The sequence below is a fragment of the Cytophagaceae bacterium ABcell3 genome (assembly GCA_030913385.1).
GTDB lineage: Bacteria > Bacteroidota > Bacteroidia > Cytophagales > Cytophagaceae > ABcell3.
This window is the reverse complement of record CP133159.1, coordinates 4887059-4944729: the sequence shown is the minus strand read 5'-3', so window position 1 is coordinate 4944729 and position 57671 is coordinate 4887059. Positions and strand designations below refer to the sequence as shown.

The 57671-nt window shown below is 38.8% G+C and carries 52 protein-coding genes (2 of these 52 running past the window's edge); 28 read left to right on the top strand and 24 right to left on the bottom strand.

Annotated elements, in window-relative coordinates; translation table 11 throughout:
• On the top strand, positions 1 to 402 hold the 3' portion of the coding sequence (locus tag RCC89_20320; protein ID WMJ75485.1) for a TPM domain-containing protein. The gene continues 90 nt to the left of window position 1, outside the view; only the last 402 of its 492 coding nucleotides appear in the window; its start codon lies off the left edge, out of view; its stop codon occupies positions 400 to 402.
• A 54-nt stretch (positions 403 to 456) separates the two neighbouring features.
• Here the strand turns inward: RCC89_20320 and RCC89_20315 are convergent, their stop codons facing one another.
• On the bottom strand, positions 457 to 1896 hold the full coding sequence (locus RCC89_20315; protein ID WMJ75484.1) for an SDR family oxidoreductase: 1440 nt from the start codon (positions 1894 to 1896) through the stop codon (positions 457 to 459).
• 90 nt (positions 1897 to 1986) lie between these two features.
• On the opposite strand from RCC89_20315, the gene RCC89_20310 reads away from it, so the two are divergent.
• The 6 genes from RCC89_20310 (at position 1987) to RCC89_20285 (ending at position 10941) form a co-directional block, all read left to right on the top strand.
• Positions 1987 to 2538 carry a CPBP family intramembrane glutamic endopeptidase gene (locus RCC89_20310; GenBank protein WMJ75483.1) on the top strand — a complete coding sequence of 184 codons (552 nt, stop codon included), beginning with the start codon at positions 1987 to 1989 and terminating at the stop codon, positions 2536 to 2538.
• Positions 2539 to 3291: 753 nt separating this feature from the next.
• On the top strand, positions 3292 to 4503 hold the full coding sequence (locus RCC89_20305; GenBank protein WMJ75482.1) for an NAD(P)-dependent oxidoreductase: 1212 nt from the start codon (positions 3292 to 3294) through the stop codon (positions 4501 to 4503).
• Between the two features lie 97 nt (positions 4504 to 4600).
• The gene (locus RCC89_20300) at positions 4601 to 7375 is read left to right on the top strand and encodes a 2-oxoglutarate dehydrogenase E1 component (GenBank protein WMJ75481.1); all 2775 of its coding nucleotides are present in this window, start codon (positions 4601 to 4603) and stop codon (positions 7373 to 7375) included.
• A 34-nt stretch (positions 7376 to 7409) separates the two neighbouring features.
• Positions 7410 to 8924 (top strand): 2-oxoglutarate dehydrogenase complex dihydrolipoyllysine-residue succinyltransferase, encoded by a 1515-nt coding sequence (gene odhB / locus RCC89_20295; GenBank protein WMJ75480.1) that lies wholly within the window; start codon positions 7410 to 7412, stop codon positions 8922 to 8924.
• 56 nt (positions 8925 to 8980) lie between these two features.
• Entirely contained in the window at positions 8981 to 10384 is a 1404-nt protein-coding gene (gene lpdA / locus RCC89_20290; GenBank protein WMJ75479.1) for a dihydrolipoyl dehydrogenase, read from the top strand.
• A 254-nt stretch (positions 10385 to 10638) separates the two neighbouring features.
• Complete coding sequence (locus RCC89_20285; protein ID WMJ75478.1) at positions 10639 to 10941, top strand: hypothetical protein; 303 nt, start codon at positions 10639 to 10641, stop codon at positions 10939 to 10941.
• Between the two features lie 7 nt (positions 10942 to 10948).
• Here the strand turns inward: RCC89_20285 and RCC89_20280 are convergent, their stop codons facing one another.
• Positions 10949 to 11245 (bottom strand): hypothetical protein, encoded by a 297-nt coding sequence (locus tag RCC89_20280; protein ID WMJ75477.1) that lies wholly within the window; start codon positions 11243 to 11245, stop codon positions 10949 to 10951.
• Between the two features lie 318 nt (positions 11246 to 11563).
• Between RCC89_20280 and RCC89_20275 the strand changes: the two genes are divergently transcribed.
• On the top strand, positions 11564 to 12643 hold the full coding sequence (locus RCC89_20275; protein ID WMJ75476.1) for a DNA methyltransferase: 1080 nt from the start codon (positions 11564 to 11566) through the stop codon (positions 12641 to 12643).
• Here the strand turns inward: RCC89_20275 and RCC89_20270 are convergent.
• Positions 12617 to 13507 carry a hypothetical protein gene (locus RCC89_20270; protein WMJ75475.1) on the bottom strand — a complete coding sequence of 297 codons (891 nt, stop codon included), beginning with the start codon at positions 13505 to 13507 and terminating at the stop codon, positions 12617 to 12619. The genes RCC89_20275 and RCC89_20270 overlap by 27 nt on opposite strands.
• Before the next feature lie 208 nt (positions 13508 to 13715).
• Between RCC89_20270 and RCC89_20265 the strand changes: the two genes are divergently transcribed.
• The 10 genes from RCC89_20265 to RCC89_20220 all read left to right on the top strand — a co-directional run bounded on the left by RCC89_20265 (position 13716) and on the right by RCC89_20220 (position 25054).
• A complete protein-coding gene (locus RCC89_20265) occupies positions 13716 to 14432 on the top strand; it encodes a nucleotide-binding protein (protein ID WMJ75474.1) in 717 nt (238 codons plus the stop codon).
• A 118-nt stretch (positions 14433 to 14550) separates the two neighbouring features.
• Positions 14551 to 14967: a transmembrane 220 family protein gene (locus tag RCC89_20260; protein WMJ75473.1), complete on the top strand. Its 417-nt coding sequence runs from the start codon at positions 14551 to 14553 to the stop codon at positions 14965 to 14967.
• A gap of 162 nt (positions 14968 to 15129) precedes the next feature.
• Positions 15130 to 15534, top strand: coding sequence for a response regulator (locus RCC89_20255; protein ID WMJ75472.1), 405 nt, complete (start codon positions 15130 to 15132; stop codon positions 15532 to 15534).
• A 54-nt stretch (positions 15535 to 15588) separates the two neighbouring features.
• Positions 15589 to 17964 carry a PBP1A family penicillin-binding protein gene (locus tag RCC89_20250; protein ID WMJ75471.1) on the top strand — a complete coding sequence of 792 codons (2376 nt, stop codon included), beginning with the start codon at positions 15589 to 15591 and terminating at the stop codon, positions 17962 to 17964.
• A gap of 107 nt (positions 17965 to 18071) precedes the next feature.
• Positions 18072 to 18761, top strand: a complete 690-nt coding sequence (locus tag RCC89_20245; protein ID WMJ75470.1) for an FKBP-type peptidyl-prolyl cis-trans isomerase — start codon at positions 18072 to 18074, stop codon at positions 18759 to 18761.
• A gap of 96 nt (positions 18762 to 18857) precedes the next feature.
• Positions 18858 to 19079 (top strand): hypothetical protein, encoded by a 222-nt coding sequence (locus tag RCC89_20240; protein ID WMJ75469.1) that lies wholly within the window; start codon positions 18858 to 18860, stop codon positions 19077 to 19079.
• Between the two features lie 85 nt (positions 19080 to 19164).
• Positions 19165 to 19752, top strand: coding sequence for a hypothetical protein (locus tag RCC89_20235; protein WMJ75468.1), 588 nt, complete (start codon positions 19165 to 19167; stop codon positions 19750 to 19752).
• Positions 19753 to 20022: 270 nt separating this feature from the next.
• Positions 20023 to 21963 carry a molecular chaperone DnaK gene (gene dnaK / locus RCC89_20230; GenBank protein ID WMJ75467.1) on the top strand — a complete coding sequence of 647 codons (1941 nt, stop codon included), beginning with the start codon at positions 20023 to 20025 and terminating at the stop codon, positions 21961 to 21963.
• A gap of 123 nt (positions 21964 to 22086) precedes the next feature.
• Positions 22087 to 23667 (top strand): M28 family peptidase, encoded by a 1581-nt coding sequence (locus tag RCC89_20225; protein WMJ75466.1) that lies wholly within the window; start codon positions 22087 to 22089, stop codon positions 23665 to 23667.
• Entirely contained in the window at positions 23657 to 25054 is a 1398-nt protein-coding gene (locus tag RCC89_20220) for a LutB/LldF family L-lactate oxidation iron-sulfur protein (protein WMJ75465.1), read from the top strand. Before RCC89_20225 ends, RCC89_20220 begins: the two co-directional genes overlap by 11 nt.
• Positions 25055 to 25306: 252 nt before the next feature.
• Here RCC89_20220 and RCC89_20215 read toward each other — a convergent pair whose 3' ends face one another.
• On the bottom strand, positions 25307 to 25723 hold the full coding sequence (locus RCC89_20215; protein ID WMJ75464.1) for a hypothetical protein: 417 nt from the start codon (positions 25721 to 25723) through the stop codon (positions 25307 to 25309).
• 234 nt (positions 25724 to 25957) lie between these two features.
• On the opposite strand from RCC89_20215, the gene RCC89_20210 reads away from it, so the two are divergent.
• Positions 25958 to 28660, top strand: coding sequence for a PAS domain-containing protein (locus tag RCC89_20210; protein WMJ75463.1), 2703 nt, complete (start codon positions 25958 to 25960; stop codon positions 28658 to 28660).
• A gap of 172 nt (positions 28661 to 28832) precedes the next feature.
• Entirely contained in the window at positions 28833 to 29630 is a 798-nt protein-coding gene (otsB, locus tag RCC89_20205) for a trehalose-phosphatase (GenBank protein WMJ75462.1), read from the top strand.
• A 52-nt stretch (positions 29631 to 29682) separates the two neighbouring features.
• Here otsB and RCC89_20200 read toward each other — a convergent pair whose 3' ends face one another.
• From RCC89_20200 to RCC89_20165, 8 genes are all read right to left on the bottom strand, one after another.
• Positions 29683 to 31329 (bottom strand): glycosyltransferase family 39 protein, encoded by a 1647-nt coding sequence (locus tag RCC89_20200; GenBank protein WMJ75461.1) that lies wholly within the window; start codon positions 31327 to 31329, stop codon positions 29683 to 29685.
• A complete protein-coding gene (locus RCC89_20195; GenBank protein WMJ75460.1) occupies positions 31301 to 31987 on the bottom strand; it encodes a phosphatase PAP2 family protein in 687 nt (228 codons plus the stop codon). The genes RCC89_20200 and RCC89_20195 overlap by 29 nt, the downstream gene beginning before the upstream one ends.
• 234 nt (positions 31988 to 32221) lie before the next feature.
• On the bottom strand, positions 32222 to 32446 hold the full coding sequence (locus tag RCC89_20190) for a hypothetical protein (protein WMJ75459.1): 225 nt from the start codon (positions 32444 to 32446) through the stop codon (positions 32222 to 32224).
• Positions 32447 to 32458: 12 nt separating this feature from the next.
• Positions 32459 to 34003 (bottom strand): glutamate--tRNA ligase, encoded by a 1545-nt coding sequence (gene gltX / locus RCC89_20185; protein WMJ75458.1) that lies wholly within the window; start codon positions 34001 to 34003, stop codon positions 32459 to 32461.
• A gap of 26 nt (positions 34004 to 34029) precedes the next feature.
• Positions 34030 to 34410: a RidA family protein gene (locus RCC89_20180; GenBank protein ID WMJ75457.1), complete on the bottom strand. Its 381-nt coding sequence runs from the start codon at positions 34408 to 34410 to the stop codon at positions 34030 to 34032.
• Positions 34411 to 34583: 173 nt separating this feature from the next.
• Positions 34584 to 35225 (bottom strand): uracil phosphoribosyltransferase, encoded by a 642-nt coding sequence (upp, locus tag RCC89_20175; protein ID WMJ75456.1) that lies wholly within the window; start codon positions 35223 to 35225, stop codon positions 34584 to 34586.
• Complete coding sequence (locus RCC89_20170; GenBank protein WMJ75455.1) at positions 35195 to 36160, bottom strand: GNAT family N-acetyltransferase; 966 nt, start codon at positions 36158 to 36160, stop codon at positions 35195 to 35197. Before RCC89_20170 ends, upp begins: the two co-directional genes overlap by 31 nt.
• On the bottom strand, positions 36160 to 37467 hold the full coding sequence (locus RCC89_20165) for a polysaccharide deacetylase family protein (GenBank protein ID WMJ75454.1): 1308 nt from the start codon (positions 37465 to 37467) through the stop codon (positions 36160 to 36162). The genes RCC89_20170 and RCC89_20165 overlap by 1 nt, the downstream gene beginning before the upstream one ends.
• Positions 37468 to 37633: 166 nt before the next feature.
• Here RCC89_20165 and RCC89_20160 point away from each other — a divergent pair, with 166 nt between their 5' ends.
• Both RCC89_20160 and RCC89_20155 read left to right on the top strand, forming a co-directional pair.
• The gene (locus RCC89_20160) at positions 37634 to 39301 is read left to right on the top strand and encodes a hypothetical protein (protein ID WMJ75453.1); all 1668 of its coding nucleotides are present in this window, start codon (positions 37634 to 37636) and stop codon (positions 39299 to 39301) included.
• Positions 39302 to 39473: 172 nt separating this feature from the next.
• Positions 39474 to 41297 carry an ABC transporter ATP-binding protein gene (locus RCC89_20155; GenBank protein ID WMJ75452.1) on the top strand — a complete coding sequence of 608 codons (1824 nt, stop codon included), beginning with the start codon at positions 39474 to 39476 and terminating at the stop codon, positions 41295 to 41297.
• A gap of 41 nt (positions 41298 to 41338) precedes the next feature.
• On the opposite strand, the gene RCC89_20150 is transcribed toward RCC89_20155, so the two are convergent.
• The 11 genes from RCC89_20150 to rsfS all read right to left on the bottom strand — a co-directional run bounded on the left by RCC89_20150 (position 41339) and on the right by rsfS (position 51715).
• Complete coding sequence (locus RCC89_20150; protein ID WMJ75451.1) at positions 41339 to 42793, bottom strand: T9SS type A sorting domain-containing protein; 1455 nt, start codon at positions 42791 to 42793, stop codon at positions 41339 to 41341.
• A 115-nt stretch (positions 42794 to 42908) separates the two neighbouring features.
• Complete coding sequence (locus tag RCC89_20145) at positions 42909 to 43811, bottom strand: helix-hairpin-helix domain-containing protein (protein ID WMJ75450.1); 903 nt, start codon at positions 43809 to 43811, stop codon at positions 42909 to 42911.
• 1 nt (position 43812) lies between these two features.
• The gene (locus tag RCC89_20140) at positions 43813 to 44838 is read right to left on the bottom strand and encodes a hypothetical protein (protein ID WMJ75449.1); all 1026 of its coding nucleotides are present in this window, start codon (positions 44836 to 44838) and stop codon (positions 43813 to 43815) included.
• Between the two features lie 161 nt (positions 44839 to 44999).
• Positions 45000 to 45482 (bottom strand): hypothetical protein, encoded by a 483-nt coding sequence (locus RCC89_20135; protein ID WMJ75448.1) that lies wholly within the window; start codon positions 45480 to 45482, stop codon positions 45000 to 45002.
• Between the two features lie 25 nt (positions 45483 to 45507).
• On the bottom strand, positions 45508 to 46029 hold the full coding sequence (locus RCC89_20130) for a hypothetical protein (GenBank protein WMJ75447.1): 522 nt from the start codon (positions 46027 to 46029) through the stop codon (positions 45508 to 45510).
• A gap of 62 nt (positions 46030 to 46091) precedes the next feature.
• A complete protein-coding gene (locus RCC89_20125) occupies positions 46092 to 47036 on the bottom strand; it encodes a YihY/virulence factor BrkB family protein (protein WMJ75446.1) in 945 nt (314 codons plus the stop codon).
• Positions 47037 to 47047: 11 nt separating this feature from the next.
• Entirely contained in the window at positions 47048 to 47845 is a 798-nt protein-coding gene (locus RCC89_20120) for a hypothetical protein (GenBank protein ID WMJ75445.1), read from the bottom strand.
• A 10-nt stretch (positions 47846 to 47855) separates the two neighbouring features.
• The gene (locus RCC89_20115) at positions 47856 to 48620 is read right to left on the bottom strand and encodes a UDP-2,3-diacylglucosamine diphosphatase (GenBank protein WMJ75444.1); all 765 of its coding nucleotides are present in this window, start codon (positions 48618 to 48620) and stop codon (positions 47856 to 47858) included.
• On the bottom strand, positions 48601 to 49251 hold the full coding sequence (locus RCC89_20110) for an LUD domain-containing protein (GenBank protein ID WMJ75443.1): 651 nt from the start codon (positions 49249 to 49251) through the stop codon (positions 48601 to 48603). Before RCC89_20110 ends, RCC89_20115 begins: the two co-directional genes overlap by 20 nt.
• Positions 49248 to 51311, bottom strand: a complete 2064-nt coding sequence (ftsH, locus tag RCC89_20105) for an ATP-dependent zinc metalloprotease FtsH (protein WMJ75442.1) — start codon at positions 51309 to 51311, stop codon at positions 49248 to 49250. The genes RCC89_20110 and ftsH overlap by 4 nt, the downstream gene beginning before the upstream one ends.
• A gap of 35 nt (positions 51312 to 51346) precedes the next feature.
• The gene (gene rsfS, locus RCC89_20100; GenBank protein WMJ75679.1) at positions 51347 to 51715 is read right to left on the bottom strand and encodes a ribosome silencing factor; all 369 of its coding nucleotides are present in this window, start codon (positions 51713 to 51715) and stop codon (positions 51347 to 51349) included.
• Between the two features lie 90 nt (positions 51716 to 51805).
• Between rsfS and RCC89_20095 the strand changes: the two genes are divergently transcribed.
• From RCC89_20095 to RCC89_20085, 3 genes are all read left to right on the top strand, one after another.
• Positions 51806 to 52507 (top strand): biotin--[acetyl-CoA-carboxylase] ligase, encoded by a 702-nt coding sequence (locus RCC89_20095; protein WMJ75441.1) that lies wholly within the window; start codon positions 51806 to 51808, stop codon positions 52505 to 52507.
• Between the two features lie 72 nt (positions 52508 to 52579).
• Positions 52580 to 53887, top strand: coding sequence for an adenosylhomocysteinase (gene ahcY, locus RCC89_20090; GenBank protein ID WMJ75678.1), 1308 nt, complete (start codon positions 52580 to 52582; stop codon positions 53885 to 53887).
• 56 nt (positions 53888 to 53943) lie between these two features.
• The gene (locus tag RCC89_20085; protein WMJ75440.1) at positions 53944 to 54735 is read left to right on the top strand and encodes a glycosyltransferase family 2 protein; all 792 of its coding nucleotides are present in this window, start codon (positions 53944 to 53946) and stop codon (positions 54733 to 54735) included.
• A gap of 152 nt (positions 54736 to 54887) precedes the next feature.
• On the opposite strand, the gene RCC89_20080 is transcribed toward RCC89_20085, so the two are convergent.
• Positions 54888 to 56174 (bottom strand): O-antigen ligase family protein, encoded by a 1287-nt coding sequence (locus tag RCC89_20080; GenBank protein ID WMJ75439.1) that lies wholly within the window; start codon positions 56172 to 56174, stop codon positions 54888 to 54890.
• Positions 56175 to 56357: 183 nt separating this feature from the next.
• Here RCC89_20080 and RCC89_20075 point away from each other — a divergent pair, with 183 nt between their 5' ends.
• The 3 genes from RCC89_20075 to gmk all read left to right on the top strand — a co-directional run.
• Positions 56358 to 56948 carry a sigma-70 family RNA polymerase sigma factor gene (locus tag RCC89_20075; protein WMJ75438.1) on the top strand — a complete coding sequence of 197 codons (591 nt, stop codon included), beginning with the start codon at positions 56358 to 56360 and terminating at the stop codon, positions 56946 to 56948.
• Between the two features lie 82 nt (positions 56949 to 57030).
• Positions 57031 to 57309 carry an anti-sigma factor gene (locus tag RCC89_20070; protein WMJ75437.1) on the top strand — a complete coding sequence of 93 codons (279 nt, stop codon included), beginning with the start codon at positions 57031 to 57033 and terminating at the stop codon, positions 57307 to 57309.
• A 7-nt stretch (positions 57310 to 57316) separates the two neighbouring features.
• Positions 57317 to 57671, top strand: the 5' portion of a protein-coding gene (gene gmk / locus RCC89_20065; GenBank protein WMJ75436.1) for a guanylate kinase. It continues 218 nt past the right edge of the window; the window shows 355 of its 573 coding nt (coding positions 1-355); the start codon lies at positions 57317 to 57319; the stop codon falls past the right edge of the window.

Below are 57671 nucleotides of genomic sequence, written 5' to 3'. Positions count from 1 at the left end.
GACTATGAAAATGTCCTTGAGCCATCGGAAGTAGATAGGTTTGACGAATTGTTAAAAGCACACGAAGGTAAAACATCAAACGAAGTGGTGTTGGTAACAGTGGAAGATTATGGTGATAATGAAAACATGTTGATGTATAGCGTCAATTTTGGCCAGGAAAATGCAATAGGCAAAGCGGGAAAAGACAATGGAGTGATTATCGCATTTAGTAAGGCCAACCACGAAGCACGCATATCTACAGGTTATGGCGCAGAGCAAGTACTTGATGATGTTATAGCCAAGAATATTGTAGATAGCCTTATGGTCCCTCATTTTCAAGTCGGGCAATATGCGGAAGGGTTGTGGGCTGGAAGTAAAGCCGTAATTGATTTTCTGGAGAAACCTGAAAACGCTATTAAATAATTGTTTCTATTTGGCCTTAGATGGTTCCTAGGTCTAAACGTTGAGCTTTTTTCTCTATTTATATTTAACCAGGTTTTTAGCCATGTTGGTAAATATAAATAAATGGGCAGGGAATAACATGTACCAATAAATCCGCCCTTTTAACCCATAAGGTCTAAAGGTGGCGGTTTGCTTTAAGTACAGTCTTGCGTTTTGCTCTTCAATTTTAAATTCTAGCCAAGCCTCACCTGGTAGCTTCATTTCAGCAAACAGCAGCAACCTGGCAGATTGTTTGTCTGCCAGTATTACCCTCCAAAAGTCTAACGCATCACCATTTTGGATGTCATTAGGGTGTGTGCGGCCTCTTTTTAAACCTGTTCCACCAAACAGTTTATCTATAATGCCTCTTATTTTCCATAACGAATTGGCATAGTACCATCCCCTTTTCCCTCCTATAGACCAAATGTTGTTCAATACCCGCTCTTTGTCACGGCGGTCTATTTCCACTGTTCTTTTTTCTTTTAGCACACCATTTTCTGGTACATGTACAAAGTCCATTAGCCGGTCTTGTGCTGAGCTGCTTATAAACGAATCGCGCCAGCTAGAAACGATCATGTTGGGCTCTATTCTCTTAAATGTATTTCTGATAGATTGTTCATAAGAAATAGGTTTTGTGTCCAGCATTTCTCCCAACCTATTGTCTTTGCATACTACTTCTACCTGCATGCTTTCTACTAAATTTACAGCTATTCTATAGTTTACAGAGGTTATGAAATACAGCCAGTAAGAAGACAGTCTTGGTGTCATAAGGGGTATGGTGAAAATATACCTTTTAAGCTTTCTCACCTTGGCGTACTCCAGCAACATTTCTTTATATGTCAATATGTCTGTCCCTCCGATGTCGAATGTTTCATTCAAGCAGGCGGGGTTTAGCATCACTCCATTTAAATACCCAATGACATCTTCCAGTGCTATAGGCTGGCACCTTGTATTCAGCCATGCCGGCGCAATCATTAGCGGTAATTTTTCTACCAAGTCCCGGATTATCTCAAAAGAGGCACTGCCCGATCCAACAATAATGGCAGCTCTTAATACCGTAAGGGGAATTGGTGAATTCTTTAAGACCCTTTCTACATTCTTTCTTGACCTTAAGTGCGGGGAGAGGTTTTTTTCATTTACTATACCTGTCAAAAAAATAATCTGTTTGGCAGATGCTAATTCACAGTGTTGTAAGAAATGCCGGGCCGATTGTTTTTCCATCTCTTCAAAGCCATGTACTGAGGCGGCTAAAGAGTGTATAAGATAAAATGCTACATCAAAATTTTTTGGCGCTTTTTTGATGTCTACTGGCTTGAGAAAATCTACTTCAAATAGCGTAACATTAGGATATTTTAGGAGGTATTGAGCCCTTTTTTTATTTCTTACGCAACAAATTACTTCATGGCCTTCTTTTATAAGCATTGGCAAAAGATGCTTGCCTATATATCCATTGGCTCCTGTTAGTAGAACTTTCATTTGTGTTGATGCCTGTGAGATAGTTTAACTGGATATTAAAAGGTTTGTTAAAGTGAATAATAAGGCTTTCTTTTGATAAATTTCCTTTTTATGAAGAGAATATTGATTCTGGGTTTAGGTACCTTGCTTTTTTTTGGAGTTGGGGGCATTTTAATTATAGAGTTTTTGCAAGATAATCGTTTTGTAGATGTTTTGTTGGATGGGTGGAGTATCGAACTACAGTTGCTTGTTGGTTTGACCGCAGGGCTCATTTCTGCCGGTATCGCCCTGTTTATTATTACTCGAAAGTTTTTTCAGAAAGAGCGGACGTTTTATTATAATATGATTTCGAAGCTAGGCTTAAACCTTCCCGCAATTCTATTTATTTCTTTATGCGCAGGGATTGGCGAAGAAATTTTTTTTCGTGCAGGTATTCAGCCTTTTTTGGGTGTATGGCTTACCTCAATTTTGTTCGTGCTTCTGCATGGCTACCTTAACCCTAGAAACCCACGTATAACAATTTATGGTAGCGTAATGGTCTTTATAATAGCTGGGTTCGGCTACCTTTTTGAGCATGTTGGGCTTATATCGGTAATGACTGCCCACGCTGTATTTGACATGGTTTTGTTTCTTAAAATTCAAGGCAGCATTTCCAATAGTTAGGGTTGCTTAATATAGAATTACCCATTTAAGTCTTTAGGAAGTAATAAGTTTTTAGTACAATAAAATGCTTTACGGCCTTCCTTAAATGGCGGTATGTGCCATTGTTAGAAAATAAGGCGGCCATTGATGAAATTGCGTTAAGAACTTTATAACCATGGAGCGGCCAAAAAATTTGCTGTTTGAGCCCGACGCAAGGAGGGTGAGTTTCATTCCGATAGCTATCGGAATAGCGTAATGGTTATAAAGTTTAGCAAATTTCAGGGCCTTGACTTTTTTGCTTACTTTTTTTGTCTAAGAAAAAAAGTAAGGCCTTGCCGGCGAGGCAAAAGTAACTAAACGAGTCTATGTAAGCTGATAAAGCATAAGATATCTAAATGGGTAACCCTGTTATTTTATTTGAGTATTAATATACATTTAGATGTCCTTTTTTAATGACGATCTATTGTTGAAAATATAATGGGCAATAGTATAGGTCGGCGATCATATAAGCTGAGCACTTGAGAACTTTTCAGCAGGTGCTAAAAGTTTATTTAATTGGGTTGGCATGAGATATTTGTTTTATCCTAAAACTTCTCATGTATATTCTGAGTTTAACCTGAAATATGCATGAGAACTTTCTTTTGCCCCTTATAACGAAATCTAATGCATAACCCAGGTTAAATTAGTTTTTCTTAGGTAAAATGTTTTAGTTTTGAAGAGACGGAAAGGAAAATGCCTTGAACTTGGAGGTGAAATGTTTTGACGTTTAACAAAATGAAAGAAGTAAAAATAGGTGTATTGAGAGAAGGCAAAACGCCTCCTGATAAACGCGTTCCTCTTTTGCCTCATCAATGTAGGGAGGTAATGGATAAGTGGCCAAATGTACAGGTGTTTGTACAGCCTAGCGATATTAGGTGCGTACACAATAGAGAATATACTAGTGAAGGTATTCCTCTGAAGGAAGATCTGTCTGACTGTGATATTCTTTTAGGGGTTAAAGAAGTACCTATGCATTTGCTTATTCCAGGGAAAACGTATTTGTTCTTTTCTCATACGTTAAAAAAGCAGCCTCAAAACCAAAAGCTTCTACAAACTGTTTTGCAGCAAGATATTAGGCTCATAGATTATGAATGCCTTACTGAGAAAGGTGGCAATAGGATTATTGCTTTTGGGCGTTTTGCCGGAATAGTTGGTGCGTACAACGCTTTTTTACTTTATGGCAAAAGGTTTCAACTTTTTGATCTTGACAGGGCTTTTCAATGTGGCGAGTTGGCAGAGCTTTATGAAGAAATGGAAAAAATAAAACTGCCACCTATAAAAATTATTTTGACTGGTTCTGGCAGAGTTTCCAAAGGATCGGAGGAAGTGTTGAGCGCTCTGAACATTCGTAAAGTTTCGGTTCAAGAATATCTTGAAAAAGAGTTTGACGAAGCCGTTTACGTTCAGTTGAGTTCGGCTGATTACTATGAAAAAAAGGACGGTAAACCTTTTGACCGTAAAGACTTTCATCAACACCCTCAAAACTACCAGTCCTCTTTCAAGAAGTTTTTAGATAAAACAGATATGTTAATTGCAGGTGCATATTGGGATCCCGCTGCGCCTGTTTTGTTTACAAAGGAAGATATGAAGGATCCTGGTTTTCGTATTAAAGTTATAGCCGATATAACTTGCGATATTGATGGTTCTATACCTTCTACAATTAAGTCGTGCTCGATTCTCGAGCCTGCCTATGACTATAACCCTGAGACAGGTTTGATGGAGGCACCGTTTTCTGATGATAATAATGTAACTGTCATGGCGGTTGACAACCTGCCAGGAGAACTTCCCAGAGATGCCTCAAAAGAGTTTGGTAATCAATTGATAAATAATGTACTTCCTTTATTGCTAGGTGAAGACAAAGATCAGACTATCGCACGTGGTACCATTGCTGATCATGGGAAACTTACCCCTGGATTTAGTTATTTATCTGACTATGCGGGGCTGTAGATAGTGTTGATTGTCAATTATATTCGCTAATGCGGTTATGCGATTTTTTTAATCAAAATGATATCGTAACTTTGTATAGTTAAATATCTGAAACTGCATGGACAAATATTCTTATGTATCCAACGCTCATGTGAGTTATATCGATGAGCTTTACCAATCGTATAAAACTGATCCTCAGTCGGTAGACATAAGCTGGCAGAAATTTTTTGAGGGCTTTGAATTTTCACAGGCTAACTACCTTAGCAACGGGAAAACTTCCGGTAAAGGCGTAAGTACAGTCGTTGCCAATGGGGCTAAAGCAATAGCTCCTGTTGATGATAATACTTCCAAAGAAGTAAGGGTTAGGTACCTGATTCATGCCTACAGGAGCAGAGGCCACTTAAAATCGAAGACCAACCCGGTTAGGCAAAGAAGAGACAGAAAAGCTTTGCTGGATTTGCACGATTTCGGACTTTCCGAGGCCGATATGCAAACCACTTTTCAAGCTGGCGAGGAAATCGGTATAGGGCCTGCTACGCTGGAAAAGATCGTTCAAAGCCTTAAATATATTTACGAAGGTACAGTAGGTTTTGAATACACCTATATCCGCGAGCCAGATATCCTTGAGTGGTTCAAGACCAAAGTAGAAAAGGACTCCCTCAGCTTTAACCCTCCTGTAGAACAAAAAAGAAGGATACTTTCTAAACTAAACGAAGCAGTTGTTTTTGAAAACTTCCTCCATACAAAATATATAGGTCAAAAGAGATTTTCACTGGAAGGTGGAGAGACTACCATACCTGCTTTAGATGCCATTATCAATAAAGGTGCTGAACTTGGCGTAGAGGAGGTCGTGATTGGTATGGCGCACAGGGGACGTTTAAATGTCCTTGCCAATATCATGGGCAAAACCTATGAGCAGATATTTAACGAATTTGAAGGTACGGCTGTGCCTGACCTGACCATGGGCGATGGAGACGTAAAATATCACATGGGGTATTCCAGTGAAGTAGAAACAGAGTCAGGAAAGAAGGTTAACCTAAAGCTTTCGCCTAATCCATCGCACCTTGAAGCGGTTGACCCTGTGGTGATGGGATTTTGTCGTGCCAAAGGAGATCGGTTGTACCAAAAAGACTATAACAAAATTCTCCCTATTCTTATTCACGGCGATGCGGCTGTGGCCGGTCAGGGAATTGTTTATGAAATTGCCCAAATGTCCAAACTTCAAGGATATAGTGTGGGCGGTACTATTCACTTTGTTATCAACAACCAGGTAGGTTTTACGACCGATTTTGATGACGCACGTTCTAGTATTTATTCAACAGATGTGGCTAAGGTAGTGGATGCGCCTGTTCTTCACGTGAGCGGCGATGATCCTGAAGCGGTTGTTTTTTGTGTCAAGTTAGCCACTGAATTCAGACAAAAGTTCCAGAGAGACATCTATGTTGATATGGTGTGCTACAGAAGGCATGGCCATAACGAAAGTGATGAACCTAAGTTTACGCAGCCTTCACTTTACAATGTGATTTCAAGGCATCCTAATCCTAGGGAAATATATAACAAGAAGCTTATAGAAAAAGGCCATGTAGACGCAGAGCTTGCCAAAAAGATGGACAAAGAGTTCCGTGGTAACCTGCAAGACAGACTGAGCATGGTCAAGCAAAAGACCCTTCCTTATACTTTCCAGAAAATGGAAAAGGAATGGTTGGAGCTTAGAAGATCAACATTGGATGACTTCAAAAAATCTCCTGATACGGGAGTTTCTCAAGAAGTGATCGATCAGGTAGGGAAAGCGCTTACTACTATCCCTGAAGGATTTAAGCCACTAAAGCAAATAGAGAAATTGCTCAAGGATAGGAAAGACCAGTTCTTTGAGAAGAAGGTGCTCAATTGGGCATCTGCTGAACTTCTTGCCTATGGCTCTTTATTGAAAGAAAGGAAGATTGTTAGGATGAGTGGGCAGGATGTGCAAAGAGGTACTTTCTCTCACAGGCATGCTGTATTGAAAGACGCTGAAACCAACCAATCGTATCACTCACTTAATCACATTTCTGAGAACCAGCATAAGTTCAGAATATACAACTCTTTGCTATCAGAGTATGGCGTTCTAGGCTTCGAGTATGGATATGCTATGGCAAACCCAAATGCATTGGTTATTTGGGAAGCACAGTTTGGAGATTTCGCCAATGGTTGCCAGGTAATGATCGACCAGTTTATTTCTAGTGCAGAAAGTAAGTGGCAGCGTATGAATGGATTGGTTATGCTTTTGCCTCATGGTTATGAAGGTCAAGGGCCAGAACACTCCAGTGCAAGGCTTGAAAGGTTCTTGCAGTCATCTGCTAACATGAACTGGGTTATTGCCAATGTTACCGTTCCATCAAACTTCTTCCACTTATTGAGAAGACAGTTGGCTTGGCCGTTTAGAAAGCCTTTGGTGGTTATGTCGCCAAAATCTTTATTAAGACACCCTAAGGTAGTTTCTCCTATTGAAGAATTTATGCAGGGTGGCTTCAAGGAAGTTATTGATGACAATTATGTAGACAAGCCATCTGACGTTAAGAAGCTTCTCCTTTGTTCAGGTAAAGTATATTTTGATTTACTTGAAGAGCAGCAAAACCAGAAGAGAAAAGATGTGGCTATTGTAAGGCTTGAACAGCTTTTCCCGCTTCCTATTACCCAACTTGAGGAAGTATTTAATAAGTACAATAACGCTAAAGTGGTATGGGTACAGGAAGAACCTAATAATATGGGTGCTTGGGAGTATATCTTGAGAAGATTATATAAGACAGTAGACCTCGATGTGATTTCAAGAGAACCGGCTGCTTCGCCTGCTGTAGGTTATAGCAAGGCGCATATGGACAAGCAGGAAGAAATTGTGAGAGAGGCATTTAAATAAATTTAACCTTTTTTAACCTAAATAAAACTACCAAATGGCATTAGAAATGAAAGTCCCTACAGTAGGGGAATCAATAACAGAGGTAACCATAGCCAAATGGAATAAACAAGATGGTGACTATGTAGAAGCGGATGAAATAATCTGTGAGCTTGAATCTGACAAAGCTACTTTTGAGCTTAATGCTGAGACTTCAGGGACATTAAAGATAATAGCTGCCGAAGGTGATACACTTGAAATTGGCGCTACTATTTGTGAAATTGACGAATCTGGCGCGCCTGCTAAAGGAGATGAAAAACCTGCCGCTGAAACAGCTGCGCCTGCTACTTCTGGTGGTGGAAAAGGCGAGGTGATGGAAATGAAAGTGCCAGCCGTTGGCGAATCTATCACTGAAGTTACTATCGCTAATTGGTTAAAGGGGAGTGGTGATTTTGTAGAAATAGATGACGTCTTATGTGAGATTGAGTCCGACAAGGCAACTTTCGAACTTACGGCTGAGGCAACAGGTATTTTGTCTATTGTTGCGGAGGAAGGCGAAACGTTGGAAATTGGTGCTACTATTTGTAAAATTGAAGTTACTGACGCTGCGCCTGCTGGTGCAGCCAAAGAGTCTGTTTCGACTGAGCAAAGCGCCCCTGCTGCTTCTGAAGGAAACTATGCTTCTGGTCACGCATCTCCGGCTGCTGGTAAGATCCTTGCAGAAAAAGGTATTTCGCCAGAGCAAGTGAAAGGTACGGGCAAAGACGGTAGGATTACTAAAGAGGATGCTCTTGCTGCCAAAAAACCTGCGCCTGCTGCTGAGAAGCCTAAATCTGCACCTGCTCCTACACCAGCTCCTGCTGTAGGTGGCGAAAGGGAACAGCGCAGACAAAAGATGACCAGCTTGCGTAAGACTATTTCTAAGAGATTGGTTGCTGTGAAGAACGAAACGGCCATGCTTACTACTTTTAATGAAGTAGACATGAAGCCCGTTATGGATCTTCGCTCTAAATATAAAGAACAGTTTAAAGACAAGTATCAGGTAGGACTTGGTTTCATGTCTTTCTTTACAAAGGCTTGTTGTATGGCTCTTCAGGAGTTTCCTGCAGTAAATGCCATGATTGATGGAGATGAAATTGTTTACAACGACTTCTGTGATGTATCTATAGCCGTTTCTGCTCCTAAAGGACTTGTGGTTCCTGTTATCAGAAACGCAGAGTCTATGAGCTTTGACGGAATCGAGAAGGAAATCATCAGGCTTGCAACCAGGGCTAGGGACAACAAGTTGACTATTGACGAAATGACCGGTGGTACTTTCACCATTACCAACGGAGGTATCTTTGGTTCTATGTTGTCAACACCAATTATCAATGCACCTCAGTCTGCTATTTTGGGCATGCACAATATCGTTCAGCGTCCTGTGGCGGTAAATGGTGAAGTGGTAATTAGACCTATTATGTATGTAGCACTTTCTTATGACCATAGAATAATAGATGGACGTGAGTCTGTAGGCTTTTTGGTAAGGGTTAAGCAATTGCTTGAAGACCCTTCCAGATTACTTTTAGGAATATAATTTTATTTTATAATCTAAGGTGCCTGTAATGGGCACCTTTTTAAATTTTTGAGATTATGCAATATGATGTAACTATTATAGGTTCAGGCCCTGGCGGATATGTTGCTGCTATCAGATGTGCACAACTTGGTTTAAAAACTGCACTTGTAGAAAAATATGACACACTGGGAGGTACTTGCCTAAATGTAGGATGTATCCCTTCTAAAGCTCTGCTAGATTCTTCAGAGCATTATCATAATGCGGCACACACTTTTGGTACGCATGGTATAGAGTTAAAAGACCTTAAAGTAAACCTCAAGCAAATGATTGGCCGCAAGTCTGAAGTGGTCAAGCAGACGTGTGATGGCATCAACTATTTGATGAAAAAGAACAAAATCGATGTACATCATGGTTTAGGGAGTTTTGTTGATAAAAATACTGTAAAAATTACAGCTGGTGACGGCAAAACCACTGAAATAAAGACTGGTAAAGCAATTATTGCTACAGGATCAAAACCTTCAACTTTGCCAGGTATTGAGATAGATAAGAAAAGGGTAATTACTTCTACCGAAGCATTGAACCTGACGGAAGTTCCTAAAGAGCTAGTTATTATTGGGGGCGGTGTAATAGGTTTGGAGCTAGGCTCTGTATATGCCAGGTTAGGTACCAAGGTTAAAGTTATTGAGTATATGGACTCTTTGATCCCGACCATGGACAAAGCCTTGGGCAAGGAACTACAGAGAGTTCTTAAGAAAACGTTGGGTTTTGAGTTTTTCTTTAAGCACAAAGTTAAATCAGCAGTTGCCAAAGGCAAGGCGGCAGTTATTAAAGCAGATGATAGCAAAGGCAATGAAGTAGAGTTCAAGGCAGACTATTGCTTGGTATCCGTAGGTCGTAGGCCTTATACAGACGGTCTTGGTCTGGAAAACATAGGTGTAAAAACGGATAACCGTGGACGTATAGAGGTAAATGAACACTTACAAACTTCTGCGCCTAATATTTATGCTATAGGTGATGTGATCAAAGGTGCAATGTTGGCCCATAAGGCAGAAGAAGAAGGGGTATTTGTTGCGGAGTCGATGGCTGGACAGAAGCCTCATATCAATTATCTGTTGATTCCTGGCGTTGTGTATACTTGGCCTGAGGTTGCGGCAGTAGGTTATACAGAAGAGCAGCTTAAAGAAGCTGGTAGAGCTTATAAAACTGGGTCGTTCCCTTTCAAAGCTTCTGGTAGGGCAAGGGCTAGTATGGATACAGATGGTTTTGTGAAAGTACTGGCGGATAAGCAAACGGATGAGATTCTGGGGGTTCATATGATTGGGCCAAGAGCTGCCGATATGATCGCGGAAGCTGTGGTTGCCATGGAATATAGGGCTTCTGCAGAAGACATTGCAAGAATGTCGCACGCACACCCAACGTTCACCGAGTCTATGAAAGAGGCTTGCCTTGCAGCAACAGAAAATCGCGCTGTGCATATTTAAGTTAGTTCATTTGAACTTAATCAGTATATTAGAGGAGAAGCAAAGCTTCTCCTTTTTTGTTGCGCAGCGACTGATCTGGAGTTGTTTTGCTAATTAATAGAAAGTTCTAATGCATATTCCAGGTTAAACCTCCCTAGCAAAACGAGCTGTTCATTGTGAACCTATATAGATAGCCAGTGTTGGATTACTATAAGAAGTGCTTGCGTAGTATATGATGGATTTAGTAATGTTTTTCAGATTTTGCCAATATCATTATGTCAGCCACCCTTGATGATATGGAGTCTTACGAGTTTTTTCAAGCCGATATGGATGTATGGCTTGAAGAATTCCTTAGCACCTTACATGTTTTGGATAGTCAGGTGCTGTTTCTGCATGCCTACATAGAATATGTATGCTTTTTTAGGATGATTGATAATGTGTCAGATTTGAACGAGAAAGTGGTAAACGATTTTTTAGCTTTTAGAAAAGTAGGTGGCTTTGAAGAAAAAGAAGCTTTAGAGCTTTTGGAAAAATACCAGTTGTTTATAAAGAAAAAAGCCGGTTTGATATCCGGCTAGCTATTACTTAAAATTCGATATCTACGATTGATTTCGTAGGAATATTTAAGCCTCCTTTAAGAGAAATAAATTCATCATTGGCAGACCAGATAGTAGTTTCTACTGCCATAAGATCACTTTTGTCCGTTTGAAATACCAGTTTTACTTTATTTTTATAACCATTTCCTAATGCCTCGGCTTTTTTCAGGTAAATGGTTCTTAATCTTTTTTGGGCAGGATCTGTCAAGACATCGTCTTTAGTAAACTTTAATTGCCCTATGGACTCCTTCTCAACGACAGTAACAGGTTTCTGTAAGATTCTCATATGGTCTATTTGGTTAAGGTTCTGGAAAAAAAATTAACTATTTACTCAATAAGCGTAAAATTGTTGTAATAGTGTTTTACCAACAAAAGGGTTAAAATGTTACAATTTTTCTTAATTCTGTTACAAAAATCATGCAAATCTTTCTTTAAAAAATTATTTTTTTATTTGTAAATATATATGATAGAGAGGTTTTGGAGGAAATGCACTTTAAGTAAATTTTTAGGGAAAATGTTTAGAATATTTTTTCTTATCGTTTTTCCTAATTTTTGATATTATGTGTATTATTGTTTAATGATGTATAAAGTTGTATAGGGTTATATGGATAAATTTATAACAGTAGGAGAAGCTGCTAAAATATTAAAAGTAAGTCCAGAAACACTAAGACGCTGGGATAAATCTGGGAAGTTTGCCAGCACCCGTCATCCTATTAATAACTACCGGGTATATTCTGAGAGTCAACTGCTTTCCTTAGTTGAGGAGCTTAAGCTAGATATTAGTCAAACAACTAAGACTTCAGAAAAACCTTTTCCTTATTTTGAAACTAAAGTCGGGAAGCTTTTTCATATGGATGCTGTTGATTTTTTGAAAAATATTGAGGACGCATCTGTAGATTTAGTTTTTGCGGATCCTCCGTATAATATTAAAAAGGCTGTTTGGGACACTTTCGCTTCTCAAAAAGAGTATGTTAATTGGAGCATGGAGTGGATTAGAGAAGCGCATAGAATTCTGAGTGACAGAGGTTCATTGTACATATGTGGATTTTCAGAAATACTTGCAGATCTTAAATGGGCTAGTGCCAGCATGTTTAAAGGTTGTAAGTGGCTTGTTTGGTTTTATAGAAATAAAGGAAACCTAGGAAACGACTGGGGACGGTCTCATGAAAGCATACTTCACTTTCGTAAATCAGAAAATTATATATATCATATAGATGAGGTTCGTATTCCTTATAATGACCATACGTTAAAGTATCCGAAAAGGAAACAGGCTGAAACATCTCAGTTTGGTAATGGCAAGAAATCTGAATATGTATGGGAGCCTAACCCTTTAGGAGCTAAACCTAAAGATGTTTTTGAAATCCCTACTATCTCCAATGGGAGCTGGGAAAAAACACCTCATCCTACACAGAAGCCCCTAGAGTTATTAAGAAGAATTATCTTAAGCTCATCTAACCCCGATAGTACTATTGTAGATCCTTTTGGAGGGTCAGGCACCACTTATGCAGTTGCTGAAGCTTATGGACGATCCTGGCTTGGCTGTGACCTGAGCAAAGAGTACTGCCAGTTGATTAAGTCCCGGTTAGGGGACAAGGACTTTATTTCGAGGGTGCTTTCCATGAAAGATGAAACTGATTCACAATTACGCCGCATAAAATTAAGAGGTGGAGAGCAAAGTGGTTAAATCCGTGGTAATGAGCTCTGAAAATGGTTTTATATGTGCATTGTATGGTTCCTTTTGAGCATTAGGAGGTGGGTCTAAATAATATACTCCGTCCAAGGGAGTAAGGAACTTGTTATACACCATAAATAGCCCTGATACTAAGGTAAAGCTGATATTGTCCTGTTCTTTTCGTTGGACATCATTTAAAAATATACCAATAAATTTTAGTTTATGCTTTACAAATCTTTCAAGTAGAATTTTATCAATAAATATTTTTCCCATTCGGTCTTTAGAAGTAGTTTTTACAGACACAACTATTTCGTTTTCATCTAATGAAGTGCTGCTCGACGAACGACCTTCTGGGGAAAGGATAAGGTCGTTTTCACATACATAGTTCTTTACGCCTTGGTCAGTTTCATAAGGGATTTTAAGTACAACCCTCTTATTGGGAATTCCAATTTCAGAAAATACCACCTTAATTAACTCCTCAAACCTGTTGCCTGCATGTTTTCTTCCACTGTTGGGGTTAACTAATAAGTCTAAGCCAGCGCCTATAGACTGCTGTATTGTATATAAAACACTATTTATAGTGTTTTTTTCCTCCGAAGAAAATGTTAGGTGATGGCTTTTGATTTTCCTGTTTACCTCTAATAGTTTCTCAAAGCCCTCAGAAAAACGGTCTGGGTTGTTTATAAAAAGCTTATAATTTATTGGCCTTAAATACTTCTTAGTTTCTGCTATTATTGAAGAATAGATAAGGTAGTCGCCTTTTTTTTCAGAACTGGATAATACATGCGGAAGATAGTTAAGTACCCTTAATGTTATATCCTTAAATTCTTGCAAAGTATTTTTCTTTCGTTGTAAGTCTTGTTCTAAGGATAGCATTTATTTCATTCTTTTGGATGTGCAATTTGAGAATAATTAACTAAATATTCCATTAAAAGGAGCTATTAACTCAATGATTATTTTAACGGATTTAGAAACTTTATTGCTGACTTGAGGGTAATTAGTTTTTTTAGCTTAGATTGTCCAGTAGGCCTAATTTCGGCCTTTTGTATGACCTGAGTATCTCCTGGTTCAAATTGACCCTTATATGACAGAATTAAAATTTTATTTAAACAAACTTCATAATTTACAGTACCGCGGTGATTGGAAAGAGCCTTATGGTCACATTTATAGTGAAGTGCGCACTTTAATATATAATGCGTATACGCTAAGGAAAAACTTTTATTTAGAGGAGCTGGATAAATACCATAAGCAGATGATGAGGCTCCCTTACATACAAAATAATGAAGACAAGTTGCAGTTTCGAAGGGTGCAGAAACACTTGATTGACTTATTGTACCTGATTAAAGAAGAGAATAAGAAAATATATATTGTGTACGGCAAAGATTCCTCCATGAAAGATAAGGTAAGTTCTTTTCTGGGAAGACTTCGTCTCGATTTTGTGGTGGTGGATTATGAAGATAAAGGCAAAACCTATCTAGACTTTCACGAGGCTGCCAAAGATTGTGAGTATGCTGTGGTACTTTTGTCTGCCGACAACCATGTTAAGTCTGCTGCACAAGGAGCAGATGTTTATCGCGCTAGTCAAAAGGTGCTTTTTCAACTAGGATATTTTTTGGCCAATGCTGGTAGAAAAAATGTTATCCTTTTCCGTTCAGCTTCTAAGTTTATTGAAACTCCTTTTGACTTTACTGGTCTTGCTTATAACGAGTTTGATATGCAAGGGGATTGGAAAAAAACGCTTGTTTCCCACTTAAAGGCTTCTGGTGTTTACATTGATGAAGGCTTGGTCGCCAATTTATAATTGGTCGCCAATTTATAATAGGTACTAGTCTGTCCAGTTGTATGCCGGATACAGCAGGGATAATGATGAACAATATAGGCTTCTGGTAGTTTTTTAGCTCAAAAGCTAACTTTTACTTATGAAGTATTTGTCATTGTTATTCTTTGTTATGTTCGTAGGTTTTTGTGCAGTTCAATATAATGACCCCGACCCGTATGTTTGGGTTCCTATATATGGGTATGCTGCGGTTATGTGCTGGATGTCATTTAAGGGGAAGTTTAATTTTTACATGTTGGGTGTTAGCGCTGTAATTTATTTAATTGGTGCAGCCTTTCAATTTCCCCCTTCACTGGTGGAATATTACGAAGCAGAGATGTCGCAAAAATCTTTAGGAATGCACGCTTTGGGTGTAGAAGAGGCCAGAGAAGCTGGCGGATTGTTGATTTCAGGGGCTGTAATGCTCTTGTTAATGTGCTATGGCAGGCGTACAAAAACTGAAGAAGATGTTAAACCCAAAAAGATTATGAGCAATATTCCCGAACAGATGGACGTGTAAAGCTTTAGTATAAACTTGGTTTTAATTGCACCCTGTCAAGGGAGAATTATATTTTTATTTGAAATAGCCAAGTTCTTTTTTGCCCTTCTCCTATAAGCCTCTTAACTTTGGTAGGATTTTACAGTTATTTGTGAGACTGACTGGTAATAAATATTGAATTTTGTGAAGGATTTCAACTGTACTCTTTTAATTGATGATGATGAGGTATGTAACTATGTATCAAAGCGGCTTCTAGAAAAGACCATCATCACCAATGGCATTCAGACTGTATCAAACGGTTTGGAAGCTTTGCGATTTATTGTAAATTATGATCCGGATTTCAACACTTGTCCAGAATTGATTTTTGTTGATATTAATATGCCTGTAATGGGAGGGATTGAGTTTCTGGACAGCTTTACCCGGCTTGAATTTTTAAATAAAGAGAAGGTAATCATCGTTATGCTGGCAAGTGTGTATAATGAAGAAGATATTGACCACTGCAAAGAGCTCGGTATAAAGCACTTTTTGGTTAAACCACTGACCGAAGAGAAAGTAGGTCAGCTAATTGAAGAAATATCGAGTCAATAAGCTGGAACTAGTTTATTAAAAATCAGGTTATAGCCTGCAATTATAGAATATCGGATGAACCGAAAACAGAACCAAACGTTTAAACAACAGGTACAGAGATTTGCATTAAAGCTTATAGGGGCAGGAGTCCTTTTACTGGTATTTGTCTTTACCCTTTTTTATTTGGCGGTACGTGTAGGGGTTTTTGGTAGCTTACCTTCCGTTCAGGACCTTAAAGCTGTGGACAATTATACCGCCTCTGAGATTTTTTCCTCTGATGGGAAACTGCTAGGGAAGTATTATTTTCAGGACCGAAGCAATGTGAAGTTTGAAGACCTTTCTCCTTCTCTTGTCAATGCATTGGTTGCTACAGAGGATGCAAGGTTTTACGAGCATTCGGGAGTAGACTATACGAGTATGTTCAGGGTGCTCATTAAGTCGCTGTTGCTTGGCAATGAAAGCTCTGGTGGAGGGAGTACTATTTCACAACAGTTGGCAAAGAACCTGTTCCCAAGGGCTACCCATGGTAGGCTTTCCATGCCGGTAAACAAAATGCGGGAAATTATCATTGCTTCCAGGTTAGAAAAGGCATATAGCAAAAATGAAATTCTTACCCTTTATTTGAACACAGTGCCATTTGGTGAGAATGCATGGGGCATTGGTTCTGCTAGTAGAAGGTTTTTTAACAAAACACCGGGCACGTTAAATACAGAAGAAGCTGCTGTATTGGTGGGCATGCTCAAAGCTACCTCTTACTACAATCCTAAAAAATATCCTGAGCGGGCGGTTCAAAGAAGAAATGTAGTGTTGTCGCAAATGGCCAAATATGACTTCATTAATGAAGAGCAGGCCGAAGAGTTGAAGAATACTGACCTTCAGCTTCACTATGTTACCCTTACGCACAATGATGGATTAGCTACCTACTTTAGGGAGTTTTTGAGGCAGGAGGTGCAGAAAAACCTTAAAGATGTTAAAAGGCCGGAGGGGGGTAAGTATAACGTATACACTGATGGGTTGAAAATTTATACTACCATAGATTCAAGAATGCAGCAATATGCAGAGGAGGCAATGAAAGAGCATATGTCGCAATTGCAGTTGCTATTCTATAAGCATTGGGGAAATAAGCAACCTTGGGGAAGAAATCATGATGTGATAATTAAGGCTGTAGAAAGAAGTGACAGGTACCGTGCACTCAAAAAACGGGGCATGGATGATGCCGAAATCAGAAAAACCTTTGCGGAACCTCAGCATATGAAGGTCTTTTCTTGGAATGGGGAAGTGGAAAAAGAAATGACCCCGTTGGACTCTGTTAAATACTACCAACACTTTTTGCATGCTGCTTTTATGGCTATGGATCCTACCAATGGAGAAATTAAAGCGTGGGTAGGTGGATTGAACCACAGGCATTTCAAATATGACCACGTAAACCCGAATGCTAAAAGGCAGGTTGGTTCTACTTTTAAACCTCTGGTTTATGCAACGGCTTTGGAAAAGGGAATTAGTCCTTGCGAATATATTGCGAATAAGCGTATCATGTTTACTAATTATGACAATTGGTCTCCAAGGAACTCCGATAGTGACTATGGTGGCTATTATTCGCTTACAGGAGGACTTAACAAGTCGGTAAATACTATATCGGCGCATTTAATAGCCAAAACGGGTATTCCGGCAGTTGTAGATTTGGCTAAAGAAGTGGGCATCACGAGCAACTTAGAGCCTGTGCCGTCTATGGCCCTGGGGTCTGCTGATATTTCGCTTTATGAAATGGTTGGCGCTTATGGCACTTTTGCTAATCAAGGAAGGTACACAGAGCCTGTGTATCTTTTGAAAATAGAAGACAAAAACGGAAACATTATTTTTGAAAACAAGGATCGCGTAACCAAACAGGTGATATCTGCAGAAAATGCAGATATACTAACTCATATGCTTCAGGGGGTTGTAAACAATGGTACTGCTGCAAGGTTGCGCTACCAGTTTAACCTTAGAAATGATATTGCCGGAAAGACAGGTACTACTCAATCTCATGCTGACGGTTGGTTTATGGGATATACCCCTTCTATTGTAGCTGGTGTTTGGGTAGGGGCTGAAGATCGCCGGGTACACTTTAGAACTATTGACCTCGGACAGGGAGCCAATATGGCTTTGCCTATATGGGGGAAATTTATGCAAAAAGTTAATAATGATCCAGGGCTTCGTAGTATGGCCATGGCTAGGTTCCCTCGGTTGTCAGATGATGCACGAGATAAAGTGGATTGTGAACCTTATGTTGATCAACTTCCTAAAGAAGGACGTTTTTGGGATCTTTTTAAAGCTAAAAAAGAAAATAAAAAGAAAGATTATAACCGGGCGTCAGCTACTCATAAACCGCGCCACAACTATAGGTCGCAACCTAAAAAGGAAGAAAAAAAGAATACAGTTGATAAAATAAAGAACTTATTTAAGAAAAAATAGCTTAGTCTATATAAATAATTAAAAATTTTCTTGATGAAATTTAATTATTAGGAAAATTTCCATTTAATTCACTTTCGTATTTTAAGTCTCTAATTATAAACCACAAAATGTTGTTAAGAAATTTAGTTATCGCAGGTTCATTGTCCGCTTTGGCAATGTCTTGCAACCCATCATCAGGAAGCAAAGACCTATCTTTAAAAACAGAAGCTGATTCTGTCAGCTACGGTATTGGTGTTAACCTTGGACAAAACTTCAAAAACCAGTCTCTAGACGAAATTAATATTGATATCCTTGCTTCTGCTATTAAGGATGTTTTAAATGAGAAGGAAATGGTAATGACTGAGGAGGAAGCAGGTGCATTGATTGAGTCCTATATGATGGCTCGTTTCCAAAAGCAAGCAGATGGCAACCTTGAGGAAGGTGTCGCTTTTCTTGAGAAGAATAAAGAAAGAGAAGGTGTTGTAACATTGGAAAGCGGACTTCAGTATGAGATTATTGAAGAAGGTACAGGAGAAAAACCTACTGCCGATGATGAGGTTACTACGCATTATCATGGTACTTTAATTGATGGGACTGTCTTTGACAGTTCAGTAGAAAGAGGGGAGCCTGCTAAGTTTCCAGTATCTGGCGTAATTGCAGGCTGGACAGAAGCCCTTCAGCTTATGCCAAAAGGATCTAAGTGGAAGCTGTATGTGCCTGCTGATCTTGGATATGGTGAAAGAGGGTCAAGAGCTATTAAGCCTAACTCTACACTTATCTTTGAAGTTGAATTGATCGATATTCATAAGAAAGAATAGTAAAAAAAGAGCTGTCAAAAATAACTGACAGCTCTTTTTTTTAACATACTGTTTTCATCCTGTGTTATATATATAAGTAATTTGAAAAGGTATAATATGGGAAGGATTGCAGGGATATTTACGATAATACTAGTGCTGGTAGTTTTAATATTTTCTTCATGTAATCGAGACATTACCAGGACAGAACGTGGCGTGGAGGCACCAGCAGGAAGTGACGCACATGGCACAACAGACCCACGAAGAGTACCTTCTTTAGGTCATCCGGATACCGGGCCTTGGACAGGGACTTTCCCTGATACTGCTCCCGGCGGACATTGATAAAGGGATTTTTCTCTTTATCATTTTTTTTTATATTTAACCCACTATTGCCTTCGTTACATACATAACTTTATTTCAAAATCATATGATAGGGAAAATTAAGTACCTCATTTTTTTTGCTGTAATTTCTTCTTTGACTATTTCTTGCTCTGAGTCTGAGAATAGCGACGATAACTCAAGTTATTATTATGAAGAAACTTTTGACTTTGAAATAAATCCATCTATTGAGTTAATTGTAAAGCCCGCTGCTAGCGGTACTTTTAGAGGTGTGAGTCTGGGAACCCTAAGGGATGATGTACTGAAAATTGAAGAGACTACCCAAATAATCAACGACAGCCCCGAATCCATTGTATATAGGGTGAACTATGACGTAAACCAAGATGTGGATGTAGAGTATTTCTTTGACGACCAGTCAAAGGTGGTAAAGATCCAGGCCTATTTATACCCGCAAAACAAAGAAGAGCAGAAAGTTGCGTTTAAAGAACTGCTCAATTATTTTGAATACTCTTTTGGGACACCTGATTTTAGCTCCGAAAATCAAGTTATCTGGAAAAGTCGCTTGGGAGAGTTTGAAATTATGCTAAAGAAGCAGGGAAACGTCAAAGTGCATGATGTTGAAATAGAAATTAACCCAATCGTATTTACTCCTTCGGCTTTATCGTCAATAAAATAGTTTTTTTTCTTAGCGCCTAACACATGTGTACGCTAAAGTAGCAGGGTTTTCTTCTTTTTCTTTTCAGGTAAAACTATTGACAACATTCATTTTTTAACTGTCAATATAACAATTTCATTAATCATTGGTAAGCATGGTATGTCTGATATGTCGGGATCTTTCTTTGACTCTGACATTATGTCATAAAACTGGCTTGAAATTCCTCTTGGCATAGGGCTTGTAAAAGGTTATTAAGAATTTGAGAACTGAAAAGAATAAAACTTACAATTTATGGGAAAAATTATAGGAATAGATTTAGGAACTACTAACTCTTGCGTTTCCGTGATGGAAGGTAATGAGCCGGTAGTAATTCCTAATAGCGAAGGAAGAAGAACAACACCTTCTATTGTCGCTTTTTTGGAGAATGGTGAAAGAAAAGTTGGGGATCCTGCTAAAAGACAGGCAATAACCAACCCAAGCAATACTATTGCATCTATTAAGCGTTTTATGGGTAAGAAATTCTCTGACGTTTCTAAAGAAGCTGGGAATGTATCTTATACCGTAGAAAGTGGAAGTAATGATACTCCAAGGGTAAAAATTGGTGACAGAAATTATACTGCACAAGAAATTTCAGCAATGGTGCTTCAGAAAATGAAAGCAACTGCTGAAGACTACCTTGGAACAGAGGTGAAAGAAGCTGTAATTACCGTTCCTGCTTACTTTAACGATGCCGAAAGACAGGCAACAAAAGAGGCAGGGCAGATTGCCGGATTAGAAGTTAAGCGTATTATCAACGAGCCTACGGCTGCGGCTTTGGCTTATGGACTTGATAAAAAGAGCAATGATGTAACTATCGCTGTATTTGACCTTGGTGGTGGTACATTTGATATCTCTATACTTGAGCTTGGTGATGGTGTATTTGAAGTAAAATCTACTAATGGTGATACCCACCTTGGTGGTGATGACTTTGACCAAGTAATCATTGACTGGTTGGCCGATGAGTTTAAAAAAGATGAAGGTGTAGATCTTAAAAAAGATCCTATGGCACTTCAAAGATTGAAAGAGGCTGCTGAAAAAGCTAAAATTGAGCTTTCTAGCTCTACATCTACGGAAATCAACCTGCCGTATATCATGCCGGTAGATGGAATTCCTAAGCACTTGGTGAAATCTCTTAGCAGGGCTAAGTTTGAACAACTTGCTGATGATCTAGTAAGAAGATCTCTTGAGCCATGCAAGCAGGCGCTAAGTGACGCTGGTCTAAATGTGTCTCAGATAGATGAAGTTATCCTTGTAGGTGGTTCTACCAGAATTCCTAAGATTCAGGAAGAAGTAGAGAAGTTCTTTGGTAAAAAACCTTCTAAAGGTGTAAACCCTGATGAGGTTGTGGCTATCGGTGCTGCTATCCAAGGTGGTGTACTTACAGGTGAGGTTAAAGATGTATTGCTTCTAGACGTTACCCCACTTTCTTTGGGTATTGAAACAATGGGTGGTGTAATGACTAAACTGATTGAGTCTAACACTACTATCCCGACTAAAAAGTCTGAAGTGTTTTCAACTGCTTCCGACAATCAGCCATCTGTGGAAATTCACGTATTGCAGGGTGAAAGACCAATGGCGAAAGACAATAGAAGTATTGGTAGGTTCCACCTTGATGGAATTCCGCCGGCACCAAGAGGCGTTCCTCAAATTGAGGTTACCTTTGATATAGATGCCAATGGTATCCTAAATGTATCTGCTAAAGATAAAGGTACTGGAAAAGAGCAGAAAATCAGAATCGAAGCTTCTTCAGGCTTAACTGACGATGAAATCGAAAAAATGAGAAACGAAGCGAAAGCTAACGAGGAAGCCGATAAAGCTGAGAAAGAGAAAATCGAAAAAATGAACACGGCTGACTCTTTGATCTTCCAGACCGAAAAGCAGTTGAAGGAGTTTGGAGACAAGTTGTCAGAAAACAACAAAACCGCTCTGGAATCTTCTCTTGCAGACCTTAAAAAAGCACATGAGTCTAAGGATCTTGCTGCTATAGATACGGCAATGGCTGCCTTGAACACTGCTTGGCAAAATGCTTCGCAGGAAATGTACAGCCAAGGACAGCAGCCAGGTGCTGATGGTGCAGGAGCTGGTGCAGGAGCCCCTGGTGCCGATGCAGGTGCACAAGGCCAAAACGGATCTGGTGACTCTGTGACTGATGTAGATTATGAAGAAGTGGATAGCAATAAGGATAAAAAATAAACCTTACCTTTTATAAACTACTTTAAAAAAAGCTTCCGGTTTTACTGGGAGCTTTTTTTATTATAAACCATTTACCGTTCTGAGGGTTTTTCTATATATCTTTGAAAAGTAATCTCCTTAATTATGAAATCTACAGTCTTTTTTGGTGTAATTTTTTTATTATCTCATTCCTTTGTTTATGCTCAGTTTTCTCCAGACACAGATGCACAACGGTATGCAGAAACTATTACAGCAGAAGAGTTGTCGGAGCATTTACATATTCTCGCATCTGACAGCCTAGAAGGAAGGGAAACTGGGACTAGAGGGCAAAAAATGGCTGCCGAATACATTGCCAATGCCTTTGAACGCTCAGGGGTGCTTCCCGGTGTAGTCAATGACGGGGATAGTAGTTATTTCCAAAATTTTGACCTCATTAAAAAGGAGTGGAACGAGGTTAAACTAATCGTGAATAAAAGGGAAAAGGTTTTCTTGGAAGATTTTTATTTGTTTGGTGATTTTGACCCAGAAGCCAGGGAGAAAATGAGAATGGTTTTTGCCGGTTTTGGTATAGAAACCCCAGAATACTCTGACTACAAAGACTTGGATGTGGAAGGTAAAGGAGTTGTTATCTTTATGGGCGAGCCTGTTCGAGATGGAATTTCGCTTATTACAAACACTAGCGAAATATCTGATTGGGCCTTCGACTGGCGTCGTAAAGCAGCACTGGCAAGGGACAAAGGTGCCCGTGAGGTATTTGTTGTAGTGGGAAATTCGAGAGATGAGTTTGACCGTAGGTTAAATACTTTAAAAGAACATATTGCTCAGCCTTCTTTGGCCTATACCCACAAACGTAGGTCTGGCAGTGCCTTTTTTATTCCACCGGATTTGGGTGCTGAAATGCTGAGGATTAATAAAGAAGAGTTGTTTGATAAGCGGGAAGCATTGTTGACAGAAAAGCCGTCTGATATGAAGTTCAAACGGTCTATTGTCCGCTCGGCCGTTACTACTACAGACAGTATTGTCAATACAGAAAACATCTTGGGTTTTATAGAAGGGGGCGACAAGAAAGAGGAAATTATAGTATTGACCGCTCATTACGATCATTTGGGCATAGAAAATGGCAAGATTTATAATGGGGCAGATGATGACGGTTCTGGCACAGTGGCATTGATAGAAATCGCAGAAGCTTTTGCTATGGCTGCTAGAGATGGCCACAGGCCTCGGAGAAGCATACTCATTATGCCAGTTACCGCTGAGGAAAAAGGTCTGATGGGGTCAGAGTACTACACGGACAATCCTGTATTTCCATTAGAAAATACAGTTACCAATTTGAATATCGATATGATCGGGCGTTTGGATGAAAACTATCCTGACAATCCAGACTATGTCTACCTTATTGGAAGTGACAGATTGTCTACCGAATTGCATGAAGTAAGTGAAAATGCCAATGATGCATATACTAATTTGACGCTTGATTATCGTTATAATGAACCAGATGACCCAAATCGTTTTTATTACCGGTCAGATCATTATAACTTTGCAAAAAATAACATTCCCATAATATTTTATTTCAATGGTGTGCACGAAGATTATCACCAGCCATCAGATACGGTAGATAAAATATTATTTGATAAAGTAGAAAATATAACTAAACTGGTATTCTACACTGCCTGGCACCTGGCTAATAGGGAAAATAGGGTAGAAGTTGACGTAAATGAAGAGTAAAGACTACAATAAGAAGTTTCTAAAAGACGCCGAGGTAAAAACCTTTGATGCAGGTCATAGAGAAACCATTAAGTTCAATATTGGCCGCTACAACAATTCTGTAGAGAAAGGTTTAGCCCAGTTTTCTGACTATGAAACAGCACGCGATAAAGCGGCTGCATACAAAGAAAGCGCGATAAACAATCTATATAGGCTTTTATTGAGCTTTGAGCATAACTTTACAAGGAATGGCGGAAAAGTTATTTGGGCTCAAAATAAGGAGGAAGCGCAATATGAAATCCTAAATATTTTACGTCAGAAACAGACCAGGTCTGTGGTAAAGTCCAAAACCATGATTTCTGAAGAAATTCATTTAAATGAGTTTCTCGAGCATAATGGAATTGAGGCAGTAGAAACAGACCTTGGTGAGTATATTGTGCAGTTGGCAGAGCAGAAGCCTTATCATATTGTGACACCGGCCATGCACATGTCAAGAAAGGACATTGGTGAGCTTTTCAGCAAGAAGTTAAAAATACCGTTTACTGACGACGCCAGAGATTTGACATTGACAGCTAGAAAGCTTCTTAGGCAAAAGTATGCTGATGCCGAAGTGGGAATAACCGGTGCCAATTTTCTTATAGCAGATACCGGAAGTATAGCTATTACAGAAAATGAGGGTAACGCAAGACTTACGACAACACTTCCTAAAACGCATATAGCTATTGCTGGAATTGAAAAAATGCTAGCCTCTATAGACCAGCTTGAGCTTATGTGGCCAATGCTTGCCACAAGTGGTACTGGACAGAATGTAACAGTTTATAACAGCATTTTAAGCGGCCCCAGAAAAGCCGGTGAGGCCGACGGACCTGATGAAATGTATGTGGTCTTGCTGGATAATGGGAGGACGAAGCTGTTAGCTGATAAGGAGAAAAGGGAGGCCTTGCATTGTATTCGATGTGGTGCTTGTTTGAATACCTGTCCTGTTTATAAGAATGTTGGCGGGCATACTTACAATACCACATATAGTGGTCCTATTGGATCCGTGATTACCCCGCATTATGAGGGGATGGAGAAATTTAAACACTTGAGCTATTCTAGTTCTTTGTGTGGATCATGTACTGCTGTCTGTCCTGTACGTATTAATATCCATAATTTGTTGCTGTTGAACCGAAAACAAAGTGTAGAGCAGCAGATGGTTTCGAAAACAGAAAAGCTGGGTTTTCGCCTATGGAGAAAAGCGATGCTAAATAGGTCGTTAATGAATATGGGTGGAAGTGGCGTGAAAAACCTGATATTAAAGATTTTCTTACGTAAATCATGGGGTAAAAGAAGGACGCTTCCAAAGCTTGCGTCTAAGTCTTTTAACCAGCAGTACCGGGAAAGAATGAAAAATAAGAAAGATATATAACTTGGATTATGTAAAAGGGGTTGTCAGGAGGGGCAAAACAACAATAAATCAGAACTTTTGGGTCGCACAGCATAGCAGCCGCTATGATTAAGACACAAATGTGAGCGAAGCGACTGATTTGAAGTTATTTTGCTACGCAATAGAAAGTTCTATTGCATATTTCAGGTTTAAAGGCAAGACATAAAAAAGGCAGTTCTGATGAACTGCCTTTTTTATGTCTTGGAAATTATATTATTAAACAAAGATTATGTCTTATTTGCTTTTCCCCTCTGGCATTAGGACAGCAAACTTTATTCCTATAAACATGCCTACGCCAAAGCAAATAGATATAAGTCCAATTTCATTGAAGCTCCCAAACTTTATTAAAGTTGCCACTAGTTGACTTATGCCAAAAGTTAAAAATATAAATGAGGCAAACTGAAAAAAAGGAAGTGGATTTGCAAGGTTGAGCGGATTGTCATTCCAAGCAGGTGGTATGAGCTTCTTTCCTGGCTCGGCATTGTATTTGGCCAAAAGAGGAGTGGCAAAACTTGTGAAAACCAAAGGCATAATCATTGATATTAGGATACCTTCCTGAGGAGCCGCTTCCACAGTATACAAGAAGGCTGGAAGTGCGCAAGGTATAAGAAGCAATGCTTTTATTTTTGCTGTTTTGTTCCAGTTTTTCATTTTATATGGTCTTTTTTAATTACAGTAGATGAATTTTGGGTTTTACAAAAGTGGCCTTTGTAAAAACTACTACAAGTTACCACTAGTACTTTTTAGTTGCAAGTATGGCCTACCTATAGCAATCATCTTTTGCTAAACCTAAAACGGGAAGTTAGCTTTTGTGCTTATAAAATATTGATAAAATTTAACCTTTTGCCGACACTGCTGTTATTTTTTTTATATTAAATGCCAACTATGAAATTTTTAGAACACAGTAAGGTAGATAAAAGCCTCTTCTTTGATGCGCTTCTAGGCAAGTCAAAAGAAAACTCATTGTTGCTTTTGGATCATAAAGGCCGGATTTTAGAATGCAATTCCGCATTCTTCAATGCTTATGGGTACAAGCCTGAAGATCTCAAGGGGAAGCATTTTGAAATCTTGTTTAGTGAAGAAGATCGTCGCAATAATAGACCTTTTCACGAATTAGATAAAGCTGTTCAGGAAGGTTCTGCGTCAGATAATAATTACCTCTTGCATAAGAGTGGCTATCCTGTATGGACTCAAGGGGAAATATTGCTAGCTAAGGATCCTGACGGTAATATCTTCTTCATTAAGAACATTGTTGACATAAATGATCAAAAAATACTTGAGCAGTATGTAGAGGAAAGTCAACTTGCTGAAGCAATACTTGAAAAGCTCAGAGACCCGGTTGTTGTTATAGACGATCAACTGGATATAGTGAAAGCTAATGCTGCTTTTTATAGTGACTTTAGTATCAATAATTCAGAAAATAGTTTTCTAAAGGTTTTACGTGGTTTAAAGAGGTATAATGATGGCAATGGCGATGAAATAGAGAACCTTCTTGTAGGCGACTTTCAAGACCACTTTTCTTTTAAAAATTTTGAGATGTGCTATAAATTTCCTGATAAAGGGATACGGGTAGTGAGTGTGGTGGTTTCAAAGGTCGATTTTGAAAAGGATAGCTTGCGTAGGGTAATTCTTTTTTTTAAAGATATTACCAAAGAGAAAGAAGAAAGGGAAGCCCTTCAAAGGAGTATTAGCTTTTCTCAAAATGTGTTAGAAACTTTGCCGCTCATAGCTTATACTACCGATTCTTCGGGAGAGATCGTTTATTTTAACAACCAGTGGCGTGAATATACTGGGCAATCTATTGGAGAGGGAAAAGGAAGGGGCTGGTTAGAAATGCTGCATCCCGATGATGTTGATTTGGCCATAAAAAACACAAAAGACGCTGTTGATAACCATAAGGAAGTGGAGGTAGAGCTTAGGTTGTTTAATGTTAATTATAAAAGTTACCGCTGGAATATTTCTAGGATCAGGCCTGTGTCCAATGGAGAGGAAAACATTGACCTTTGGGTAGGGACGATCATTGATGTGCATGATGAAAGATCCGCTACATTGGATGAAATTAAGAGTCTGCAAAATATTCTTCTTGATAGTCAGAAGCTTGGGAATGTTGGTAGCTTTAACATGGATCTGCAGGCCAATTCCATTACTTGGTCTCCACAAACTTACCAGATATATGGAATTGACCTTGACCAAGAGATTTCTTTTGAAGATGTTTTTATGCGTGTGCACCCCAAGGATAAAGAGCGCTTGAGGAATAAAATGAGGGAAGCAATAGAAAATAATATACCTTATGAAATAGAGTACGATATTTTATTTCCCAATAATTGTGTCAAAAAAGTACTTGCAAGAGGAAAAATAAGGTATGATGAAAATGGGAACCCGAAAAGTTTGAATGGATCTCTCATAGATATTACAAAAAGGAAGCGTAGAGAGGAACGGTTGCAAAACATGCAGACCTTGCTTTTGGAGTCTCAGGCTTTGTCGCATACAGGTAGTTTTGAATGGAATCTCATTAACAACAAAGTCAAATGGACGCCTGAATTGTATGCTATTTGTGGTATTCCACAGGGTGAGAAGATTACCTTTGAAACTCACTCAAGGTATATACACCCTGAAGATTTTCCAGCTATCAAAAGATTGTTTGACGAAGCTTATATAAAACCGGGCCCTTTTCAAAATGAATTCAGGATTATTAGAGCTGATAATACTGAAAGGTTTATCTCTTCAAAATCCAAAGTTATTTTTGACAGAGATAACAAGCCGGTGAGGGTTTTGGGTGCGCTGCACGATTTGACTGAGAGAAAGAAGATTGAAGAAAAGCTTAGCAGGGCTAACTATGAGCTTGAAAGAAAGGTCAAAGAGAGAACCGTAGAGCTTTTGCATGCAAATGAGGAGCTTAAAAAAGCCAATGCTGACTCTAATACATTTGTTTACACAGCCTCTCATGATTTGAAAGCGCCGATAAATAATATAGAAGGGCTTGTAGGTGCCTTACGTGAAGAATTAAAAGCCGAAGACTCAAGCAAGGAAGGGTTGATGGCCGTATTGGACATGATGGATTTGGCTGTAGAGAAATTCAAAAAGAATCTGCAAGACTTGGCTGCTATTGGCCAGGCTCAGGCTGAAGGGAAATTGAACGAGTCTTGTATTAAATTTGAAGATGTGTTTCATGATGTTGAAGCAGACCTTATTGATCTGATTGCACGTTCATCTGCAAAAATTTCTTATGATTTCTCCAGAGTTCCTAAGGTACTCATGTCTCCCAAAAACCTTCGGAGCATTTTCTATAATTTCTTGTCTAATGCAATTAAATACAAATCTCCTGATCGAGATCCTGTTGTTGAGGTGTTTACCGACCATGTAAAAGAGGGTTATACTTTATTGTCTATAAAAGATAATGGGTTGGGTATTAGAGAGGAAGATAAAGATCGGCTGTTTGCTATGTACAAAAGAATACATGAACACGTTCAAGGGTCAGGGGTTGGACTGGCTATTGTGAAAAGGATTATTGAAAACAATGGAGGGTATATAGAAGTTAAAAGCAAGGTAGGAGAAGGAACAACCTTTAATATTTTTATTAAAAAATGATCTAATGACCTTTGTCTGGTTTAAAAATTTAGTTTCCACAACTGAAATAGGTTTTTATATACTTTGCCGTAAAACTTAATTAAGAAAGTACATGTTATGCTAAGGTCTTAGTAGAAATTACTAACTTTAGGCATTGTGTATATTGTGTTAAATATTGTCAAAAATAATTTTAATGAAATCTTACGCTGAAAGCTTGCCTTCTGCACTTTCTTTACCTGAATATCTTTCCGAAAACTCTAATAAATACCAACCCGCTATCTTTCTGGATTATGACGGAACTTTGACTCCGATAGTGGATGACCCTAATAAGGCTACCCTAGACCCAAAAATGCAACAGGTGGTGGATGACCTGAGCAAAGTTTGCCTTGTTGGCATTATCAGTGGTAGGGATAGGGCAGATGTACAAAATAAAGTAGCGCTTCCTTCCTTAATTTATGCAGGCAGCCACGGGTACGATATTGCTGGACCTGACTTAGAAATGGCCCATGAGAAAGGCGTGGAATGCTTACCTTCTCTGGATGCTGCAGAGGAAGAACTGAAAAAACTTTTTGCTGAGGTGGATGGTGCCCGGGTAGAAAGAAAGAAATTTGCCATTGCGGTACATTATCGCCATGTCAATAAAGAAAATGTGCCAGAAGTTCTAAAAACAATTGACTGTATTCTTAAAAAGAACCCTTGTCTGAAAGCAGGACCAGGAAAAATGATTATGGAGCTAAAGCCTAATTTCGACTGGAATAAAGGCAAGGCTTTATGGTACCTTATTGACAAAGTGGCTACAGCAGATAATATATATCCTATTTATGTAGGTGATGATATGACTGACGAAGATGCTTTTAAAACCCTTACAGACAGGGGGACTGGTGTTTTGGTAGGCGACCATGGAAAAGAAACTGCCGCTGGTTACAAATTAAATAACACAGATGAGGTTTATGATTTTCTTGTAGCTCTTCTGGATGTGCTAAAAAACTAAACTCATTAAGGGAATACAAAATAAAAAAAAGTCTGCAAAAACAGGCTTTTTTTTATTTCAACTTTTTATAAAAAACGTATCCGTTTTTTTCGTATAGTTCTTCAAAATCCGGGTCTTCTTCAAAGCGCCTTTTGTGGGTTACTTTGGTGGATAGATAAGTAGGGTTTTTCTGGACTGGGTTTTTAATTAGGTCTGCTTGAGGTTTTTTTGGTGCTTGCGTAGGCTGTGCATTCCCATAGAATAAACTGGCATGACTTGTAAAACCGTAGGTTTTAATTGTAGCCTGTTCGTGTGCTACTGACTTGTAAAACTCTATTTTTGCTCCTTGTACTTGGAGTTCTATTTTAGGCATAATGGTCAAAAGGAAGCTTTGCATTACAAGGATAGTGGCAAAAAATAAAATTAAGCTCCATTTGATAATGTTTGTATGAAAGTACTTGAAAAATAAGACGATGGCAATTAAGTATAATATAGCTGGTATAACTTCCCAACCACTCCACTCGACTTCTGCTGCTAATAACGCATAGGTGAAATCATTGTTGACATGGTGCGCCAATGCTTCGAGTATAGGAGATTTGAATTTCATTGTTAAGGGAACAGCAATGAAGAAAAAAGAAATGGTCCCACCTATTACCAGTGCAGCTCGGGGAATAAACCTGCGGAAGTAAACTCTCCGGTGGCTTGCTTTATGTAAAGTATAAGCAGCAAGGAAACTTATAGGGAAATATGAGAAGGATAGATAATGATGTGAACCTACCTCTATAAATGAAAAAAAGATGAATATTATTGATAAGCAAATGATCATCCAAACGCGGAAATTGTTTTGGACGACATTGTCCGAATAGAACTTGCGCAAGGCTTTGATAACAAAAATTGAAGCAGGGAAACTACCGGCTATGATAATTAACCAGTGGTAAAAATAGGTTTTATGGGTAAGAAGGGAAAGGAATACGCTGACATCGTTTAAGAAAAAATCTTTCACAAAGGATGATCCATAAAGGATAGATTGACTAAAAGCCCAAAAAATAACAATAGCCAGAATAGATGAAGAAAACAATAAAGCCTCTTGTGTAGAGAAAAGCCGCCACGTTCTTCGTACCATCATAAAGGTAGCTAGTGAAAAAAGTACAATAAAGGCTGCTAAAGGGCCTTGTGTTAGCATTGCTAATCCTAGAGAAACGCCTGCTAAAAAAGTCATTTGCAGGCGCTGGTAGTAAAAGTTTATACTAAGACTGGAGTGAACAATTAGACTGACAATACTTAAAAAGATAAAAAGGTTGTTCCACGGAGCTGCCAATCCTGATTTAAAGTAAAGACTTGTCAAGAATGAACCTGCAAAAGCAATAACCCAGAACAAACCGAAGCGGGTGCTAAAAAACTTTTGACCAAGCCAGAACAATAATACAAGCGTGATTATGCCAGCTAAGGCATTGGGCAACCTAGCACTGAATTCACTGATCCCAAAAATATTCATGGAAATGGCCTGCATCCATATGAAAAGAGGAGGCATGTCAGGCATTGGTTCAAAATTTATCTGAGGGGATAAGTAGTTGCCAGTAACAAGCATTTCTCTGGCAGCTTCAGCAAATATGGTTTCATACCCGTCCAATAAATGGTGATTGCCCAGAAATGGTATGAACAGAACCGCTGCTGCAAAAACTATAGCTATATTAGTATATTTCTTGTGCAGTATGGTCATTCTTTTTTTCTAATCTGATCAATGGCTTGTTGATTACACTTCCTTCTTTTGCTGGAAAATATTTATTGAAAACATAAAATGAAACGATCGCTAAACTTATGCCCAGCATTGAACCAGCATAAATATCTATGAAAAAATGTTGGATCAAGTATATTCTTGAGAACCCTACCATTAATGCTGTGAAAAAGAGCGCAAACTGCCACTTCTTTTGTTTGGCCAATAATGCAAGAAGGGTAAATAGTGTAAAAGCGGCAGTTGTATGGCCAGATGGGAAGCTGTACATTGTGTGTATTTCCAGACCTTCTATATAGTGTATACCGGCCTCTTCTCCAAAAAAAGCCCCTGGCCTCATATGATCTGTAAAAACCAGCCTTTTCAATCCTTGTATAATTAGTCCTGTCAATGCCATAATAATACCGATGCCAATACCTGTATGAATGTTGTAGAACAGTATTAACCCAAAAACTATGGCTAAAGTTATCCAGATTTCTCCGACCCAGGTGGCTCCTATAAATAGCTTGTCCAGAAAACTGTGGTGGTATTGATTGACAAACAAAGAAATTTCGCCTTTGGGTATTAGTATAATTGCTAAAGAGCCTATTAGCCAAAAAAATATGGCAATGGTGAGGTAATATTTAATCTTGTTGATATGATCCAAAAACATATTTTTATTATTAAGGTCAGGTATATTAAAATTTGAATAGTGTTAGTTGCAGGCAAAGGCTTTAGGGGGTCGCGGATTGTATAATCCAGGCTTATAACTTGCTATTCGACCGCCAGTAAGTTTATGCTTGACCTTGTACTATACTATACAATATAGCCCTTTTTATTTATATGGATAAAAAAAGGGCTGAAGGATTCCCTTCAGCCCGAAAAACGTTATTTGTTGTTATTATTGTTCCTTTTTAAAATGAGAAATGTCGCCTGAATTTTCTTCAGGGTTTGAGTCAATCCTGTTTTTAAGTTTTTTGTCATCAACATTTTTGTCCAGGAATTTATTTATCTCATCAAGGTTATAGCTAGAAACTATTTCCCCGAAGGTGTTTACCTGAATGCTGAATCCATTTAAATCTGGATTAACTTTTGGTTGTTTTTTAGATGCACTTTTCTTTGCCATAAATAATCAAGTTTAGCTAACTTTTACCTTATTGCTAAGGACAGTCAAGGCTTTCTCGATTCTAGCATGCACTTCATTTTTACCAAGTATTTCAATGATCATCATTAGGTCTGGCCCAGAGCCGGTTCCTGTAATGGCCAGCCTTAACGCAGGCAAAACCTTACCGATTTTTAATTTATTTTTCTCAAGGATACCCATAAGCAATGGTTTTGCTTCTTCTGCGCTTATAGAATCTTTTTGAGCCAGAACATCTCTAAATTCAGTTATGACCTGTACTGCCTCACTAGTCCATTTTGACTTTACAACAGACTCGTTATAGGAGTCAGGTTCTACAAAGAAATACTTGCCGTCATGCCAAAGATCGTTCGGAAATACTATTCTGTCCTTCAGCAGGCTACATACTTGCTCTGCTTTTTCAGCGGTATAAGCGATATTATGCTCATCCAGCGCCTTTATTAAATAACCAGAAAGTTCCCTGTCTGGTTTATCTTTAATGTACTGCTGGTTATACCACTTCGCTTTATTTATGTCAAATTTTGTGCCTGATTTTCCAATTCTTTCCACAGAAAAAGCATCGATCAGCTCTTCTAGTGTAAATAGTTCCTCGTGAGTGCCTGGGTTCCAGCCTAAAAAGGCTAAAAAGTTTATAACAGCTTCTGGCAAATAACCATCTTCTCTGAAGCCTTGTGCCGTCTCTCCAGTGGCAGGGTCTTTCCATTCTAATGGAAATAAAGGAAATCCATGTTTTTCTGCATCCCTTTTGCTAAGCTTGCCGTTTCCGTCTGGCTTTAACAAAAGAGGAAGGTGTGCAAACTCCGGCATGGAGTCTTCCCATCCTAAATATTTATATAGTAGAATGTGGCAAGGTGCAGAGGGTAGCCATTCTTCTCCACGGATAACGTGGGATATTTTCATCAAATGATCGTCTACCACATTGGCTAAGTGGTAGGTAGGCATACCGTCAGACTTCATTAAGACTTTGTCGTCTAATGTAGAGGAGTGCCACATGACCCAACCTCTTACTAGGTCATTCAGACGTATCTCTTCTTTTCTAGGTACCTTAAGCCTTATAACATAGGGTTCTCCTGATTCTATTCTTTTCTTTACCTCATCTTCAGGAAGGGTAAGGGAGTTTTTCATAGTCATGCGTGTAATGGCATTGTACTGTGGGCTTACTACCCTTGCAGCTTTAAGCCTTTCACGCATAGCGTCTAATTCTTCAGGAGTGTCAAATGCATAGTAAGCATGGCCTGCATCTATTAGGTTTTGCGCAAACTCTTTGTACGACTCCTTACGCTCAGATTGTCTGTACGGAGTATATGGGCCTCCTTTGCGCGGGCTTTCGTCAAGTTCTAGACCAAGCCATTGAAGCGCTTCAAAAATATAATCTTCAGCGCCTTGCACAAAACGGCTCTGGTCGGTGTCTTCAATCCGAAGTATCATTTTGCCGTTGTGCTTTTTGGCAAAAAGATAGTTGTACAATGCGGTACGTACCCCGCCTATATGAAGCCCCCCTGTAGGGCTGGGAGCGAATCTGACTCTTACTTCCTTTTCCATTCAATTTCGTTGTTTAACTGGAGTCCTTATTTTACTGCAATACAGGATATTTCCACGTTTACATCTTTTGGTAGTCTTGAAACCTCAACTGTTTCACGTGCAGGAGGCACTGAGGTAAAGTATTCACCGTAGGCCTCATTGATCGTGACAAAGTTGTTTAAGTCTTTGACAAAAATACTGCACTTGACCACATTGCTAAAGCTCATTTCTGCTTCTTCTAAAATAGCCTTAAGGTTGTTCATTACCTGATGGGTTTCTTTAACAATATCGTCTTGTACTAATGCTCCTGACTGTGGGTCAAGGGCTATCTGTCCTGATACAAAAAGTGTGTTTCCTGCCAGTACTGCCTGGCTATATGGACCTATAGGTGCTGGTGCATTGCTGCTTTCTATTATCTGTCTGCTCATAAAAATAGGACTTTTATTTTCTTCAAAATTAGGCAAAATAAAGGATAAATTATAATCAATGTTCAATTCTAGGACTTCACCTGATGCTTTTTAAAATTAAACCAATGCTAGATTATGGTTCTGAAGTATCATAGTTCAGCACTGGGTTAATGATGAAATTTGCAGGCCATGGTTTATAGTTTTGAACCATAAGCCAAATCTCCTGCATCGCCCAGGCCTGGCATAATGTATTTTTTAGCATTTAGGGTGTCGTCTACCGCAACTGCCCATACATGGGCATCTGGCAGTGTCTCTTGAATGTGTGCTACCCCTTCTTGAGAAGCTATAATTGATGCGATGTGGATAGAAGAAGGCTCCCCATATTTTTTTAGATGAAGCACCGCTTCTTGCATAGACTTTCCAGTCGCCAACATAGGGTCTGTTAAAATCAGTACTTTGTCGGCAAGGGAAGGGGATGAGAGGTATTCCGTCTTGATGTCAAAAGTCTCTTCATCTGTTTTATTCCTAAAGCTGCCCACAAAGGCATTTTCAGCCCGGTCAAAATAGTTTAAGAACCCTTGGTGAAAAGGGATTCCGGCACGCAAGACCGTGGCCAGGACAGGCTGTGCTTCTGGCTCACTGGCTTGTGCAATACCCAATGGAGTGGTAATATAATTAACTTTATAAGATAAGGTTTTGGATATTTCATAGGCCAGGATTTCCCCCAAACGCTCCATGTTTCTCCTAAATCTTAAAGGGTCTTTTTGGGTGTTTACAGAGCGCATTTCTGCTAAAAAACTGTTTGCTATGCTGTTGCTTTCAGAGAGTATAACCATTTTTTTACTTTTAATAGTAAAGAAAACCATAGTGGCATTCTTTCTTTATAAATTGCCGGGTAATATTCAGGTAATGCGCCGAAACTTGCAAAAAAACGTGCAATTCCCTTGATATCACTGCCTTCAAAATCAAGAAAAACAGGGGTTCCTGCATAGTCTTGAATCAATTTGTTAAAAATTAATTGCATAGCACCTGACTCCCGGGCAGCAGGGCTTGTTGTTCCGAATATATAATGTATACGGGATTTGCTGTGAATGGTCATGATGCCGGCAATTACTTCCTCTTCTTTTTTTGCTAAATAAATATTGCCAATGCCTCTGGAAGAAGCATGCTCGAACAATTTTTCTACCAAGACATAATTTTTGGCCTTAACTTCTTTAATTTTTTTTCCTTGGTTTTGTTTAAAAATATCAATTAATGTGGAAATATCATTGCTCTTGCTAATGACAATGTTGTTTTTTTCAGCTTTTCGTATGTTCCGTTTATGGTTTGAACTATAGGCTTTTTGAAGGTCTTCGCATGGTTTGTTTAAGTCGAGGATGTAATTGGTCCTTTTTTTTAATGAAAATCCTTCAAGGTTTTCCTCTATCAAAGGAAGGTTTTTGCTGCTAAACTGATAATGTACAAATGGATACTTATTGGCTAGGAGGCTTAGAACTTTTTTTATGGGCAAGGGAAATCCTGGAATATGGAAAATGCCTAACTGTTGCGTGAAAAATGGCTGTATGATTAGCTTTAACCCCATTTTGCTTATTTCAGGTATAGGCATAACCATTAGGTATTTTTCTTGCTCTTGCCAGACTATTGCCTTCCAGTTAGGGCTAACTATGTCTAGGTGTGCAGGTGTAGTATATAAAGAGCAGTTGCCTGATTCTTCTAAGCACTTTTCATAAAGGGCTATATTGATTTCTTTATTTTTTAGAAGGCGTAGCATTAATTTTCCTGGCAAATCTTGATTATTTTTTCATAAACCCCTCCCCAGTTTTTCCATTGACGTTTACCTCCTATGGACTCATTATGGAAAATGTAGGAAAAATGGCCATTTACCGCTTTGACTTCATTTACTAATGGTCTTACATGATGACCTACGTCTTTGGCCCTTATTTTTAAGTGAATTTTTAATGTGGTGTCCATGATTACAAAAGGTTGAACCCTGAGCTTTGTGGTTTTGTTTTTCTCCAAATCAAAGAAATAGAAAGGGTTAGAAGTAGAGGCCCTAAACCCTGACCGGGAAGGGTAGCCCATTGAATAGTCTTCTGTAATTCCTTCTTTTACTAAATCCCGGTAGGTATTGGGAATAGTGAGTTTGATAAAGTGTTGCCTGCTTTTATGGACTTTTTCATTCAGAATGGACTCTAACCTTTTCCGCTCCTTTGTTAACCTGGATCTTTTAGAATTAGAACGGTAGGAGGGATGTAAGCCTATGGGGTAATTGCCTTGCAAATGTTTTATTAACTTTTGAAAGATAGGATTTTTGTGATGTGAGTTAGGGTCAAATTTCCCATAGTCGCCTATCAATATAAAATATATAGGTTTTAGCTTATACTTTTCATGCAAGTCCGCTTGCTTTTGGTAAGAGTCGTATGGGTCTTGCTTTAGGTGCAAAAGCACGCTAAGCCTGTTGAAAAATTTTCGGAATTTTAGTTTTGCCAGACGTATGGCCAAGGCGCCTGCTGTTCTTACCAAGCCTTTGCCACGATATGCATAGGCGTGATCTATATCTAGGGTAGGGCAAAAGGAAAACTGTTTTTCTCCAAAAGGTAATTTTGGGTAAAGGTTTAGCAGTGTTTCTTTTATCCTGCTGGCCCATATGTCGACAATCGGTTTTTCCAAGAAGCCCCCTTTATAGGCAATACTTTGTTCCGGGATATACCTTTTGTGCTTATCCTTTTTATGTGGGAGGTATTCTTCATATCTGGTTACCAAGTAAAAAGAGGCGGCAAAAGGGTCAAAGGGAAATATGCCGGAATTTACCGGAAATATTATGTTTTCACTACCTTTATTGAAAATCTGAATGGGTTGATCGTTAATCTTGTCTTCAAAGAGTAGTTTCGTGGCAGTAAAGTGCAACGGAGAATTTTCTGGTGCAGTAAAAGAATATGACATTTTGGCACCTTTGTGTTCTCGAAAAGTGCTTTCTTGGTCTGTTAGCTCAAACTGAAGCTTCAATAGGTCTTTGAGTATAAAGCTAAAAATGTACTCTATCCGTGGGTTTATTTCCTCTACGTATATTGAAAGCATTTAAAAATAAATGTCGTTTAACAGGGATAAAGTTACAGGTAAAAAAACTCAAAAGGGAAGTAAATCCCAGAAAAATCTTATTTTTACAAACCAAGGCAATGCTAGGAGATGAATATTTACGTTTCGCTATGTTGTACGGCCTGTTTGGTATGTCTTTTTAACTCAGATGAAAAAACTTGTACTCTGTTTATGTTTTTTAAGTCAAATAGCGTCAGGGCAAAGTATTTTTGTGCCATACGATAAGGACTATTACCATTTAACAGAGCGCTATGAGATCAGGTCTGGGCGTTTTTCACATTCGTATCACCATACTTTTCAGCCATACACTTCCAAAGCTATAGCTGAATTTTCTGATTCTCTAGAACGAGACACGTTGCCCCTTTCTAAAAGCGATAAGTTTAATTTAGACTATCTGCAAAATGATAACTGGGAATGGTCCGAACTCGCCTCACCGGAGTCTGAGCGCCCAATTTTACGACGGCTGTACCGGACTAAACCAGATTTCTTCCACTATCAGTCTGATAACTTTTTTCTTCGGGCTAGTCCAGTTTTTCATTTTTCCGGAGGACGGGAAACTGCTTCTGATGTTACTACCTATATAAATACCCGTGGTGTAGAGCTGCGGGGAATGATTGATGAAAAAGTAGGTTTTTATTCATTGATTACAGAAAATCAAATGGCTGGGCCTCTTTACGTCAGAAGGTATATTGCAGAGCAAGATGCCGTGCCGGGAGAAGGCTATTATAAGCTGTTTAAGGACCACGGAGTCGATTTTATGCAAGCCCGTGGATATATCACTTTTAATGCGACTAAAAATATTGCTTTGCAATTTGGGCATGATAGAAACTTTATCGGTCATGGGTATCGCTCTTTGGTGCTATCGGACTTTTCACCGAATTATACTTTCTTAAAAGTTAATACCCGACTTTGGAGGTTTAATTACACTAATCTTTTTGCGGAGTTGAACGGAGGACGCTTTTTCCCTTGGGACCATGTGTATCCTAAAAAATACATGGCTTTGCACCACTTGAGCTTTAATGTGAGTGATAACTTTAATATAGGTATATTTGAATCAGTAATTATAGGACGGAATGATACCCTTGGAAGTGCACGCCAATTTGACCTCAATTACCTGAACCCTGTTATTTTTTATAGGGCCATAGAGCAGCATGTTGGAAGTCCTGATAATGTTAAAGTGGGATTGGACTACAGATGGAACTTCCTCCAGCGTTTTTCTTTGTATGGGCAGTTGGTGCTTGATGAGTTTCACCTTCAACATCTCCGGGAAAGGAATGGGTGGTGGGGAAACAAGTTTGCCTATCAGCAAGGGTTCAAATATATAGATGTGGCTGGCATTAGTAACCTGGATTTTCAATTTGAGGTAAATGTTGTGAGGCCATATATGTATACCCATTACGATAGCTTTACTAACTATACACATTATAACCAGCCCATAGCGCATCCTTTGGGAGCTAATTTTCATGAATTGTTGGGTATCATACGCTATCAGCCGATTCCTCGTTTAAACCTTATGGCTAAAGGTTTTTATGTGCGATATGGCGCCGACACGGCTGGAACGAACTGGGGCGGAAATATTCATTTGGACTACTCTACCTTCGAGCAGGAGTTTGGCAATACTATTGGACAGGGTGTGGCAACGAGCCTGAAGTACATTAGCCTAAATGCTTCGTATCAGTTGAGGCATAATTTATTTATTGATGTAGGATATTTGTATAGAAGAACAGACAGTGAAGAGGAAGAATTTGAATCTTCTACCCACTTTGCATCGTTAGGTGTTAGGTTGAACATCGCCAGACGTGTCCATCCTTTTTGATGCTTTGTTTCTGCTACTGAGCAATAGAGCAAGTAAAATCGTTTTATTTCAGCACTTCGGTGCGGTGCAAGCTAATGTAAGCTCTATTGTTTTATTTTAGATTAAAAACTTGGGCTAATGTTTTATCACAAGCGTGGCTATTGTTAATTTGTAGCTTATTTAAAAAAGATTAATGAAGACCTTTCTCAGACTTATTTCTTTTGGACGACCTTATAGGAGATATATACCAAAATACGTTATTTTGGCCGTGTTGGGGGTGATATTTGGGGTTGTAAACTTTACGCTTCTTATACCGCTTCTAAGTGTGCTTTTTGAGACTTATTCTATTCCTGATGAGCTGGTAAAACCAGATCCTGAAGTATCGCGGTCTTACCTAATTGATCTCTTCAATTACTATATGTATGTAATTATAGAGGCTCAGGGCAAAAGTGCAGCTTTGCAGTATGTATGTGCAGTCCTCTTTGGTTTCGTTTTTTTTGCTAACTTTTTTAGGTATACCGCCCAGCGAGTCATCAATCAAATGCGTACCTATACCATGTACAACATGAAAAAGGTCTTGTTCGAAAGGTTGGTGGACAATGATTTGAGTTATCATCACAACCAAAAAAAAGGGGACCTGCTTTCAATTCTTTCTAATGATATGCAAGAGGTGGAGCAGTCTATAGTGACCTCTATGCAGGCGTTTAAAGAACCTTTGCTGTTTATTGGATACTTTATGGTCTTGTTTTCTATTTCGGCAGAATTAACGTTGTTTTCCATTATTATTTTGCCTGTTAGTGGGGTTATGATAGGCACCTTGGCGCGAAACCTGAGAAAACAGTCACAACAAAGCCAACTTTTCCTTGGCTCTGTTTTAAATATTGCAGATGAAACTTTAGGAGGTATCAAAGTCATTAAAGGGTTTAATGCTTCCGGGGCTGTAAAAAATAAGTTTGATGGAGAAAGCTCATATATCAGGAGTTTGATAACCAAGATTATGCACAAACGGGAACTGGCTTCTCCTTTGTCTGAGGTTTTAGGTGTGCTGATTGCCATTGTTGTTATTTTGTACGGAAGTAGTATGGTTTTTAATGGCAAGTTTAGCGCAGAAGCTTTTATAGCTTATATTGCTATTTTTTCTCAGGTACTTTCTCCTGCAAAAGCAATTACGCACAGTATCGCTATTTTACAAAGGGGGATTGCTGCCGGAGAAAGAGTGCTTAAAGTTATAGATTCTCAGCCGGAAATTATCAGTAATCCAGGTGCTATCGTTCCTAAAGAGTTTAAAGAAAAAATTGAGTTTAAAAATGTTGGGTTTTCATATGGTGAGGATCCTGTTTTAGAAAACATTAATTTGACGCTAGAGAAAGGACGAAAAGTGGCACTTGTGGGGCCATCTGGAGGGGGGAAATCTACTTTTGCAGATTTAATCCCTCGCTTTTATGACGTTAAAGAAGGTGATATTTTGGTTGATGGTACCTCTATTAAGAATATTGAGCTTACGGCATTAAGGAGTTTTTTGGGTATCGTGACTCAAGAACCTGTGCTTTTCAATGATACCATATTCAATAATATTGCCTTTGGAATGAAGGGGGTGTCAAAAGAGGCGGTAGTCAATGCTGCCCGAATAGCTAATGCCCACGACTTTATTGTTGAAACGGACAATGGGTATGAGACTACGATTGGGGACAGAGGCGTTAAACTGTCTGGTGGTCAACGGCAGCGTATAAGCATTGCCAGGGCTGTATTGAAAAACCCTCCAATATTAATCCTTGATGAAGCTACTTCTGCTTTAGATACTGAGTCGGAAAAACTGGTTCAGGATGCGCTTAATAAACTTATGAAGAACAGGACTTCTATAGTCATAGCCCACAGGTTAAGCACTATCGTAGATGCTGATGAAATTATTGTGCTTGAAAAAGGAACTATCCGTGAGCGGGGCACCCATCAGGAGTTGCTTGCTGCAAAAGGGGTATATCATAAACTTTATGCAAAAAGTGCTCTTTTTGAAGAGTAAATAGTTAAGCAGGAAGCATACGCTTCCTGCTTTTCAGATACTTATTGCTTAATTAGTCTGAGTACCTGTGAATGGTCTTCTGTCATAAAAGTTACTAGATATATACCATCAGGAAGGTTCTGTATGTCAATTGTGTAGCCTTCGTCTTCTTGTGAAACTAGCGCATTCACTTGATGGCCTTTCATGTCTGCAATGGAAATGGCAGTAGCTTTTTCCTCTGTTTTTAATGTATAGATCCCTGTTCCTGGATTAGGGTAAGCAGTTAAGTCTAATGTTTTGGTTTGAGTCCTGATGCTCGCCACTACACCTTCTCTAAATCCTATTTTTTCATCATTAACATAATCTTCCTCATCAGGATCCCAGAACCTTGTAATGATATGTAGTAGCTCCCCTGCCTCATCAAAATAGTAGCTGATTAAACTTGATGCTACAATATTCCAATCGCCGTTCCATTCCTCTTCCACAAACCCACGATAGTGGCCATGCTGGTCATAATGTTCAGAGTATCTAAAATCATTTTCCCATTCTCCGTCTAGCCAAACTTCTTCAATATACGTGAAACTACCATGTTCTTGCTCTGTTCTTGTACCTCTATAAACTTGCTCATATTCCTCCTCTTCGGCGTTCCACGCGTCATAATAGAACGACTCCAGCTCATATTCTCCTGGGTCATTGGTCCAGGTAACGAATGAAATGTCTCTGAACCTTGCGGCACTTATCCAGCTATCTTCTTCAAAATCATAATATTCCTCTTCTATAAGTTCGGGTGCTTCGTCTTCATTGTTGGCATAATGGAAGAGTGTTCTTGCAGATGGTTCCCAGTCATCATTGTGTTGTCCGAAAGCAAGTTCGGTTATAACTCTATCTTGATTGTCGTAGTCAAATTCATAACTTTCTACTAATTGAAATTCCCCTGCCCCAAGGTCAAAACTTACAACTTCTTCTGACATTCTTAGACCGTTTTGGTAAGTGTAGCTGTGCTGCCTACTAGATGTGTATGTCCAGTCGTTGCCATCCCAGTCAAAAAGGCTCTCCTCTGATAGGTCTCCTTGCTCATTTCTTAAGAATAAATATCGCTCTCTATTTTCCCAGTCGTCATCCTCCCAGTCCTGCCAGATAATCTCTTCTGTTTCTCCTTGGTCATTATATGTGTACAGCACTTGTTCTTCATTTAACCATTCATCATCTACCAATATTTGAATGGTTTGAGTGGTGATCCTTCTGCTTTCATCATATTCATAAAAAGTTCTGCTGGACAGTTCCCACTGGTCATCCACCCATACAGAGTCCATACTGGATTGCGGAAGCTCATACTCTGCGTCAGGAGCATTTCTCGACTCCACTATGGCTGTTTTTTGTTGTACAGAATGACCGGACTTGGTTTGGATTTCATGCTCTTTTCTGTCGTGTTTCCCTTTTTTTAACTTCTGGGCATAAACTGAATTTGCGAATACTGCTAAAAATGTCAGTGTTAAGATAAGGTAAGTCTTTTTCATAAGTCTTTTAGCTAATGTTAGATATAACCAATAACTGCTAGACTATTTGTAAAAGAAATTGTTTGGCAAAATACTTAATTTATTTAATGTCGCAATTGGAAATGGGAGAGGAGTGTTACTTTTCAACTTTAATATAAGGAGCAACTTTTTGCAGCCAATCCTTGTCCAATGGTTTTACCTGTAACAGGTCTTTGGGTTCTTTATATAGTTTATGCTGTTTTCTGTATGCTACAATTAAAGATGCCTGTTTCGGTGAGATATAAGGGTGTGAGACAAGTGTTTTATAAGTTGCCGTATTGATGTTGATTTTAGCAGGTTCGAAATTGGGTGCTACAAAAGCTCTTTCCATAAGTTTTGGGACAATAGCACTGTCGAGGTGATAAACCTCATAAAGCTGTTCTAATGAGTGAAACCCGCCTAGTGCCCTTCTATATTTTATGATTCTTGATGATAATACAGGGCCTATACCAGGTATTTTCTTTAATTGAGTAGTATCCGATAAATTGATGTCAAAACTTGTAGCTTGTAATTGATCTGTTAAAACTTGCTTTGACTGGTTGTGCTTATTGGTTTTCGATTCTTTAAGGTCTATTGATATATAATCGCTTATCCGTTCAAATTCCTTGTGTGAAAAGTTGTAAATCTTGAGCAGGTCTTCTTTTTCCTTAAATACGCCACCTTTCTGTTTATATTTTTCTATCCTTTGTGCTATAGCAGGCTCTATTCCCATTTGCAGCCAGTCTTCTTCCTCAATTTCATTGGGGTCGAAGGAGGTTAACGGATAGCTGTTGTTTCTTTTATGGTCTTGTGCTTCAGGTTTTTCTAAAGTTTGCAGGAGGCTATCAAGTATTTGTTTGTCCTCTTTATAAGAAAGATAGTCTGGATTTGAAAAATATGGCAGAATATGCGAAACGGAGGCAAGGGCTGCAATGATCAATAAAAGCGCTATGAAGGCATTTGCTTCTCTTGTGGTAAACCCAAGTGTAATCTTAAGCCAATAAACTACCTTCTTTTTCATGTTATACTTCTTTTAAAAGCATCCTGAAGCTTGTTTTGACAATGGAACCCATATTTTTGCACGATAGAAACTCGTCATCCTGATAATGTTTAGCGAGCTCCACTTTTAGCTTTTCTATGTTTTCTTTGGTAGAGATCTCGTCTTGCATGACCGCATCACCTAAGTCTTTGATGCGGTACTTTGCAGATTTTAGCCTGGCCGCAATCATGGCTCTTTCTTCTTTTTGATATTGCAAAACAGTCTCAGGAGTCAATATCTTAAAGCCAATGTCTATGATGGGGTTGTTTTGAGAAAAATATTGAGGCATATAAACCAACTTTCGGCCATCATAAGATTGTTGGTCAAAGTCTATAGCCCTTATTCTGTAGTGAATTTCTTCGAAGTCTGGTATCATTTCCACTACATAGTTTCCCGAGTGCATATCTCCTAACAGCCTGACAAAGCACCTTTCGTTGAATTTCACAAATTCTTTAGCGAGCCTTATTTTGTTAATCATGCCCGTGTTTAAATATTCTTTGATAAACATATCGCCAGGTATTCCAACTATATGTTCCTCTACTAAGGTATCGCCATCTAAAAGGAAATTGATTCTATTGGGAGATAGCAGGTGCTCTAATTCTAGGCCATAGATTCGGGAGGCATCGGCAACTTTAATGTAAAAGTAGTCAAAGTTGTCGTTCATTTTATTGACTATCCTGATGCGGAAAGGCTTGGTATTTCCAAACACACATAGGTCAATTCTGTCTATGTATAGGTGTTCCAGCACAGACATATCGCCTTGTGTTTTTAAGAGCGCATAGGACTTTTTTAGTCCTTCGTAAACATATGGGATTTCTGACTGTGAATAAAAAACCGTTTCCCAAAAGGTGTCCTTATCGTCTTTGTCAAAAAGTGGTATACTGCTATTGAACCTGGTAAGATCGAAATAAGTAATGGGCAGTTTTATCTCTCGTTCATAGTTTACAAGGTACTGCCTCAGTGGTTTTTTTACTGAAAAGATTACTTTCTTTTTGCTGATCTTTACCATTTAAATAAGATAGTTGCTGCTATATTGTCTTAAATTGAGGTAAATATAATAATTTCTATAAGCATAAAAAGGCACCCTTTTCAGGATGCCTTTAATTTTTAGAATCTCTATTTTAACCTGGATTATTCAATAGAGAGTTCTAATGCATAATCTAGGTTTAATTAGTTTCCACCTCTAACCTCGCCAGCTTCTATTTGCTCTCGTTCCTCTTGCTCTTCCTCATATTCTTCTATGGCTTCTTCCTCAACCTCGGCATCCCTGTACCTTCTTTGTTGCTGTATAGGGTTTGTACTGCCCGATTGGCCATATTTACTTGTGCCCCCACCTTCATAAATATGCACTCTTTGGTGCGGGTCGAACTCACTGCCGTAAGTGTCTTCCCAATTACGTGTGTCATATGTATTGGTGGGGCCAAAGCGAGCCTCCTCTTGGTTTGTCCCAGTAGGACCTTGCTGGCCAGGAGGAAGGTTTTGTTCAGTCCGTGGACTAACCGAGCTATAAACCCTCTCCTGGTCGATCTCCTGCGTATGAACCCTGTCTCCTGTTTCTATAGCAGGTATTGGACCTGCTGTTTGTGGAGGTGCGCCACAGCCATACAGTAAGGCGCACAATACTGTTACTGCTAAAATACCCTTCATCTTCATTCTCCATTAAAATTCGCCACTTATTTTAGTCCCAGTCCCAGTCTTCACTGTCCCAGTCAGCATCCTCCCATTCTTCCTCTTCTTCTTCCTCAAAGGAGTGGTCGGTGCTTTCATTTTCTTCAGGCCAGTCGTAGGTTTCGTCGTGGTCGCCCGAAAGCGTGTCGGCTTCTGCCGGGGTTTCCTCAGTACCCACATTTTCAGCATCTAATTCTTCTGCCTCTTCTGATTCAGAAAAATAATCAGCCTCCTCTTCATTAAGCTTTTCTATATCTTCAGGTGTTCTTTTGAGTCTTTCCTGCATAGAATATAAGCTTCCGTAAGACCTACCAGTTCCTGGTCCACTAGCTCCCATAAAGTTAATCTTATTTCTATTTCTGTCAGCCAGCGTGTCGTAGTCTATGCGTTTTCTAGTAATGTGTTCGTCATAAGCAGATCCTTTGGTGTTTACTGCTTCTTTGCTGGTTTTATTACTGACAAACCTTTTGCTGTTGGTATTGCAAGATGCCAATAGGCATAATGATGTAAAAACCAATATCAAATTTCTCATACCCACTTCCATTTCCTCCAATTGATATCTATAAAGATATAATCCCTGGCGGAAAGGAATTGTTATATGTTGGTCACATTTTTCTGTGTTTCAACGGTATGAGTGTTGTCTACTATTTTTGTTTCTAAGCGTAGTGCATAAGGTGCAGGTTTAATTTCCTGCCCTATAGTGCGTGCATAAACTTTGGTAAACTCTGCGCCAAAAAACAAGATATTGGACGAGTAAAAGACCCAGGTCAATATTAATAGCACTGTTCCAGCGGCACCATATGCAGATAAAACATTGGCATGGCTCATGTAAATGCTAATGAGAAATTCTCCTAGGGTAAATAAAACAGCAGTAAAAAGCGCTCCTGCCCATACCTCTTTCCAGCGAATTTGAACGTCTGGAAGCACCTTAAATATCAGTCCGAAAAGTACAGTAGTAATAAACAATGGGAGAACTAGGTCGATAATCTGTAGTATTACAAATGTGGCATGTCCAAGCATTTTGTCCAGAATGGCAGAGAAACCTATAATTATGGCATGGATCAAAAAGGAGACCAAAAGCAGGAAACCTATGGTAAGGATCATGGAGAAAGATAAAATGCGGTCTTTGGCCATTTTTAGAAGGTTGTTTTTGGGCTTGCTTTTAACTTTCCATATTATATTCAAAGCGCTTTGCAAGGACACAAACACCCCTGTAGAAGTGATCATCAATGTTAAACCGCCTACAATCTGGGCTATTCTTGTGCTATGGAGACCTGCAGCTTTATCTGTCATTTCTTTGATCTGCTGGGCACTCTCCGGACCTAAAAGATTGTCTAAGCTGGCAAATAACTCTCCTTTAACTGCTTCTTCTCCCAAGATAGCTCCAGATACAGTTATTACGATGATAATTATGGGTGGTAAGGAGAAAATAGTGTAATAAGATAATGCGGCAGCGTAATGAAAGGTATTGTCATTTTGAAACTCTTCTGCCGTTTCTTTAAAGATCTTTATCCACTGCTTGAAACTTAAAAGCTGCATAATTTTCTTTATTAAAAGTTGACAGAGAAAATTTCCATGGTATTTTGAGTAAAGCAGTAAGCTTTTTTCCCTCTTAGCAAGATAAAGTCAAAGTTAGCCTCTGAAGGTAGTTCAATCATTTTCTCTTTACCGGAATACATGTTTAAAATAAAAAGTGTTTTATTTTTTATGAAATAAAGTTCGTCTTCACGGAAACTAAAAAAGTCTACCCCTCTTGCATGGAGTTTGTTTTTATAGTTGCCCATGTTGTCAAAAATCAAGATGCCGGAGTTTTTGTCGCTTATAAAGATTAGGTTTTGATACTCCCTAATAAAAGTCATTTCATAATTATCAGGGTTAAGAATGAGGTCTAGCGGTGTGCTAAGTTCTGTTTTTTTGATACGGAGGTTGTATTTTTTTAAGGAAAACTCCTTTTCGTCAATCACCCATAAATTATTGTCTGCTGAGTATGTTGCCAAGCGTGCAAAACCGATATCTCCCCTGAATCTGTAGGTAGGGCTTTCAGTCAAAAACCTGTCCAGTAATACATATTCTTGAAAGTTTCTGTTAAAGACAAAGATATTTACTTTTCGCCAAGCTTCGAGTAGAGAGACTTCATTGTTGTGTCTAGGGGAGTAGGTTAAAGCCGTATTGCCTAAAGTGTCCAGCTTGTGCACATTTCCTCTTCTGTCTGCTAAATATATGGAGCCATACCTGTCTATGGAAACCTGCTGAGGCCGGGGGATTTTAATTGAAGACAAATGTTTCCATTTGATTTCTTTTTGCTGGGCTGTTGCATTAAGCGTGCCCAAGAATAAAATAAGAGCCATAGCCCTTAGGCTAAAAGCGCTCGATCTTAATATCTTCTCCGTCAAAAACTGCATAATTGGAATTGTTGAGCCATTCACCAAGGTTGATATAACGGCTGTTATGGCTTACCTCCATATTTAACGATAAATGGCGGTGACCAAATATATAAAAGTCGTGATGTTCTTTTTTTTCAGTTTTTTTGCAGAATTGGAAAAGCCACTCTTTGTCTCCTAAAAATTCTTCATCTGCTTTATAGTGTTTGTCTCTGCTTTTCTTAGACCAAGCATGCGCAATGCCTATACCAATGCCGGGATGTACAAAAGCAAAAAGCCTTTGAAAAAATTTATTGGCAAAAATTTGCTTTAAAAACTTATAAAAGTAGTCTCCTGGTCCTAAACCGTCTCCGTGACCTATGAAGAATTTTTTCTCGTTAATGGTCGTTTGCACAGGTTTTCTGATGATAGGGATGTCAAGCTCTTTTTCGAAATAGTCAAACATCCACATATCGTGGTTTCCTGTGAACATGTATAGAGGAATGCCTTTGTCAGACAAATCGGCAAGTTTTCCTTGTAATCGGATAAATCCTTTGGGAATGGTGTGGCGGTACTCAAACCAGAAGTCAAATATGTCGCCAACAAGAAAAATGGCTGCAGCATCATTTTCTATAGAGCACAGCCATTGTACGATTTTTTTTTCGCGCTTACTGCTGGTTTCTTTATCAGGAATTCCTAAATGAAAGTCAGAGGCAAAATATACTTTTTGCCCTTCTTTAAGTTTAATATGTGGCGGTATCATCAATCAAAAAAACAATCAACTCTTTAGGGCCGTGGGCTCCCAGCACTAAAGTTTTTTCAATGTCAGCCGTTCTGCTAGGCCCAGTAGTTAATGAAAGCATAGAAGGTAGCCCTCCTTTATATTTGTTTTTCAAGTAGGAAATGCCATCGCTGATATCATAAACTATTTGCGATGTCCTGGCAACCACGATATGAGCTGGCGGGTATACACTCAACCGTCGTCCTGATTTATTGGCAGAAGAAAGGAATATGCTACCTGTGCGTGCTACCAAAGCTTCACATGTGGTAACACTTGCTTCAACAGATTCCATAAATCCATGCTCTTCGGTGTGAATGTCAATACCTCTGGATTCGAATAACCGTGCAAGTTCAGGTTCAAAAACATAAGTGTGCCGAAGGTTTTTCTTAAACTGAAGTGCTTTGAAAGAAGAAAGGAATTCGTCATCACTTTCGGTAAAGACAAATTCCCCCATATTTTTGATAAAGTTTTCGGCAAATAATACCGAAAGGTCTTTTTCTCCTGTTTTGGAAAATACTTCTTTATTGCGCCTTGGTACAGAACCGGAGTTTTTACTCCGGTCTGCAAGGGCATCTTTAACTTTTTTAAGTATTATTTCTCTGGACTGGCTCATTCGTCAGTGCTACCTGTGTCTTTGTTTGGCTTATTTTCTTTTTTAGGCTCTTCTGTTGGCTTTTCCACTTCCTTTTTTTCTTCAACAACTATTTCTTCAGAAGTACCATTGCCTTTTCTGGTATATGCCTGGTAAGTTGTTTCTTTGTCGAAAGGCCTTTTTCCAATTAACTCTTCCAGGTCAGATTGGAAAATGATTTCTTTCTTTAAAAGCTCTTGGGCAACAACTTCTAACTCTTTTCTTTTATCAGTCAGCAATTGCTTAGTTCTTTCATAAGCATCAGAGACGATGCTTCTTACTTCATTGTCAATAGTTTCTGCTGTTGACTCAGAGTATGGCTTGTTGAACCTGTCGCCTTCTTTGCTGTCGTAATAAGAAATGTTCCCTATCTGCTTATTCATACCATACATGGTAACAATACTGTATGCCATTTTGGTTATTCTTTCCAGGTCACTAAGTGCGCCGGTAGAGATTTTGCCAAATACAATATCTTCTGCAGCCCTACCACCTAAAGACATACACATTTCGTCCAATAGCTGCTCAGTGGTATACAAGAACTGCTCTTTAGGCAAGTATTGAGCATAACCTAATGCTGCCACTCCTCTTGGTACAATACTTACTTTAACCAAAGGGTCTGCATGCTCCAGGAACCAACCTGCTACAGCATGTCCAGCCTCGTGATATGCTACTATTTTCTTTTCTTCAGGAGAGATGATTTTATTTTTCTTTTCAAGACCACCTATTACCCTATCTATCGCGTCTTGGAAGTCAATCATTTCAACTTCTGCTTTGTTTCTTCTGGCTGCGATAAGCGCTGCTTCGTTGCAAACATTGGCAATTTCTGCACCTGCAAACCCAGGAGTCTGGGCTGCTAGTTTTTTAGGATCTACCTCTGATGAAAGCTTTAAAGGGTTAAGGTGTACTTTAAATATATGCTCTCTTCCTACAATATCTGGCTTGTCTATACTTATTTGCCTATCAAACCTGCCTGGTCTAAGCAACGCAGAGTCCAGTACGTCTGGGCGGTTAGTTGCTGCTAGAATGATTACTCCAGAATCAGTAGAGAAACCGTCCATTTCTACAAGCAAAGAGTTAAGGGTGTTTTCACGTTCGTCATTAGAACCTGGCATTTGACCTTTTCCTCTTGAACGACCTATGGCATCAATCTCATCAATAAAGATGATACATGGTGCTTTTTCTTTTGCTTGCTTGAACAAGTCTCTTACCCTGGCTGCACCAACACCAACGAACATTTCTACAAAGTCAGAGCCGGAAAGAGAGAAAAACGGTACGCCTGCTTCGCCAGCAACAGCTTTTGCCAGTAAGGTTTTACCAGTACCCGGAGGACCTACCAATAAAGCACCTTTAGGTATTTTACCGCCTAGTTTCGTAAACTTGGTTGGGTTCTTTAAGAACTCTACTATTTCCTTTACTTCTTCCTTGCCTTCTTCTAAGCCTGCAACATCAGCAAAAGTAATCTTTACTTTGTTTTCAGCATCAAATAAAGCGGCTTTGGATTTGCCAATATTAAATATCTGCCCACCAGGGCCTCCTGAGGTTACCCTTCTCATCAAGAACCAGAATCCGAACAGGATCAGGAATATAAAGCCCCAGTTGACCAGTACATTAGAAAAGTCCGATCTGGTGTCAATACTAAAGTCGACATGGTGTTCAGGGTCTACACTGGCTTCCAGCCTGTCAAAATCTTCTTTGAAGGTGGCTGGGTCTATTATCCTAAAGTAATAGTGAGGACCATGGCTAATATTAAAAGCAGACTTTTGTGAGGTATAGTCCTTGTAAGCGTCATTTTCAAGAACTTCCTCTCTTAAGGTTACTTCTACTATCTTTTCATTAGTTACAACCACTACCCGCTGCACATCGTGCCTGCGGTACATTTCCTCAAACCTTCTCTGTGAAATTTCGACAGCAGAAGAGCTTTTGTTGAAAATGGCTATACCAAAAACCATTAACAACAGAATGACTATTATCCAAATCTGAAAGTTTGGTTTTTGAGGGGTTTTGGGGATTAGTTTCTTCTTTTTAGAGTTATTATCTGTCATCTTATTCAATCAATAGAATATTAAAAGCTAAAAAATTATTCAACCGAAATTATTTTTGCGTCGCCCCATAGTTCTTCAAGGGCATAAAAATCTCTTTTGTCTTTCTTAAAAACATGTGCAACAGTATCTACATAATCTAGTAAAATCCATTCTTTGTTAATTTTCCCTTCTTTGTGCCAAGGGTTTTGCTCTGTTTCTTTATACACTTCTTCTTCTATGGAATCGGCTATGGCATCTACTTGGGTGTCGGAGGTACCACAACATAAAATAAAATAGTCTGCTACAGAATTCTTAATACTCCTTAAATCAATGATTGTTATATCTGTAGCCTTTTTTTCCTTCATTCCATGTACTATAATGTCTTTTAGGCTAACCTTGTTGTTAACAGTTTTATTCACTTTTATCAAACTTTTAAATAAATTTCAGCAAAAATATAAAATAAGTTGTACAATATATCACCACAAACTTTATTCACAGGAAAAAAGCTCATTTTTGTGAAAGAATGTCGTTCAACCAATGCGCTGATGGTTGAAAAGCTTTCTGCCCCATTGCCGGAAGGTACAGTTTTGATTACTTCTTGCCAAACCGCCGGCCAAGGCCAAAGAGGGAGTTCATGGGAGGCCGAGCCTGATAAAAACCTAACTTTTTCCTTGCTCCTGAAGCCTTCGTTTCTCCCTATCTCTGATCAATTTTATTTGAATATGGTAATATGTTTGGCTATCTCTGATACCTTAACACAATACACATCAAAAAAGGTCACAATTAAATGGCCAAATGATATTTATGTTGAAGCTAAAAAAATATGTGGTATTCTAATAAATAATTTTTTAAAAGGTTGCCAATTCGAGCATGTTGTTGTTGGTATAGGGCTAAATGTCAATCAGGAAAATTTTCAAGAACCTAAAGCGGTTTCACTGAAAATGATTGAGCAAAAGGAGGTTAACTTAGTGGAAGTGCTTGAGATTTTATTAGGTAACATCGAAAAGTGGTATTTGGCGTTGATGCAAAAAAAATATAAAAACATTCAGGAAAATTATTTATCAAAAATGTTTCGCATCAATGAGAAACATTTATACCGGTCTGACGGTATTTTTGAAGGTACTATAAGAGGGATAGACCCAACTGGTAAATTGGCCGTTGAAACAGAAGTGGGTATCAGGTATTTCTGTCTCAAGGAAATTGAATATGTGATGTGATTCTTTGTTTATGGCTTTGCTATAAATTATATTTGTGAAGCTTTTATGAAAAAATTTTTAAAAAGAGGTAAAATGGTTGAAACATATCAGAAATTTAAGGTCAAAGATATTAGTCTTGCCGATTGGGGCAGAAAAGAAATAAAACTTGCCGAAGCAGAAATGCCTGGTCTTATGGCAATCAGGGAAGAGTTTGGTGCTCAAAAACCTTTAAAAGGAGCGCGTATAGCCGGTTGCTTGCATATGACTATTCAAACGGCAGTGCTCATTGAAACTTTAATTGAGTTGGGCGCTGAAGTTACTTGGTCTTCTTGTAATATATTTTCCACCCAAGATCATGCCGCTGCTGCCATCGCTGCTACCGGAGTTTCTGTATATGCCTGGAAAGGTATGACCGAAGAGGAGTTTAACTGGTGCATTGAGCAAACCTTATTTTTTGGGGAGGACAGAAAGCCCTTAAACATGATTCTTGATGATGGTGGCGACCTTACCAATATGGTACTGGATAAATACCCACACCTGGTAAAAGATATCAAAGGTGTTTCGGAAGAAACAACCACAGGTGTGTTGAGATTGCACGAAAGAGAGAAAAACGGAACTTTGCCGCTTCCTGCCATTAACATCAACGACTCTGTAACTAAGTCTAAGTTTGACAACAAGTACGGATGTAAAGAATCTTTGGTAGACGCTATTAGAAGGGCCACAGATGTAATGATGGCTGGTAAGGTAGCTGTTGTAGCTGGATATGGCGATGTTGGTAAAGGCTCTGCTCAATCTTTAAGAGGTGCAGGGGCAAGGGTAATCGTTACTGAAATTGATCCTATATGCGCACTGCAGGCTGCTATGGATGGTTTTGAAGTAAAGAAAATGGATGATGCAGTGAAAAGAGCAGATATTGTAGTAACTGCTACTGGAAATAAAGATATTATTGTCGGAAAACATTTCAAGGCAATGAAAGACAAGGCCATTGTATGTAACATTGGGCATTTCGACAATGAAATTGACATGGCTTGGTTGAACAAAGCTTGTGGTGACAGTATGGAAAATATCAAACCTCAGGTTGATAAATATACCCTTGATGGCAAGGACATTATTGTGCTTGCTGAAGGTAGATTGGTAAACCTTGGCTGTGCTACAGGTCACCCGTCTTTTGTAATGTCAAACTCGTTTACCAATCAGGTACTTGCCCAAATAGAATTATGGCAGTATGCTGATAAATACGAGAATAAGGTTTATACCCTTCCGAAGCATTTGGACGAAAAAGTGGCTATGCTTCACTTGGGTAAAATTGGCGTAGAGCTAGAAACACTTACCAAAGACCAAGCTGATTATATAGGTGTTCCTGTAAAAGGGCCTTTCAAGTCAGACGCTTATAGGTACTAATCAATATTTGTTATTTACATTACTAGGGCTGCTCAGGTTCGTCTTCTACAGACGATATGGGCAGTCCTTTTTATATTACTAATAGCCCGGACATGCCAGAAATTTCTGTTGTTATTATTACTTATAATGAAGAGGGGAACATCGAAAGGTGCTTGAAGTCGGTAAAAGCTGTAGCTGATGAAATTGTAGTGCTCGACTCATTTTCTACCGACCGAACAGAGGAAATTTGTAAAAAGTATGGTGTTAAATTTTTTCAGCATGCTTTTGATGGCCATATTCAACAAAAGAATCGGGCTATTACCTATGCTTCTTACCCCCATGTGCTGTCTTTAGATGCTGACGAAGCATTGGGTGAAACACTTACAGAGTCTATTTTAAAGGTGAAAAAGGAGTGGGCTTGCGATGGCTACTATATGAACCGGCTTACCAATTATTGTGGGCAGTGGATCAGGCACAGTGGGTGGTATCCTGACAGAAAGCTTAGGTTGTGGGACAGTAGAAAAGGTGCTTGGGGCGGTCAAAATCCACATGATAAATATGAGCTTCAGACCGGATGCAAAACGCAAGTACTAAAAGGTGATCTCTTGCACTATAGTTACTATTCCATTGAGGAGCATTATGCCCAGGTAGATAAGTTTTCTAAAATTGCTGCTAAGGTTTTATATGAAGAAGGTAAGAATGTATCTTTGTTTTTTGTCTACCTCAAAGCCGTAGCTAAGTTTATAAGGAATTACTTTATTAAGCGTGGCTTTTTGGATGGTAAAATGGGTTTTACTGTATGCAGAATAACAGCTTACGAGACCTATCTTAAGTACCACAGGTTAAGAACCATGAACAGGAATAGGTGAAAAACTGGCTGGAGGATAATATTGTCAGTTTGAAAGCATAACTTTCCCTAGGTTAAAGAAAGGCAAGAGGGGAGTCTATTTGTGTTTTGTTTGGCCATAGAATATGAATGAATGGTAACATTATGGGCTTTAAAGGATCTAATCCGATTAAGCTAAGCTACCTGAGCTTTCTCGGCGGTACCCTCAACTTCTTTTTTAGGCTCCTTCCCTTTATAATAATTCCATGTTAAGAGGAAAAACGTTAGGTAAATGCACGTTCCTAGCTGTGTTTCTACAGTGGCTTCCGAAATATAGGAAGATATAAAAACAATGTTTATTGCAGCAAAAAGAAATTTGCTATAATTAATCGCTAGAGGATAGAAAGTTGCGAAACTGAAGATTAGCACTCCTAGTAAGCCCCCTGCTGCATATACAAAAATAAACTGGTTGTGCGGAATTAGGTGGTTGTCCGCTTCTATTTCTGGATAACGGTTTTTATATATGTCAAATGATAGGTTTTTGACATCTCCCACCCCAGCACCGATTAAAGGATTTGTATTGCCTACTTCAATACCGATTTTCCATGAAAGTAGACGGTTGCCATCAGAGTAGTCATTGACATCTTCATTATTAAAGAATCGGGAAGTGTCCTCTATGCTGTAGCTTATTTTATTTTTGAGGGTTGGAGACAGAAAATAGGCGGCTATAGGTAGAATGAATAGTGCTGACAAAATGGCAATGCTTTCTGTCTTTTTGTCTGATTTTAAAGTATGAATAAATAGTAAAGTAGCTGCGGTTGCATAAAAGGCAAGCAAACCGCTTCTTACGGACAAAATATGGAGGAATACGAATAGTATTAAAGTTAGTGTAGCAATAAAGTATTTTTCTTTGATTGAAATGAAATAATGTTTCTGGGCGATCAGGTAGTAACCTGCAAATATTGCGAAGGCCGTCATTAAGCTGAACCTAATATGGTTTACCAATGTCGGTATTACTTTCGCCGAAAGGTACGATGCTGTTATTTCTTGGTAGTTGGCAATATATTGGGCCAGGCTCCATATAGAGGCTGCTGAGGTGAGTATGAGGAAGTAATAGAGCAGGTTGTTGAAATGCCTTGTATTGAAATAAGGGAATGCTGCAAAGCCCAGAGGCATAATAAGAAACGGCAATTTAATGGTAAGACGTTCTGCCAAAGTAGCTTGGTCTTCTGAGTATATGCCACTCAATAAATAGACAAGAAAGATGGCGCTGAGGCATAACAGTTCTCTGCTTTTGAGGAACCTCGAAAAGTTGTTTTTTATTTGAAGTGGATTGAAGAACAAAAGCCCTGCGGTAATCATCCCAATGCTCATCATTGCTCTAGAGAAAAACATTCCTGTAATGAGCAAGACTACAGAAATAATGGCCATCATATAAATAAATCCTGATACTCTTTCAGGCGATTGAGACGATATAGGCATATAATTTGTTTATAAATATAATGTATTAACGTAAAAAGAGGGCTTAAAATTTAATGGGATTTTAATTCTCATTACTCAATAAAACAGTAGCTTAGGTACGTTAATTAACAAAAACAATTCTTAACCCGTTCTTTAATAAATACAAGAAGGGGTTGATTTAGTAGGGTAAAAATATATAATTAAATGCAAGAAGAAAATATAAATAAAGAGATTAATAAGGCTCAAAAGGACAGTCAATTTGAAAAGGAGTTTATGCCTTTGATTGACAGCCTTTATAACTTCGCCTATAGGTTGACCCTGGATGAGGACGATGCTAATGACCTTGTGCAGGAAACTTATATGAAGGCTTACCGTTTTTTCGGGTCTTATGAACAAGGAACTAATGCTAAAGCATGGTTGTTCCGTATCCTGAAAAACAGCTTTATTAATGACTTTAGGAAAAAAAGCAAAGAGCCATCTAAGGTAGATTATCAGGAAGTAGAATCATTCTACAATTCGGATGATGTGGATGCAGACATTACCACAGACCTTCGGATTGACTCTTTGCAAGAAATGATTGGAGATGAAGTGGCAAATGCCCTGAACTCTCTGGCTGTTGATTTTCGGACTATAATCATACTCTGTGACCTTGAAGGTTTCACCTATGAAGAAATGTCTAAAATCCTGGACATACCAATTGGTACTGTAAGGTCGAGGCTGCACAGAGCCCGGAATCTCCTGAAAGAGAAACTCAGGGAGTATGCAGGACATATGGGATATAACAATGAGCAATAAATATTGATTATATAGAGGCATTCAAACATGTAGTTTGAGTGCCTCTATAATTCTTTAATCTGGATTACAATTAAATAAACCTATGGAGAAAGATTACTCTGGAAAAGAAAATCGCTATGTGAAAAGTGGTTTTTGCAATGACAGGACTTATTGTCTTAAAGTATTGAGAGGGGTGTTGGACAAGGAATCTTCATTAGAAGAGGAAGCATATTTCATGGAACACATTTCTGAGTGTCCATCATGTCACCAACTTTATCAGGTAGAATCTGCAATTAAAAATGTAGTTGTTAAAAAAATTGAAAAAAAGCCGGTTCCGGTGTATCTTGCCGATAATATACGTAACAAGCTAAAAAAAATATAGTGGCATAATGCACAACGGTAAGCTTATCATCTTTTCGGCACCTTCCGGGTCGGGTAAAACAACTATTGTCAAACACCTTTTAAAAACCAGAAACGATCTGGGTTTTTCTATTTCGGCCTGCACCAGAGATAAAAGGGGGAGGAACGAAGAGCATGGTAAAGATTACTATTTTTTGACACCTGAGGATTTTAAAAAACGTATAGACAACAATGAGTTTGTTGAATGGGAGGAAGTTTATCCGGGGGCTTTTTATGGAACTTTGCGTACGGAAATCGAACGTCTTTGGTCTGAAGGAAAACATGTGATCTTTGATGTTGATGTCAAAGGAGGACTCAATATCAAAAAGCAGTATGGGGATAAAG

What these genes read in the sequence shown, in the direction of transcription:
- RCC89_20150 (WMJ75451.1), bottom strand. Translation starts at nt 42,793, where the DNA reads ATGAAAAAGACTTACCTTATCTTAACACTGACATTTTTAGCAGTATTC.
- RCC89_20315 (WMJ75484.1), bottom strand. Translation starts at nt 1,896, where the DNA reads ATGAAAGTTCTACTAACAGGAGCCAATGGATATATAGGCAAGCATCTT.
- RCC89_20220 (WMJ75465.1), top strand. Translation starts at nt 23,657, where the DNA reads ATGAAGAGTAAAGACTACAATAAGAAGTTTCTAAAAGACGCCGAGGTA.
- RCC89_20170 (WMJ75455.1), bottom strand. Translation starts at nt 36,160, where the DNA reads ATGCTACGCCTTCTAAAAAATAAAGAAATCAATATAGCCCTTTATGAA.
- lpdA (WMJ75479.1), top strand. Translation starts at nt 8,981, where the DNA reads ATGCAATATGATGTAACTATTATAGGTTCAGGCCCTGGCGGATATGTT.
- RCC89_20280 (WMJ75477.1), bottom strand. Translation starts at nt 11,245, where the DNA reads ATGAGAATCTTACAGAAACCTGTTACTGTCGTTGAGAAGGAGTCCATA.
- RCC89_20240 (WMJ75469.1), top strand. Translation starts at nt 18,858, where the DNA reads ATGGGAAGGATTGCAGGGATATTTACGATAATACTAGTGCTGGTAGTT.
- RCC89_20270 (WMJ75475.1), bottom strand. Translation starts at nt 13,507, where the DNA reads ATGCTATCCTTAGAACAAGACTTACAACGAAAGAAAAATACTTTGCAA.
- RCC89_20160 (WMJ75453.1), top strand. Translation starts at nt 37,634, where the DNA reads ATGAAAAAACTTGTACTCTGTTTATGTTTTTTAAGTCAAATAGCGTCA.
- otsB (WMJ75462.1), top strand. Translation starts at nt 28,833, where the DNA reads ATGAAATCTTACGCTGAAAGCTTGCCTTCTGCACTTTCTTTACCTGAA.
- dnaK (WMJ75467.1), top strand. Translation starts at nt 20,023, where the DNA reads ATGGGAAAAATTATAGGAATAGATTTAGGAACTACTAACTCTTGCGTT.
- ahcY (WMJ75678.1), top strand. Translation starts at nt 52,580, where the DNA reads ATGGTTGAAACATATCAGAAATTTAAGGTCAAAGATATTAGTCTTGCC.
- RCC89_20250 (WMJ75471.1), top strand. Translation starts at nt 15,589, where the DNA reads ATGAACCGAAAACAGAACCAAACGTTTAAACAACAGGTACAGAGATTT.
- RCC89_20225 (WMJ75466.1), top strand. Translation starts at nt 22,087, where the DNA reads ATGAAATCTACAGTCTTTTTTGGTGTAATTTTTTTATTATCTCATTCC.
- odhB (WMJ75480.1), top strand. Translation starts at nt 7,410, where the DNA reads ATGGCATTAGAAATGAAAGTCCCTACAGTAGGGGAATCAATAACAGAG.
- RCC89_20210 (WMJ75463.1), top strand. Translation starts at nt 25,958, where the DNA reads ATGAAATTTTTAGAACACAGTAAGGTAGATAAAAGCCTCTTCTTTGAT.
- RCC89_20235 (WMJ75468.1), top strand. Translation starts at nt 19,165, where the DNA reads ATGATAGGGAAAATTAAGTACCTCATTTTTTTTGCTGTAATTTCTTCT.
- RCC89_20265 (WMJ75474.1), top strand. Translation starts at nt 13,716, where the DNA reads ATGACAGAATTAAAATTTTATTTAAACAAACTTCATAATTTACAGTAC.
- RCC89_20085 (WMJ75440.1), top strand. Translation starts at nt 53,944, where the DNA reads ATGGGCAGTCCTTTTTATATTACTAATAGCCCGGACATGCCAGAAATT.
- RCC89_20110 (WMJ75443.1), bottom strand. Translation starts at nt 49,251, where the DNA reads ATGAGCCAGTCCAGAGAAATAATACTTAAAAAAGTTAAAGATGCCCTT.
- RCC89_20075 (WMJ75438.1), top strand. Translation starts at nt 56,358, where the DNA reads ATGCAAGAAGAAAATATAAATAAAGAGATTAATAAGGCTCAAAAGGAC.
- RCC89_20300 (WMJ75481.1), top strand. Translation starts at nt 4,601, where the DNA reads ATGGACAAATATTCTTATGTATCCAACGCTCATGTGAGTTATATCGAT.
- RCC89_20080 (WMJ75439.1), bottom strand. Translation starts at nt 56,174, where the DNA reads ATGCCTATATCGTCTCAATCGCCTGAAAGAGTATCAGGATTTATTTAT.
- RCC89_20200 (WMJ75461.1), bottom strand. Translation starts at nt 31,329, where the DNA reads ATGACCATACTGCACAAGAAATATACTAATATAGCTATAGTTTTTGCA.
- RCC89_20115 (WMJ75444.1), bottom strand. Translation starts at nt 48,620, where the DNA reads ATGATACCGCCACATATTAAACTTAAAGAAGGGCAAAAAGTATATTTT.
- RCC89_20260 (WMJ75473.1), top strand. Translation starts at nt 14,551, where the DNA reads ATGAAGTATTTGTCATTGTTATTCTTTGTTATGTTCGTAGGTTTTTGT.
- RCC89_20180 (WMJ75457.1), bottom strand. Translation starts at nt 34,410, where the DNA reads ATGAGCAGACAGATAATAGAAAGCAGCAATGCACCAGCACCTATAGGT.
- RCC89_20165 (WMJ75454.1), bottom strand. Translation starts at nt 37,467, where the DNA reads ATGCTTTCAATATACGTAGAGGAAATAAACCCACGGATAGAGTACATT.
- RCC89_20135 (WMJ75448.1), bottom strand. Translation starts at nt 45,482, where the DNA reads ATGAAGATGAAGGGTATTTTAGCAGTAACAGTATTGTGCGCCTTACTG.
- RCC89_20145 (WMJ75450.1), bottom strand. Translation starts at nt 43,811, where the DNA reads ATGAAAAAGAAGGTAGTTTATTGGCTTAAGATTACACTTGGGTTTACC.
- RCC89_20120 (WMJ75445.1), bottom strand. Translation starts at nt 47,845, where the DNA reads ATGGCTCTTATTTTATTCTTGGGCACGCTTAATGCAACAGCCCAGCAA.
- RCC89_20245 (WMJ75470.1), top strand. Translation starts at nt 18,072, where the DNA reads ATGTTGTTAAGAAATTTAGTTATCGCAGGTTCATTGTCCGCTTTGGCA.
- RCC89_20305 (WMJ75482.1), top strand. Translation starts at nt 3,292, where the DNA reads ATGAAAGAAGTAAAAATAGGTGTATTGAGAGAAGGCAAAACGCCTCCT.
- upp (WMJ75456.1), bottom strand. Translation starts at nt 35,225, where the DNA reads ATGGTTATACTCTCTGAAAGCAACAGCATAGCAAACAGTTTTTTAGCA.
- gltX (WMJ75458.1), bottom strand. Translation starts at nt 34,003, where the DNA reads ATGGAAAAGGAAGTAAGAGTCAGATTCGCTCCCAGCCCTACAGGGGGG.
- ftsH (WMJ75442.1), bottom strand. Translation starts at nt 51,311, where the DNA reads ATGACAGATAATAACTCTAAAAAGAAGAAACTAATCCCCAAAACCCCT.
- RCC89_20190 (WMJ75459.1), bottom strand. Translation starts at nt 32,446, where the DNA reads ATGGCAAAGAAAAGTGCATCTAAAAAACAACCAAAAGTTAATCCAGAT.
- RCC89_20310 (WMJ75483.1), top strand. Translation starts at nt 1,987, where the DNA reads ATGAAGAGAATATTGATTCTGGGTTTAGGTACCTTGCTTTTTTTTGGA.
- RCC89_20155 (WMJ75452.1), top strand. Translation starts at nt 39,474, where the DNA reads ATGAAGACCTTTCTCAGACTTATTTCTTTTGGACGACCTTATAGGAGA.
- RCC89_20070 (WMJ75437.1), top strand. Translation starts at nt 57,031, where the DNA reads ATGGAGAAAGATTACTCTGGAAAAGAAAATCGCTATGTGAAAAGTGGT.
- RCC89_20275 (WMJ75476.1), top strand. Translation starts at nt 11,564, where the DNA reads ATGGATAAATTTATAACAGTAGGAGAAGCTGCTAAAATATTAAAAGTA.
- RCC89_20130 (WMJ75447.1), bottom strand. Translation starts at nt 46,029, where the DNA reads ATGAGAAATTTGATATTGGTTTTTACATCATTATGCCTATTGGCATCT.
- RCC89_20215 (WMJ75464.1), bottom strand. Translation starts at nt 25,723, where the DNA reads ATGAAAAACTGGAACAAAACAGCAAAAATAAAAGCATTGCTTCTTATA.
- RCC89_20285 (WMJ75478.1), top strand. Translation starts at nt 10,639, where the DNA reads ATGTCAGCCACCCTTGATGATATGGAGTCTTACGAGTTTTTTCAAGCC.
- RCC89_20140 (WMJ75449.1), bottom strand. Translation starts at nt 44,838, where the DNA reads ATGGTAAAGATCAGCAAAAAGAAAGTAATCTTTTCAGTAAAAAAACCA.
- RCC89_20125 (WMJ75446.1), bottom strand. Translation starts at nt 47,036, where the DNA reads ATGCAGCTTTTAAGTTTCAAGCAGTGGATAAAGATCTTTAAAGAAACG.